This window comes from Streptomyces cyaneus (assembly GCF_004028635.1).
Taxonomy (GTDB): Bacteria; Actinomycetota; Actinomycetes; order Streptomycetales; family Streptomycetaceae; genus Streptomyces; species Streptomyces cyaneus.
The window spans coordinates 230,687-287,022 of sequence record NZ_RQJW01000011.1 but is presented as its reverse complement, the minus strand read 5'-3'; the positions used below and the strand labels follow the sequence as shown (position 1 = coordinate 287,022).

Here is a 56,336-nt window from a genome sequence, read left to right as displayed (position 1 = left end):
GTGTCCGGCCACACGTGGCAGAGGACGGGTGACTCACCCAGGCCCTCAATGGGCGATGCGTGCAGGCTCTTTGAGCGGCACTCGCACTGCCCGACTCACCCTCCCCTTAAGTCACACAACACCCTATGACCTTTACTTACGCAGCCCTTACCGGCTGCCATGGGGCTCCCGTGCAGAAACTGTGATCAAAGGCTGCGTAGTGAGTGACCCTGCGGCCCCATCAGGCTGCCTCAGTCGTCGTTGGACGGCAGCGCGGGTCCTGGCCGACTCGTACGGCTCCTTCCTGCCGATTGCTTGTCCTGTACATTTCCGGGTGGGCCGTCGTCGTGCTCCACGGGGGAAGTACTTGCGGACGGCCAGGGGAGAGGAAAATGAGCGAGCCCGTGGATCCCAGGGCGGCCTACGCGATAACCGCGGAGCCCTCGCCGGGCCCCACTCCCGGCCCCACCCCGAGCCCGTCGCCGTCCGAACCAGGGTCGGACGGTGGGGGCCCCAGCCCGGAACCGTCGCCGTCGCCGAACCCCAGCCCGATCCCGCCGGCGCCGTGGGGTTCCGATCCGGACCTTGGCGTCACCTCGTCGTTCCTGCGCAAGCGGGCCGACGAATGCGAGACGGCGTCCGAGATCATCCGCAAGACACGGGGTGTGGCCGACGACGCGAGCACGGGTCTGGCCCGCGCGGCCGACGGCTGGAGTTTCGTCGGCAGTCTCGACGAACTCCAGGGCCGCTGGGAGGCGCTGAACAGGCACGTCGTACAGCGCCTCGACCAGGCAGCGGCCAACTTCCGCCTCAGCGCGGACGCCTACGACGCGAACGAGACGCGCACCGCCTCCCAGTTCTCCTGAGAATCATCGACCGCACCGGCACACTGGGGACAGGACATGCCCGGCTTCACCGCACTGCTGCAACTCGACGTCGCAGGACTGGAGACATTCGCCGACGAGTGGCTGACAGTCCACCGGAAGCTGACGGAGGCCCGGACGGGGTTCCACGATGACGTGGTGAAACCCCTCCATGAGGATCACTGGCAAGGCGAGGGCGGCCGCGCTGCGCAGGACTACTGCGACCGCGTCCAGATGGACATCGACGCGCTCGACAAGGAGGTCACAGCGCTGCGGAAGTTCCTGGACACGGAGGCCGACGGCGCCACCGGCCGCGGCGGGGTGAAGGGTCTTGCAGGGCTGAAGCTGCGCGCCGAGAACCTCCAGCGGGAGGCGCTGGACGAAGGAATGACGATCACCGACTCCGGCACGGTGGAGTGGTCGGTGATGTACGACCCGAACGACCCGGAGTCCCGGAAGATGCTCGACGAGCGCAGGATGACCGCCGACTCGCTGGAGACGCGGGTGCGCACGCTGCTCGACGACGCCGCCGAGGACGACGACTGGCTGACGAAGAGCCTCAAGGTGATCTTCGGTACCGTCGGCAACTTCGAGTCCGAGAACCGCAAGTTCAACATCGTGGAGCCAACCGCCAAGGACCGTCAGGTCTACAACCAGCTCAACAACGTCGCCGCCTACTTCGCCACCATGAAGGGCTGGCCGACCGCCGCCGGCCTGGTGCAGCACTACCTGGACGGCAGCGGAAGACCCGTCGAGGTCGAACCGCAGCAGATGATGGACGAGATCCCCGCCTTCCGGAAGGACGTCGACGGCACGCTGGCGAACGACGTCCGCAAGCGCGGGGACGGGCCGTTCACCACCGAGTGGTCCTCCACCGCCCCCGATCCCGCGGACGGCGACCGCAGCATGGAGTGGTACTACGCGCTCAACCACTTCCAGTACCGTCTCGTCGGGGAGAAGGAGGGCGACCAGATCACCTACCACGTCGAGGTCAAGAAGCGTTACGACTGGGGTATCCCCAGCGAGCACCGCGCCACAGTGTCCGGCGGCGGGCCGGGGCCATTCGGCATGGATCTGGAACAGGCCGACATCGCCCACCTCCACAGCTCCGGCATGGCCCAGGACTTCGACGTGTCCGGTTCCTCCGACGAGATGACGGCCCGCTCATGAAGGGCCGGCACACACCGGCCGGACAGCCGCGGCCAGAGTCGTCCAAGAGCACCCGTCCCGCACTCCCGGACGACGCACGGAACAGGAACGACGGAGGCAAGCCGGGGGCCGACCCTGGCACCCACGAGGACGGCGCGAGTCACGGCGCCCTTCTGAAGAAGCTGGCCTTGTGGGCTGGACTCGCCCTCTGCATCGCCTTCATCGCCTGGGTGGCCTGGGGGTTCCTCCAGTTCGACCACGACATCGACCATCCCCGCGAAGGCGGCTTCTCGGGCTGGCAGTGCGACGCCGGCCGCGACTGCGGTTCCTGACGACGCACCACTTCCGGCTTGGCACCGGCTGTGCGCTCCCGGAAGTGCGCCTCGGCAAAACCGATGGGTTCTATTCCGTAGGTCTCGACGTCGGACCTCGCTGAATGGTCAGGGCTCGCAGGTCATCGACTGCCCCGAACACAGCCAGTCGCCGTCCGGCGGGTCATCGAGATCGTCAATGGATTGGACCAGTCCCCAGGCCGCATAGAGCAAAAGGGCGGCGCATGCCAACAACAACAATCGCGGCATCAACTTCTTGCCGGAGGGACGCCACAACCGTGAGCGATGACTGTGCGAGCGGTCCGTCTTCGGCCCCAATCCGTCCGACGTGCCCTCCACCGGCGCGCGCCCGGTATGCCGGCCGACATACCGGGGACTCAAGCCGAAGTCCTGATCGTGTCCAAACTGCCCACGACATCGAAATCACGTGGCCAGCCAACAAAATTCAACACGCTAGCGGCCTCCGATGTCACCATCGATGTCCGCTTTGAGGTTGCTGATGAACGCCGTGAAGGCCCCGGCCGGGAAGAAGAGCGTGCCCTGGGCCGGGGCTTTCGAGTCGCGTATCGCGACTCGGGTGTGCCGGTTCGCTATCTCTACGCAGGCGTTGCCATCGCCGCTGCCGGAATAGGACGACTTCTGCCAGTTCTCGGGAGTGGCCATGGGCGCCTCACAGCTCTTTCGCCAGCCTGTGGATGAGGTCACGAGACCGCTTGGGTTCGAGTGACACTGCCTCCACCCTACGGAAGAGGGTTCGGAACACACCGAGCTGGGCTTCGGAGTCGGTGAATACCGTGCCGTGAGGGGCGTCGCGCACCGCGGTCGCCGACGTTCGCCGATCCGGCAAAGCCGGCGCCGACACCGGACGAGCCGCGAGCGGATTCGGCCTGGGCGGGTTGCGCAACGACTTCAGACAGGAACGGAGCACCTCATGGACAGTCCACCCGAGGCACCCGACGTTGCGCAGGTGCTCAGGCACAACCGCACCCTGCTGTACCAGCACATAGCCGCGCGCCTCGCACTCGCCGCGGGCCTTCTCGCGGTGCCGTTCGTGGCGCACGGGATCGGGTACGACGCCGCCCTGCCTGCGTTCGGCATCCCAGCCGGCATGTTCGTGCTGATCTTCCTGGCGCTCCGGCTGGGTCGCGGGTCGCGGCTCAGCGTGTGCGAGAAGGTGCTGCGTACCTATCCCCTGGAGTACCGCACGCGGGTGTCCTAGAAGGGCTCCGAGTGGAAGTACATGGGCGATGTGCACACCGTTCGGCTCTCGGTGCGTGGGCAGCACGGTGCCCCTTCGCTGCGTGCGGTCAATGCCTCGACGGTGCGCCGCTGGCCGAAGGGGGCCGAGGAGGGTGGCGCCTGGTTCGCAGGTGACCCGGCTTTCGGTGGCGTCATGGTCGTGGCGGGGAGCAATGCCATGCTCTTCGTGCAGCCCGCGCCCTGGGCGAAGTACGACCAGGAGCGCGCGCAGGCGGATCCGCAGCGCAGGGCTCTTGCCGAACGGGCCGGAATCTCGGGGCTGTTGGAGCTCAAGGAGCCGAGCGGATTGGTGGTCGGATGAAACGCGTCCTCGGGTGGGTCTGCGGCATCCTCCTCGCCCTCGTCACCACCTTCTGGTGCGTCACCGCGACCGCCGACCTCGCCCTGTCCGCCGGCATCTACGGCACCCCGGGCACGTACAAGGTGGAGCGCTGCTACGACACCAACTACAGCCGGAAGAACTCCGATTACGACTGCCACGGGGACTTCACACCGGATAGCGGGACCGCTGACGACGCCTACTACATGCCTCTCGAGGACACCGGGCGCGACTACCCGGACGGCACCGAGTTCGACGCCCGACAGGGCATCGAACCGGAGACGATCCAACGGGTCGGGTTCTGGGGCGTCGTGGGCGAGCTCTGGCAGGTCTCGATCTGCGTGGTCGTCCTCGCGGCCCTCGCGTACCAGGCGATCAAGCCGCGCGGGCAGGCCCAACGCCGCGAGGCACACCGCCGGGAGCCGTCACGACGCCAGAAGATCGCCGACCGAGTGGGCTACTCCGTCGTCGTTGCCATCCCCGTCGGCATCCTGAGCTGGATCGCGATGGTCGCGCAGCCGACCCCCTAGCTGTTGCGGGACATCGGACTGCTGACAGCGTGTCCTCAACTGCTGCCCGGTGATACGGCGATGGCGGCGCTCGTCAGCGAATGTCGTGGCCGGGGTGGTCCCGGTCGTAGGCGCGGCGTGCCTCGGCGATGACGGCACGGTGGGCAAGGGACCAGTCCGTGAGTGCCTTGACCAGGTGGGTCAGGCCGGCCCCGGTCTCGGTCAGGCGGTAGTCGACCTGGGCCGGGACGGTCGGGTACACCGTGCGCAGCACGAGGCCGTCCCGTTCGAGCCTGCGCACGGTGAGGGTGAGCATGCGCTGCGAGATGCCGTCGATGGCGCGCTGTAGTTCGCGGAACCGACGTGGCCCGCCGGCGAGTTCGACGATCACGAGCACCGACCACTTGTCCCCGATGCGGTCCTGGACGTCGCGGATCCCACAGTCGGGGTGGTCCTCACGCCCGCAAGGCTCAAGGTCGGCAGGGGTGTTGGTTACTCCGGTGTGCGTGAGTGACATCAAACTGCCTTCTTGTTGGCCGATGGACGCCGGTCGAGGATCAAGCGTAGTTACCGATGAGAACCACGACGGAAACTACGACGGATTCCAGGAACGAATCCCCGACGGAAGACTGTGATTGACATGATCTTGGTGACCGGCGCGAACGGGAATCTCGGCTCGGCCACTCTTGCGGCGCTGCGCGCCCGCGGCGTGGTCGCGACGGGCGGCAGCCGCACATCGGGCGAGGGGATGCGGCGCCTCGACTTCGACGACCCCATGAGCCTCGATCTCGCCGGTGTATCGACCCTGGTGCTGATCTCCGCCGGCTACGCCGAGGACGACCAGGTCGTCGAGCGGCACGCGGCGGTCCTGGACGCCGCCGTCCGCGATGGCGTCCGCCACGTCGTCTACACGAGCCTGACCGGTGCCGGCGACCATCTCGGTTTCGCCCTCGCACACCGTGCGACCGAACGCCTGCTGCAGGCAAGCGGCTTGCCGTGGACGATCCTGCGCAACGGCCTGTACGCCGAACTCTTCGGCGGCCTGCTGATGTGGACGGAAAGCGGCATGGAGTCCGCGTTCGGGGACGGCGCCCTGGCGGCGGTCGCGCGGGAGGATCTCGCCGAGGCCGCGGCGATCGTTGCGGCGGCTCCGGCACGGCACAGCGGGCGCGTCTACGACCTCGTCGGCACGCCGATCACGGCCGACCAGGTAGCCGAACGGCTCGGGGTCCCGCACCGCACCATAAGCCTGGGCGAGTACCGGCGCAGGCTCCTCGACGAGACGCCAGGACTGCTGCCGTTCCAGCCGCCCATGCTCGCCTCGATCGCCACGGGCATCCGACAGGGCTTCCTGGGCGGCACCGCCCCAGACCTCGCAGACCTCCTTGACCGCCCAGCCCGCGACCCCCTGGCTACGGCCGCTGCAGCCGCTTCCGCCATGAGACCGAAAGCAAGTGTTTAGCCGCGGGCGACCCACGCTCAGCGATGAACCGAATCCTGCTGACGATCGTCTCGGGACGACTCAGGGACGCCACGCCGGTGGAGCTGAAGCGATCAGGCAGGAGTGGGAGTCAGCCGAAGTCGTTCGTGTCGGGCGTAGGGCGAATACCGATGATCTCGTCGTACGCGGGCACGGGAACCTGCATAGACTCTCGGATCATGCCGACGTTCCCTCCGCATGGTCCCGCCTCCACCGCCACAGTCATCCCCTACGGCCGTAGAGTCGCCCGGCAAGGGTTCGTCCTTGGTGGGGTTCTCATGGTGATGGGTGCCTTCTTCGTGGTCCTCGCAGTGGTCATCACAGCGGGGCTTAACGGCAACGCCCCCCAGCCAACGGGACTTGTGGCGCTGCTCTTCGCGACCATTGGCTACTCGGGCTTCAAGATCTTCCGCTCGGCCCTCTCATTTCGGCATCTGGCCATGAGCGTCGATGAAGCGGGGCTGTGGCTACGCGCCCGCAATGGGGAGAGTGTCATCCGGTGGGACACCCTCGCCGGGGTTGCCGTCCATTGGAGCGAGACCGGCAACCGGGGTCGCAGGCAGTACTCGATCGAGCTGTGCCCGAGCGGCCCGATCGACCGCGACGACCGAGTCCTGTGGGTCCTGGTCCGTGACGAAGAACCCATTCGCCCCGGCCTCCCGCGTCTGCGTTATCGCATCCCGACCAACGGCGAATACGCCCGGCATCGGGAGCCCCTGGTTGAGGCGATCCGGCAGCACGCACCGCAGCTGTGGCTCGGCGAGACGCAACGCGAACCGGGCCACTGTGGCTTCCCCGACGTCGAGGGACACCGGGATCGCACCGCCGACACCGTGCGCTGAGGCTGCGGGCCTTGGTTGCGCCTTTCTGGCCAGCCTCAACCGGCAGCTGGAGTCAACCGCATGGAGTGTTGAGCTCGCAGGGCACCCGAGTCTCCTCACGCACGGCGGTCCTTGCGCCTTCCCGCGACTACCCGAAGTCGGACTTCATAGCTTCCGCGGCGGAACCGGGAACCACCGGCCCGTGCCCTTGTTCCCCTTCGGCTGTCGGATCCGTGAACGACAGCGTGCGGGCTGTGCCGAGCAGCACCGAACGGTAGTCATCCGCGAGTTCGACCGCCGAGGTCACCAGCTGCACGGTGATGATCGACGACGTACGGGGCTCCGGTACCGCCACGGTTCCCTGCCAGACCGAACCCTCCAAGGGTTCCTTCTGCCCTTCGGGGGGAGCGCCAGGTGCCACCGTTTTACGTACCTGCTCGGTCAAGAAGCCGATACCAACGGGAAGTTCGATGGGTTGCATGCCGTTGCTCGCGTTCCCTCCCGCATTGCCGGTCACCATGCCGGCGAGGACGCGCGTAGGGTTCGCTCCCTCGGAGGGGAAGGCTGAAATCGTGAGGACCGACAGCGAAGCCTCTCCGTTGTCGTCCGGGTGCATACCGAGGGCACAGACAGCCACCGGCTGCTTCTGTAGCAGCATCACGGTCATGGCGTACAGGCGGAATGTCTGGTCGGCCCGCTCACGGGCTTCCTCGGGAAGTCCGTTGATCTGTCGGGCCAGTTCTGCAACTCCCTCCTCCGTGGGGTTGAGGTCCAATTCCAGATACCCATGGGGGAGCCCGTACCAAAAATTCGGCTTCGGCCTGGTGTCCGTTGCCGCGACGCCGAAGTGGTTGTTCACAGCCGGATACTCCCTGCGAGTTCAGCGATGTCGGTGCCGAAGGTCCCGAGCGTGCCCGCCGCGCCGGAGAGGGCCACGCCCGCCTTGGTGGCCTCCGTGGAGTCGTGGCCGATGCCGTCTTCCGGAAGCAACCCGACGGTCTCCGCCGAGGAGACGACGTTCGCGGTCGCGTTGACACCGTTCAACGCCCAGTCACGCACCTTGCTGGGGGCAGTGGCGACATCCATGGCCCTGTCCCAGTTGACGGCCTTCACTTCGGTCGCGAAGGAAGTGACCTTCGAACCCAGCGACATGGCCTCACCGCCCTCCCTGGCAACCGCTGCCGCCAGGCCCACCTCACTTCCCGCCCGGGCCAGGATGCCGACTCCAGGTACGACGCCGAGGGTGTCGCCGACGACGGAACCCCATGCGGTCAGACCCGCTTTCCACCCGTGCTCCCCCATGAGCGAGTCCCTGAAGTCCTCGCTCGCGAGATTCTTGCTCAGCGCGGCAGCGCTGGCCACGATGGCAATGGCGGCGAAGGCGGGAGCAAGAGGGGTGGGGAAGAGCGCCAGGAGACCGGCGATGGCGCCGATCGTTCCGGCGTGGTCCAAGAGCGCCTGACCCACGTTCTTGAGGAATTCCCCGATGCTCTCAAGGGTCTTGCTGAACCACCCCGGCTCCTTGGGCGCCAGGTTGTCGTCCGCCTCGTCAAGTTTCTTGGCGACGCTTTCGGCCTTTTCCTTGTTCTCGCTTTCAAGGGTGCGGGCCTTGGTGAGGACGTCCTCGTACGCCTGGTTGGCGTTGTTGAGCTGAGTGGTCGCCTCGTTCAGCGAACGCTCGGCCGCGCGCAGGCGCGCTGTCGCGGCGTCGGCCTCCTGTTGACTGGGATACTCCTTCCCGGCCAATTGGAGGTCGGGGTGCTTGGCGGCCTCGTCATGGTGCTGCTTCGCCTTCTCGGCGGCGGACTTCTTCTCGCCGGCCTCCTCGTCGTACTTCTTCGCCAGGTCGCGGTGAGAGGAGAGGTCGCCGTTCCAGTCATCGAGCGACGCTGCGGCCTTGTCGAGCGAACGCGCCGCGTTCCTCATGTACTTCGGCAGTTCACCGTCCAGCGCATCCCGGAAAGCGTCCGCCGCGTCACCTTCCCAGTGCGCGCTCTCGCCGAGCAGCTTCTCGATCTGGCGGTGGGAGCTGTCCAACGCGTTCGCCGCGGCCTTCACCTTCCGCTGCAGTGCGGCGACTTCAGCAGGGATGCCGGGAACCGGATTCCATCCGAGGTTCGGATACGGGTTCGTGGCCATCAGTTCTTCCCCCCGCCACCTGAAGTGGCCGAGTCCGCCATCTGCTTCAGCGTTTTTTCCAGATTCTCCTCGAATTCCTCATAACTCAGCTTGTTGGCCTTTACGCCCTCACTGATGCCGCCGATCATCTCGCTCAACTGCTCAGACCCGTATTTCCATCTCTCTTGGAAAGAGTCACAGGCCTCGTCCAGTCGCGATGTACCGATCTCGGCGCTGCGGACATGCGAAAGCGCCTTACGGGCGTCGTCGAGGTCCTTCGTTGCTTGTTGCAGTGACTTGACGAATTGGTCCAACTGATCGATGTCAACCTTGAAGTGGTCCCCCATACAGCACCCCCATAACGACAAAAGGAGAGAATTTAGGACAACATAGACAGGCGGGCTTCCCCTTGCACTGCCCTGCCGGGCGGCAGCTTATATACGAGTAGAGTGGTGTGTCGATCGCGCTCGGATATGAGCTCTCGAAGGCCCTGCTGTGTGTAGTCGATGTCTCGTGAGCTTTCGAAACCACATACGAGGAGAACTTGTGAAAGAGAGCGGTGCAGGCCTTCCCTTCGACAAGCCTGACACGCAAGCCGATCGAAGCACGGCCAACGTGTCGGCCCCTCTGCACAAATGTGCTTTCGACCACCCTGAAACCCGAGCGGCATGGGAGAAAGACCGACGCAAAGCGAAGAGAGGGGGCTGGGTCTGGCACTCCCTGTATGCCCTGTCATGGGTGGTGTGCTTCGCGTTCAGTGCGAATGCCTCAAGCGATATCGCCAAGGATCGGGCCGCTGGAGCCCTCGTCCTCGTAACGTTCTGCTACCTGTTGCTTATCTATCTGCGCCGCGACGTCATGGGGTCCCTGAAGCGCATCCGACGTGTGCTCGAGCAGCATCCCTGGCAGCTCATCCCCGCGGCGCACAGGCCTTCAGGCGTCAAGGACGTAATGGGTGTCCCCGTCCAACTCCAGTACCGCGCAGGCGAAGAGCTGACTGGTCTTATGTCCGCGCGGAATCCGCTTCGACGACGTCACTGGCCCGAGGAACTGGAGCACGGCGCCTGGTACGCCGGTGAGGTCTGGCAGGCAGGAGGCGCCAGGACGCGCGGATTCGGTGTCCTCACCGTCCCTGGTGGCGGCGAGCTCATGGAGGTATCGCGAGAGACGGCGGTGCGGCGCTAAGAGCTCGTAACACGATCATGGGTGGACCTTCTTGAGACGTCTCCAGCAGATGAGGCCGCAGGCCAGGGAGACGAGTGCGTCGTGCAGGTCGAGGCGTCTTTCCCAGCGGACGGCCAGGCGCTTGAAGTGGTGCAGGAGCGCGAAGGTCTGCTCAACAACGTAGCGGAGCTTGCCCAGGTCCTTGATGTTCGGGCGCCCTTGCGGGAGATCACCGGCAGGATGCGACGCCTGCGCAACTGGCGCCGGTTGGGGTTGCTGTCGTAGCCCTCGTCGCCCAGAAGCGCGTCGGGGCGCCTGCGTGGACGGCCCGGCTTCCCGGCGACGGGCGGGATGCCGTCGACCAGGGCGAGGGTCTGGGTGACGTCGTTGACGTTGGCCGCGGTCGTGATGACCTTGAACGGGGTGCCCCTGCCGTCGCAGATCAGATGGTGTTTACTGCCCGCCTTCCCGCGGTCCACCGGTGACGGGCCGGTGGCTTCGCCCCCTTTTTCGCGCGGATGTGGGAGGCATCCACGCAGACCCGCGTCCAGTCCAAGGCATCGGCCGCGTGTAACTCGGCGAGCATGATGCAGTGCAGCTTCTCGAAGACGTCGGCCTCGTGCCACCGGCCCAGCCGGCGCCAGCAGGTCTGTCCGGAGCCGAACCCCAGCTCCAGCGGCAGTAGTTGCCAGCTGACGTCGTTGCAGAGCACGTTCCGGATGCCCCGCAGGCACAACCGGTCATCCACCGGCTTGGGACCGGGGGCCTTCTGCGGCCAGGGCGGCAGCAACGGCTCGATCAACGCCCAGAGGCCATCGTCCACAATCCACGGTCGAACACTCCTCCCAAACGGCCGAATCATCACACCGGTCACGCCCGTCCCGCTGCGGCATCGGCACGCGTATCTACGACGGCCAGGGCGATGCATCGGAAGCCGGAACGTCATCCAAAGGAAGGCGATCGCGGTGGTACTCCGACTCCAACCAGTCCTCCCCCACGAAGACCGGTCGCGACATCCGCACGCCACCGACCTCCTCCCAGATCGGTCAGGGCGAGGGAGTCATCGGGTGTGTACAACAAGCAACTCGCGTGCTCGGCTGCGTAGTCAAGGAGGATCTGATGCGCCTGCTCGGGATCGCGGCCGGCCAGTGCAAAGTCCGCCAGCAAGACCTGCGGACCCGTGACCGCATCCAGGGCAATGCACGCCAACTCGCCCGCCTCGTAGAACACCTTCACCCCGTCGGCGAAGTCTTCCTGCTCGTAGGGACCGCCCACCCGTTTCTGCGGCTCAGAGACCCGGAGCGCATCGGCGACCTCGGCCGGGCTCATCCGGAACCGCAGTGGCCCCAGCCCGGCTCCGGGCAGCAACTCCCAGTGCTCCCGTCTCTCGCTTGCGCCCACGTGATCCGCCCCTTCGAGTGACCATTCCTGCGGCCCGGCAGCGCGTGCGAGACCAGCGCCAAAAGTGCCACCTGAACTGCCCGAGCGCCAACTGAAGCACTCGGCCGCACCGACCTCAGCAAGATCGTGTTACGAGTTCTTAGGGGAAATTGGGGGCTGTTACTCCTCATTCGCTCTCCTCAATGGCGCCTCTTGGCAACAACTGCCAGCACTTCCTTCTCGATCAGGCCCAGCACGAGAGAATCCGCCCTCCGGTCACCCCGCCCATGCTCTGGTGCGGCGCGTCAGTACTTGCCGCACAATGAGGTTCAACTGGCAAGGGACTCGAGTTGCTTACCGATCGGCTACTTCGTGCCAGCGGACCGGGCAACAAGCTCATCCTGGACCAGGAGCTCGGTCAGCTGCCTCGTGCGGCGGCCAGCCGTGACTATCCAGGCAATAGGAAGGGCAAGGATTGCAACTGACGCCAAGAGCGCCGTACCCGCAGTACCTACCCCCAGAGTCGTGATCATCAAGGCCAGTAGCGCAGCTTGCAGGGCTGCGAATCCAACGCCGTGCAGTGCGGGGTCCCAGACCGGCTGGGTCCTGATGGCACGTAGTTCGCGGCCGCCTGGGAGTTCCTTCGACACCGGCACTACCGTGCCATCCGATATCACGGAACCAGGATCACCATCAACCCACCCGCGGACGTATCGGTGACCCGACGCAACAAGCACAGCTTGGGGCCTAGCAGAGCCGAGGTTCCCACTACGAGGTCGTGGAGCACAGTAGAGCTGGGCTTTCCCAGCAATGCCGGCAGCCAGCGAAACTGGATTAACCGCTCGGTCGATAACGAGGCGCAGACGAGCGCCATCCGGTCCTTCGAGGAGCAGGCAAGGATTCGGCCGGCTCAGCTCAGGCCCGTTCTGTTCTCGCTGCACCGCCACCTACCACAGAGACGTCTAGCATCCGGACGCGGCCAGTCTTCAATGCCGGAAGTGAACTCCCGACACTGCCGCATACCAACGCCAAGAAGAGCCACCAAGCGGTCCACCCAGCCACCAAGAGGATCAAAGGCAACCCAGCAGGCCCACCAGCCTTCTCTTCCAAGGCTCCCCGGTCGCTGTCAAGAATCACTCCCAAAGATCCTGCCGAAGGTGCGTACAGTGCCCACACCTCATCGCCAGGACGCATCGGTTCGTCTGAAAAGGCCTTGCCTCAGACAGTCCGACTACCGGTAGCGAATGGGATCGAGACTTCGACCTCGGAGGAGTAAGTGGTGTTTCGCGTCCGCTGGTTCGTGGAGTGCTCGGACGAGAGGACCTTATGGACCTTGACCTCACTGATGGCGTAGCCGACATCGGTGATGCGCCGCGCTTCGGCGGAGTAAGTGGACGTCGCGAAGACCACGAGAAGGACCGGCACGATGGTGAGGAAAAGACCAAAGCCCATCCATGCGCTGCGTTGCGCCGGCCACCAATACCGGCGTCCGGAACCGGTGCCCAGGGTTGAGGTTCTGTTCCGACGAAGGGCGATGAAGCCACCGATAGCTCCTGCAAGAGCGACAAGACAGCAAACAAGCAGGTCCCAACGGGGCGTTGATTTGGAAGGCGCTGCAAGAGCACATACTACGAGTGCTGCCATCCCCAAGCCGATCAGCGCCAGGCAAACCCTCATGACAGAGAACATGTTGCTCAACCCAAGGTCTTCTGTGAAATTGCGCTGTCCCGCCGAGGGTTGTGATCGGATCTACTGTCCCGGAGGAGTGGGGTACCCCGGATAGGGAGTCGGGGGATACGGCTGCTGTCCCGTCGGATGGATCGGCTGGATCGGCTGCTGCGGCGCGTAACCCATGTTCTGGGGGTACATACCGGCGCCAGGACTGATCTGACCGGCACCAGAGTTGCGGCGGCTACGCAGTACGGCGAAGACGACAACAGCGCCAATTACGGCCCCAAGGCCGATAACGCCAACCGCAAGGACAATGAGGCCCACTGAGGAGATCCCTTCTCATTCTTGGCGTCTAGGTCACTGCAGGATTGCGAGTACGACGAGGCAGAGGGACAGGGTCATCGCGTGAGTCCCTGCCCCTCGCCTCTTCAATGCGCGATTGCCATCGCGGTACCCGCGCAGCATGACCAAGAGACCCACGTGTGTACCGATCAGATCCAACACGGTCAGCCACAACAACTTGCCAGACGTGATCGAAATGACGAGGAGCAGCCAAGGGGCGACGACCGCCATCCCCAGCAAGACGGTGACGAATTGGTTCGCGGTACGCGACGCCATCTCGTCGTCAGCAGCTCGGGCATTCAGCTCCGGTAGTTGCGAATTCACAGCCACTCCGATGAGGAGTTCCCTCTACTGCCCTTGGTGCGGGGGCTGTTGAGCATAGGGGTTGGGGTGCTGTGGGGCCTGTCCTTGAGGCGTGGGGTAGCCCTGGTTGGGAGCCGTGTTGGGGTGCTGCTGGTAGCCCGTCGGGGGCTGGGGCGGGTAGCCCGTGCCGTGAGGGGAGGTTCCGCCGCCGGAGCCGGGGCCGCCGTTGCCACCGTTGCGGCGGTTGCGGAGCACCGCGAAGAGGATGCCGATGACGACCACGGCGGCTGCAATGCCAGCGATGAGGAGGAAGCTGCCCGAGGAGGACTTCTTCTTTTTCTTCTTGGCCAGGCTCGTGCTGTCGTTGTCGTCGGAGGCGGCGCCGGAATTTGTGGACGTGGACGGGGAGGACTGCGCGAGGGGGCCCTGCTTGGAGCCCTTGGGGATGTCCATCGTCAAGGCAGTACCGGGGCGGGCGATCCCGTAGCCGAGTTCCCTGTCCGGGGCCGTCCTGCCCTTGTTGTTCAGGAAGGACGCCGACTTGATCAAGCGGTTGATGATCTGGCCTGCGGTTAGGTCGGGGTACTTGGAGCGGAGGAGCGCAACGATGGCTGAGACGTAAGCGCTGGAGCCAGAGGTTCCGTCTGCCACCGAATAACCACTACTTGTGGTCGGGTCAGCCTGGGCCACCTCCACTCCGGGGGCTGCGACAATCACGTCCCCGGTGTTTGACTTAGACCAAGGGTTGAGGCCCTTGTCCACAGCAGCGGCAGCCACCACGCCTGGGAGAGCGGCCGGATAATTGACCGTCCCTGCGTCGTTGCCCGTACTCGCTACAACCACGACGTCGTGTGCTTGCGCATATTCAATTGCCTTGGCAGCTTTCGAGCCAGGGTAGGCGGAAGAATCGTCGAGAGACAGGTTGATTACTTCCGCACCCTGCTCAACCGCAAAGCGGACTCCAGCGACCCAAGCCGCCGTATCAATCTTGCCATCAGTCTCATCCACCCCCCGCGTCACGCTCACCCGCACCGGGAGAATCTTCGCTTTGGGCGCAAGACCCATCACGCCCGCAGAAGCATTTGTCCCATGCCCGTGTCCAGCGATGAGACTAGCCATTGCAGTGCCATGTCCCACGTTGTCTTCGTGAGGGTTTCCAGCTCCGGTGAAGTCCTTACCAGGCAGAACTTGCCCGGTGAGATCCGGATGACTGGAATCTACGCCTGAGTCAATTACAGCGACTGTTACGCCCGCGCCTTGCGAGGTTTTCCAGACCTTTTCTGCGCCATACACCGTCAGCGGCCACTGAGCATCTCGGACTTGATCCGCCGACGCCATTGGGGCCGAAGTGAGGAGCAAGGCTCCTGTCAACGTCACGACTCCTGTCGTGGACCAGAATCGCTTGACACCCAATTCCTTGCTCCTCACTCAACTAAGACTGGTTTCACCAGCCTTCACAGCGGACCGGAACCAATGGCTCCGGTCCGCTTGCCTGTCTATTCGATGGTTCGGGGCACGTTCCGGTTGCGGTCCTCCTCCGAGATCCAGGTCTCTTCGTCCTCGACCAAGTAGTCGGGACGGTCACCCCGGCTGTTCTCGTCCTCGGACCGTCGGCCATTGCGACCAGCCATGCCGCCGGCCCCGCCCGCCATGGCGCCGCGCTGGCTTCCGCCACGGCTGCCGTGGAGGCCTGCACCGCCACCGGCACCCTTGCCAGTGACTCCCTTCGCCGCGCCGACCACGCCGCCACGGGACTTCGCAAGAGCTCCCCGGCCGCCAGCACCAGCACCGCCTCGGCCAGCTGCGCCAGCTCCGGCGCCACCCATACCGCCCATACCGGATCGTCCTCCAGCGCCGCGGCCTGCTGCCGCACCGCCACCAGTCAGACCACCGCGACCGCCAACGGCGCCAATGCCGCCACGTGCGGCAGCACCGCCCGCCAGGCCAGATGCTCCGCCAGGGGCCACGATGCCGGAACCTTGAGCTCCGCTGGTGCCGAAGTTGCCACCACCGGCGCCGGGTCCGCCAACGCCCGTGCTGGGGCCAGTCCCTGTCAGGCCTGGGGAGATGCTGTCAACCTTCGTTCCAGCTGTCGGGAGCTGGGAACCGCCCGTGATGCCAGGGTCACGGGGCACCGTAGGCGTCGGCTTAATGTTCGTCGTCGGCCCCGCGCTCCACGGCTTGGCCGTGGTGCCTCCCCTACTCGGACTTGAGCCGCCACCAGACGGCACAGGGATAGGGGGAGGCATCGGCGTTTGGGGGTTCGGGGGCTGGAAGGGATCCTTCGGGTCAGTTTCTCGAAGATTTCCGCTCGAGTAAGCCTTGTAATTGACCCCCAACTGCTCCATGATCGCCACCCCCTTCAGCTGCGCTTCCTTGCCCGCAGACAGGGAGTCTGCATTCGCCTTGGCGGCGGCCTCAGTACTCACGCCCTTGTTGATGTCTGCCAGCAATTGCTCATCGCTGCGCTCATCGTCCGTGAGTTTGTCCCAGGCCCTGTCCCAGCCAGAAGGTTCTTCGACCTCCCGCATCTGGGTCATGGAGTTCCGCAGATCGTTCTGGACGGCGTGCATGGTTTCGCCGTAGTGGTTGGCCCATGCAGATCCGTTCCGGATGTTCTGCATGATCTCGTTGGCCTTCTTGCGGAATGCCTCGGCCGCCTCGCCCTCCCAGTGCTCGAGGACGTTTTCAATGGCGCTCTGCATCATGCCCGCGACGCTGTCCTTCGCGGATACCGAGTCCACGCCACCGGTCTTGCCGTCGCCGTCGCCACCGGAAAGGATGTTGTGGACCGACTTCCAGTGCTGGCTGACCTCGTAGATCCGGCCGGGGTCCGCGTCCAGGATCATGGATCGCAGCTCCGGGATACTCATCTTCATGAAATCCGAGTCGAGTTTGCTGCGGTCCGGCCCCCCCATACCGCCGTCCTTGGTCGACTCAAGCCTTTGGTCGTGCTTGTCCTGGATGCGCTGCTGCTGTGCCTTCTGCTGAGCCTCGTAGTACTCAGGGCTGTTGTAGTAACCGCCGTAGCCGTAGCCCATTGCCGTAACGTCCCCTCTGTCAGTGACCTGCCGCTGAACCGATTAGTAGGCCGAGCCCGTAGACCCGCCGTTGGGAGCAGCGCTCACGCCCTGCTTGTTCGCCTGCTCCTGGTTGCTGTACTTGTCCCTGACCTTCGAGGTGCTTGTGCTGAAGTCGTCGATCAATTTGTGCAGATCTCGAATGATGTTCTCGATCCGGGTCTTCTGCTTCTGGTGGGCCTCATGAAGCTCGTTGGACTCCAGGAACCTCATGCTGCCGAAAGCCGTGCTCGGGATGTCCGTCTCGTACTTGGCCTTGGTGTTGGCCTTGTCCATATCCGAGAGAAGGCCGTTGAGCTTGCGGATGACGTTATCCAACTCGCTCAGATCAACCCGCATACCGTTACTCATACCCCGTTGTCCTCTCCCCTGTTCCTCAAGTTGTCAGCACCCGCTCGGTGCCCAAGTTGCCCAGTCATCGCACAGGTCGGCTACCCGACCGACCAACTCGGCCATCCCGCCGACTACGCCAGTCCCGCACAGCCACCCCACTCCCCGCAACCACAAGCGCCAGAGCCAGCCCCGTGCCCAACACATAGATAGCTACCCGGCGTTCCCGCTCGGCTTCGCTCTCCCCCATGGTCACAGCCATCGGGACAACCCCACCCGCTCCAGCCGCGACCGGCGGATCCGGCTCCGGGGACTCGCCCGGTGTCGACTCCTCCTGCAACGCGGCGACCGGGTCGACGACGCCCCACCCGATGTAGGGGTTGGACTCGCGCCCCGGGCGCTGAGCGGTTTCCTCGATGCGGGTGGCGATCTGGGCCGCGTCCCACTCCGGATACTTCTGCTTCAGCAGAGCCGCGACCCCCGCGACATACGGCGCCGCGAAGCTCGTGCCGTCCGCGGTGCACTGGCCGCCGAGGGGGACCGTCGAGACCATGCTGACACCCGGTGCCGCGACGTCCACGAACGTGCCCGACTGTGAGAAGGGGGCGCGTTCGTCATTGCGGTCGGAGGCGGCCACCGCCAGGACGCCGTCGTAGGCGGCCGGGTAGGTCTTGGCGAACTTGCCGTCCGCTCCGTCGTTGCCGGCGGCTGCCACGATCAGGGCGCCCGCCTTCACCGCGTCCGCCACAGCGGCCGCGAGGGTCGGGTCGTCCTTCTTGTTCTGCGTGTCCGAGGAGATGTTGATGATCTTCGCGTCCTGGGCCACCGCATAACGGATCGCGTCGGCCATGGTCCCCGCGTCGCCCTGCTTCTCCTGTCCGCCCGTGTAACGGAGCGAGAGGATCTTGGCGGCCGGTGCGATGCCCACGAAGCCCGTGCCCTTGAGCGGGCGGGCCGCGATGATGCCTGCGACCCGGGTGCCGTGGCCTTCGATGTCCTTGGTGGCGGCGCCGTCGACGAAGGTCTTGCTGCCTGAGGCCATGGCGTTGGTCAGCTGGCGGTTCGAGGCGTCGACACCCGTGTCGATCACGGCGACCGTGACGCCCTTGCCCGTCGCCTGTCCCCACAGCTGGTCCAAGAGGACGCGCTGGAGCGACCACGGCGTGGACTTGATGACCTTGCCGCCGAAGACGCACTCCGTGCTGTCCGCCAAGCCGAATTCCGTGCCGGCCGAGACAGTGCCGCTTGAACCACCGGCCTGGACGGTGCCACTGGAACCAAGGGTGCCTGCGGCCGTGTGGCGCGTGGGCACCGACGGGTCTGCGAATGCCGGCGTGGCCGACACCGACGTACAGCAGATTCCCGTCACCGCAAGCACGCCAAAAACCCGCTGCAGTGCGCGGGTTCCACTGTTACGGCTACGCGAGCGGGCTGTCCGGCCCTTCACGCTCAGGCCCCCCATGTTCAGGCCCCCAGGGCTTCCTTGCTTCTCTCGAAGCTGGGTCATGTGTGTGTGACGGATGTAGCGGATGTAGCGGATGTCGCCGGTATCGCTGATGTAGCGATACGTGTGAAGATTTGCGGGATTTGCTGCAGGTAGCCCCATAGACGCTGCCCACGATCCCGCAGAAGTCGTGCACGACCCCGAAGCAGAGGTCGGCCCAGTCGACGCCGGGGCGTCGGCTGGGCCGATTCTCTTCATCTCATGCCCCTGGGGCCGCCGACGAGCTCAGTTCCAAGTGTTGGCGTTGCTCTTCTCGGTGGCCTGGTAGTTCTCGGCCGCGCTCTGCAGCGCCGTGGAGATCTTCAGCAGCGTCGCGTGCAGGTCGGCAGCGGTCTGATCCCACTCGCGCTGCTTGCGCTGGTAGCCCTCCTGCGCCTCACCTTCCCAGGTGTTGGCGACACGCTTGACCGCGGCCTCGAGGTCGTCGAGCTGCTGCTTGATGCGGCCGGCGGTGGACTTCACGTCCGTGGAGGCGTTGGTGATGGTTGCGTAATTGACGAGGATCGACATCGTCGTTCCCTTTCAGGAAGATTCGAAGGAAGTCTGTGGAAGCTGGGAGGAACTGAAGAGCTTCGGGAGAAAGTGAAGTACTTCAGACCGAACTGCTCGATCAGCCGAAGTCCGACATGATCTTGCTGATCTCCGAGTTCTGCTGCTCTTCCGACGCGGAGTAGTTGCTCCGCGTGGAGTCCACGGCTTCCTTGATGTCGTTGAGGATGTCGCTCATCCTCTTCGCGTCCGCGTTCCAGCGGTCCTGCAGCTGGCGGTAGGACTGGGCCGCCTGGCCCTTCCAGCCGCCGGCGATCTGGTCGATCACTCCGTTGAGGCGGCGGATCTCGCCCTGCAGCTGACCGTTGGCGGTGTTGATGTCACCGGAGAGCTTGGTGAGTTCGTCCTCTGTTACCCGGAACTGCCCGGCCATGATGAACCTTCCCCCATGTCGTCGTTGATCCGGGAAACCTGCACTGGTGCCCGGAGAAGCTTCGCACCGTTGAGCGCTGCAAACACTCTATCGTCAGCCTGCCGCACAGCCACAGGCACGGCCAATCAGTTACACGGCTCACACACTTGAGCGATCATCTTGTGACCCGTGAGCCGTCTTACTGCCAAGTGCGCCTGCTGGCAAGCCTGTTGGTACGCCTGCTGGTACGCCCGTTGGCGGTCTACTGACTCTGCTCCTGCGCGGCGCTGCCGGTGTCCAGCATGGGCCCCTTCGGGATGAACGTCGCCCATGTCTGCGGCACGAACAAGGGCTGGGAGGCGTCCTCGTAACCCAGCCGCGTACGTGCCTTGTCCGTCTCGCTCGCGTCACCGCTCGAAGAACCCGAAGCGTCCGAAGCGCCCGATGCCGAGTCGCTGCCGCTTCCCTTCGCCGCACTGTCGTTGCCCTTCGGCAGCGAGTACCGCAGGCCCGTGTCCGTCAGCAGGTACTGCGCACCGCCGCCCCCTGCCGCACCCATGACCTCAGTGAAGAGGAGGCCCGAGCCGGATGAGACGTAGGCGCTGAGCGAGTCGGCGATGACCCTCTTCGGGTACGCCGTCCCGGCCCAGGCAGCGAGCTGCGGCTTGTTGCCCTCGCCGATGGTGCCGTCGTAGACGCTGCACGAGGTGTTACGGGGCTCGCCGTTCGCCGTGGTCGCGGGGTTGGCCTGCTGCGGGACGGTCTGGGGCCAGCCCTTGTTCTGGTAGAAGCGGTTCGCCGGGCCGTTGTTGGCCGTGATGATGTCCTGGGGGGCGACCTTGATGTCGTCGATCGCGTCCGACCCGTACGCCGTCTGGGCGGCGGGCGATGCCTTGAGCAGGGCCGCGACGAAGGGCGTGATGGCAGCGATCTCGTCCTTGAGGACGACGTAGTACTTCTCGCCCTGCGCGTCCCGCGCCTTGAGCACTCGGCCCACCGTGCTCGCCTCGGGGGGAAGTCCCTGGACCGAGGTGGCCTCGCCGACGTTCGGGACCGTGGGGAAGGTGATGACGCCGCCTTCGTTGAAGGTGTGCAGCCACTCACGGCTCACCGGTTGCGGCTCGGCATCCCGGCCGACGACGGCGGCGCGCAGCAGCTCCATGGTGGCTTTGTCGAGACCCGCCGTGTCGCCCAGCATGAAGAGGTTGCCCTTGCTGTCGACCAGGAATTGCCGTCCGGTCTGGCGGTCGACGACGTAGAGAACCTCGCTGGGGTCGACCTTCCCCGCGTTGGCCAGCGACTTGGCGTCGTCCTTGTCGAGGACGAAGACGGCTCGGTCGATGGCTGCGGTTGCCGATCCCGGGGTCGGACGCTCGCACACCGCCCAGGTCTTCGCCGTCTCCGCGTCCTCCTTGGAGGGCAGCCGGTCGGGGGCGTAGGGAATGCCGATCGTCGCACCGTGCCGGATGCCGCTCTTGTCGATCTCCTTGCCGGGGACCTCGAGGACGGTGCCCTTGCCCTTGTCGAGCAGGAGCTTCGCGGAGGCGTAGTTGAGGACCGGGTGGAGGACCTTCTCCACCTTGCTGTCCTTCGGGTTCGGGTCGAGGACCACGTACCGCGTCGTGGAGTCGCTGTCGACGATGATGTACTCGCCCGGCGTGTCCCATCCCTTGGGTGCCGTGGGCTTGATCACGCCCCAGGCGATGAAGCCGATCACCAGCACCAGGCCCACGCCGAGGCTGGGCATCACCGTACGAATGGGACGCGGAGCGCCTTCCTCGGAGCCGCCCGGCGACGGCGCCAGGAACGCCGCGACGGTGCGCTTGCGAGCGAACGTGTAGGCGGCCAGCTCATCCCGACGCTTTGCCATGGTCCCCGTTTCTCCCGTTTGTGATGCTCGATCGTGTGCGATGTTCCGGCCGTGTCTGCCGTGTTTGCCGCGTCTGTCTTGTCTGCCGCGTCCGTACTGCTCGATCGCGGTCGTGACGCTTCGATCACGTCGATCACGGTCGTGGTGTTTCGACCGCGATCGCGATGCTTCGACCGCGCTCGACAGGCCGACTCGGCCGCGCAGGCACCTACTATGCCCTGCGCCACGCGGCGACGATCCATCAGGTGTGCGGCCGACCCCGCATCTTCACAGAGCTTCACGACAGCGCTCCACCATGCGGGGCCGGTCCATGACAGGCTGACCACCTGGGTTTTGGGTGTCCCCTGTGTCGCCTGGTGTTCCGCAGCGGGTACCGTGAGCCACCCGCATGGATGTTGTGGGCCATCGGTGCCCCTGGCCCGTCGACGGGAACTCGGACCTCTCGACAGAGGATCCCACCCGGCCAACGGCCACTACTTCGCGAAAGGGATGTCCCGGGGGATGACCAGCGCTACGAGCACTCGGCGCGGACGCCGCGCACAGCAGCAACAGGGGGGTCCGGGCGGCAGACGTGCGTCGGCCGCTCCTGCCGCCCCCGCCGCCGCGTCGCCGCGCACGCTGCCGCGCCCCGGCGGTCTGGGCCCGGTGCGGCTGCAGCAGCTCATCCTGGTGGAGCTCGCGGCGGCGGTCATGCTGGCCGCCTGGGCCGCCGACCAGTCCTGGCTGCTGGTCCCGGCCGGTGTCGTCGCGGCACTGCTGCTGCTCCTGGCGGTTCTGCGCCGGGGTCGCCGTCCGCTGCCCGAGTGGTACGAGACGACGCGCGCGCTGCGGCAGCGCCGACGTGACGCCAAGCAGCCCGTGCCGCCCGGGACGGACGCGATGCTGGCAGCGGTCGTGGAGTGCGATCCGGCCCTGCGGACGTACTCCTTCGTCTCCCGTGACGACCGCTCGATCGGCATGATCGGTGACGGATCCTTCCTGACCGCCGTGCTGTTCGTGCAGCCGGGAGACCAGCCGTTGCGCCCCGGCGCCGACGATCGGCAGCTGCCGCTGCGGCTGATCCAGGACGCCCTCGAGGTCGACGGCATCCGTCTCGCCTCCGTGCAGGTCGTGCAGCACACCCAGCCGGCGCCGGCGCCGCATCTGCCGCAGCAGTCGCTGGCCGCGCGGTCGTACGGCCCCCTGCAGGCGCAGGCCGGTTCGCCCGCGCTCCGGCTCACCTGGGTCGCCCTCAAGCTCGACCCGGAGCTGTGCCCGGAGGCGGTTCAGGCCCGCGGGGACGGCGTTCCCGGCGCGCAGCGCGCACTGCTGCGGGTGGCCGACCAGTTGGCGAGCCGACTGGCCGGGGCCGGCTTCAAGGCGACCATCCTGGACGAGACCGAGCTGGTGCAGGCGCTGGCGACGTCCAGCTGCCTGAACCCGCGCGCCAACGCGCAGCACGCGCAGGACGGACGAACGCCCCAGCGCCGTACGGTCGAGTCGGTACGGACCTGGCGGGTCGACGACCGGTACCACACGACGTACTGGGTCTCCCGCTGGCCGCAGCTGGGGAACGGCGGTGTGGCGCTGCCCGAACTGGTGACGCGACTCACCTCGTTGCCGGTGCTCGCCACGACGTTCAGCATGACCCTGAGCAAGGCCGGCAACCGCGGTGTCGCCCTCACCGGGCACGTCCGTGTCACCGCCCGCGGTGACAGTGAACTCGGCCAGGTGGGGCGTGAGTTGGAGCGGGCCGCCGGTGCCGCGAAGGTCGGCCTGGTCCGTCTCGACCGCGAGCAGGTCCCCGGAGCTCTCGCCACTCTGCCGCTCGGAGGTACGTACTGATGTCTCACCCCGCCTCGACCATGCCCCCGGGGCAGCAGGGCCGGGCCCCCGGGCGCACACCGGCACATGTGGCCTCCCCCACCGACACCGGCATGATCCCGATCATCCGGCAGCCGGAGGCTCCGCAGCAGCAACGCCGCATCTTCAGCCCGGGGTTCGGGCTGCGCGGCCCGCGCCGCAACCGCCATGTCGTGACCGCCGACGAGCTCGCGGCGATCAGCATGCCGATCGGCGACGACGGCGTACTCATCGGCACCGACCCCGAACAGCAGCCGGCCGTGCTCGGTCTGTCCCGTCCGACCGCCTTCGACGTCGTGCTCGTGGGTGGCCTGTGGCTCGCCCAGGTGCTGGCGTTGCGCGCCGCCGCGACGGGCGCGCGCGTGGGCGTCGAGACCGGACGTCCGCAGGCGTGGCAGCAGTTGGCCCAGGCGGCCGGCGGCGGCCAGCAGTGCATGACGGTTTATCCGGTGGGGCGGGTTCCCGCGCAGGGGCCCTCCGTGTCCAGTCCGGTGGTGCTGTTCCGGGACTGTGGCATCCGCCCGCCGCGCGGGCGGGTGACATCCGTGCCGTGGCAGGCCGTGGTGACCGTGCTGCCGTTCGTCAGCGAGCATGCGCCGCGCTGGCTGGCTCAGGCCCATCTGGTGGGGATTCAGCGCATCTCGCCGTACGAGACCGAGGCCGTACGTGACACGTTGGGGATCCCGGAGGAGCAACTTCAGCACCTGCCGACCCTTCACGACGGCGTCGCCCTGTGGTGCACTCGCAAGCATCAGAAGTTCGTCATGACCGATCCCACCGATGCGGAGACGGGCCTGCTCGGCGTGGCCCGTCGTATGGACTGACACGTCGTCGTCTCCGGGAGAGGGGCGCGAACGGCCGCCTCGGTCAAGGGGCGTTGGGACGCCTCGGCCGCGGGGCGTTGCGGGGCCCCGACCACGGGGCCTTCCGTCCGCGCCCATGCGGCCCTTCCGTCCATGTACCCGGGGCTATAGCGTCCGCGCCCATGGGGGCTTTTCCGTCCCGCCATGCGAGTGATTAGGCTTCTGGTGGTGCGGTGACGATCGCAGTCGCGTGGGACTAGCCACTCGGTCCGCCCGGCCGCGACGACGACCAGCTCAGCAGCAGTGGCTGACCAGGAGGCAAGCAGTGAACAGGGATCGGTCCGAGTACAACGGCGGGAGCCCTTCCTCGGACGGGGACGATCACGAGGTGGATCTCACCGGCGAGTTCGAAATCGTCTACACACCTCCCGCCTGGTACGCCCAAAGTACGCAAAGCGGTTCCTCGGCCGGTGGACAGTCGGGCGGTGGGCAGCAGGACTCCGGTCGGCCATCGCCACCACCGCCGACGGGATCGCCCGTCGGGTCGCCCACCGGCCCGCCCGGCGTCCCCGCACCGCCCGCTCCCGGACCGGCGCAGCCGCCGGCCCAGGGTGCGCCTCAGCATCCCGCCCAGCCCGCGCAGCCCGCGCAGGCCACCCCGGCTCAAGGCACGCCCAGCGCGCACCAGCAGGGCCCCGCCACGGGTGGTTACGGTTTTCCGCAGCAGCAGTCCGCGCCGGGTGCCCCCGCGGCCGACGGCTCGGCGGCACCGGGTGGGTACGGCTATCCCCAGCAGGCGCCTGGCGGGTACGGCTATCCCCAGCAGACGGGAGCCGGTGCGCCCCAGCCGGGGCAGGACACGTCGGGTGGCTACGGCGTCCCCCAGCCGGGACAGGACACGTCCGGCGGCTTCGGCGTGCCCCAGCAGGACACCTCGGGTGGTTTCGCCGCCGCCCCTCAGCAGCCCGCGCCCGCCCAGCCGCCCGCCGCGCCCCAGCAGCCCGCACCTGCCCAACCGCCGGGTGCACCCGGCTTCCCCGTGCTGCGTCCGGTCGACACGGACGCCCAGGCCGGGCCCGCCCCGACCGCCACCCCGGCGGCCGGAGTCCCGGCGGCGCCCGCACCCGAACAGCCCGCCCCCGCACAGCCGGTGGCGGAGCCGGAGCCCGAGCTCAACCACGCCGCTGCCGACGCCGAGGCGGCGCTGCTGTTCGGCGGCGGTGACGACGACGTGGAGCCGGAGGAGGAGCGGAACGACGAGGCGGAGTCGGGCGATTCCACCGGTTCCGTTCCCGGTGCGGAGGGCGACGAGTCGGCGTACGGCCAGTCCGACGCGGACTCCCCCGCTCAGGCCGACTCCGAGGCCGCGCCCGCGACGGCGGAAGCAGAGCCGGAGGCTTCGGCGCAGGCACCCACCGCACCGGCGCCCGCCGCTCCCACGGACCCGACCGCAGCCACGCCCCCGGCCCAGGGACAGCAGCCGCAGGCGACGGGACAGGCCCCCGCGCAGCCGCAGGCCCAGCCCACCGGCCAGACCCCCGTGCCGCCCCAGCCGGGGCAGCCGCTTCCCCCGCTGCCCCAGGGCTTCGTGCCCGCGCACCCCGCCCAGGGAGCGCCGCAGCAGGCAGGACATCCGGACCAGCAGGCCGCGGCCGCCGCCCAGGCTGCCGCTGCCCAAGCCGCAGCCGCACAGGCCGCAGCCGCGCATGCCGGCGGATACGGCTACCCCCAGCCGCCCGCCCAGCAGCAGACCCCGCCGCAGGGCGCGTTCGGCCCGGCCCAGCAGGCCGGCTACCCGGCTCAGCAGCAGCCCGAGTACCCGGCGGCGCAGGCCGGACAGCCCGCCCCGGTCGACCCGCGGCAGGCGCCTCAGCCGGGACAACCGCATCCTGGACAGCCGCACCCCGGACAGCCCCAGGCCGCCGGTTACGGCTACCCGCAGCAGCCCCCGCAGGCCGCGCAACCGCACCCCGGACAGCCCCAGGCCGCCGGTTACGGCTACCCGCAGCAGCCCCCGCAGGCCGCGCAACCGCATCCCGGCCAGCCCCAGGCGGACGGTTACGGCTACCCCCAGCAGCCCCCGCAGCCGCAGCACCCCCAGCACCCGGCACAGCCCGGCTACGGCTACCCGCCCCAGCAGGGCGGTTACGGCTACCCCCAGCCCGCTCAGCCGCAGCAGCCCCCCGCCCAGCAGCAGCCCCCGGCCCAGCCCCAGCAGCAGGCACCCCAGCAGAACCCCAACCCCGCTGTACCGCCCACCGCCTACGGCAACCAGGGCGCCCAGGGCAACCAGGGCTGGAGCGCCCCGCCCGGCCCCCAGGCCGGGCCCGGTGCTCCCCAGCAGCAGGCCGCGCCCGGTACTCCGCTCGGCTACAACGCCGCCGTGGAGCTGTCCTCCGACCGTCTGCTGCGCAACCAGCCCAAGGCGCGCAAGAACAACCAGGCCCCGTCCCGCTTCAAGCTCGGCGCCAAGAAGGAGGCCGCGGAGCGGGAGCGGAAGCTGGGTCTGATCCGTACGCCGGTGATGTCCTGCTACCGGATCGCCGTCATCAGCCTCAAGGGCGGCGTCGGCAAGACCACGACGACGATGGCGCTCGGCGCGACCCTCGCCAGCGAGCGGCAGGACAAGATCCTGGCGATCGACGCCAACCCGGACGCCGGCACCCTCGGCCGACGGGTCCGGCGCGAGACGGGCGCCACCATCCGCGACCTGGTGCAGGCGATCCCGCAGCTCAACAGCTACATGGACATCCGCCGCTTCACCTCACAGGCGCCCTCGGGTCTCGAGATCATCGCCAACGACGTGGACCCGGCGGTCTCGACCACCTTCAACGACCAGGACTACCGCAGCGCGCTCGATGTGCTCGGCAAGCAGTACCCGATCATCCTCACGGACTCGGGTACCGGTCTGCTCTACAGCGCGATGCGCGGAGTGCTGGACCTCGCCCACCAGTTGATCATCATCTCGACCCCCTCGGTGGACGGTGCGAGCAGCGCCTCGACGACGCTCGACTGGCTGTCGGCGAACGGGTTCGCGGACCTCGTCCAGCGGTCGATCACCGTGATCTCCGGTGTCCGTGAGACGGGCAAGATGATCAAGGTCGAGGACATCGTCGCGCACTTCGAGACCCGTTGCCGCGGTGTCGTCGTGATCCCCTTCGACGAGCACCTCGCCGCGGGCGCCGAGGTGGACCTCGACATGATGCGTCCGAAGACCCGTGAGGCCTACTTCGACCTCGCCTCCGTCATCGCCGAGGACATCGCGCGTACCCAGCAGGGCTTCGGCAACCCGAACATGCAGTACCAGCAGCAGCCCCAGCAGGGGTACCCGCCCCAGCAGGAGTACCCGCAGCAGCAGCCCCAGCAGCCCTACCCCCAGCAGGGCGGCGCCCCGCAGCCGGGTCAGGGCTGGGGACAGGCCCCGCAGCAGCCCGCGCCGGGCCAGGGCTGGCAGCAGCAGGCGCCGCCGCCGCAGGACCCGCAGCAGGGCCAGCCGCAGCAGGGCGTCGTACCGCCCGGCTGGACGCAGCAGTAGCCCGTGAAGTACGAAGGGCGGCCGGTGCCTCTGAGGCACCGGCCGCCCTTCGGCGTCGTAGGACCGGCTACGCGGCCCCAGGAGTGGCTGGCTACTCGGCCGCCGCCACCAGCTCCCGGCAGCGCTTCACATCCTCGGCCATCTGCTCCAACAGCGCCTCCAGCGACTCGAACTTCGCCTGGCCGCGGACGAAGGCGAGGAAGTCGACGGCGACGTGCAGTCCGTACAGATCCAGGCCCACGCGGTCGATGGCGTACGCCTCCACCGTGCGCTCGGTCCCGTCGAACTGCGGGTTGGTGCCGACGGAGATCGCGGCCGGCATCACCTCGCCCTGGGCGTGCAGCCAGCCGGCGTAGACGCCGTCGGCGGGGATGGCGGTGTGCGGCAGGGTCTCCACGTTGGCCGTGGGGAAGCCGAGTTCACGGCCGCGCTGGGCGCCGCGGACGACCACGCCCTCCACGCGGTGCGGGCGGCCCAGGATCTCGGCCGCTCCGGTGACGTCGCCCTCGGCGACCAGGCGCCGGGTCAGGGTCGAGGAGAAGGGCTCGCCGCCGCCCGCCTCACCGGTCACGTACAGGTCGACGACGTCGACCTCGAAGTCGTAGGTCTTGCCCTGTTCGGCGAGGAAGTCGACGTTGCCCGCGGCGCGGTGTCCGAAGCGGAAGTTCGGGCCCTCGACGACCGCCTTGGCGTGCAGCTTGTCGACGAGGACCTTGACCACGAACTCGGCCGGCGACAGCTTCGAGAACTCGGTCGTGAAGGGGAGGATCAGCACCGCGTCCACACCCAGCTCGGCCATGAGGTCGGCGCGGCGGTGGTGCGGGGCCAGCAGAGGCGGGTGGCTGCCGGGGCGGACGACCTCGCTGGGGTGCGGGTCGAAGGTGACGACGACGGCAGGAACGCCCAGCTCACGGGCGCGGTCCACGGCATGCCGGATGATCAGCTGGTGTCCGCGGTGGACTCCGTCGTAGGAGCCGATGGTGACGACGCTGCGCCCCCAGTCCTCGGGGATGTCCTCCAAGCCACGCCAGCGCTGCACTGTGACTGCTCCTTGTCGCAAACTCGTCGAACTCGTCGAACCCGTGTCCGTCTGTGCCTCAGACGCTCTTACGCAGGTCTAAGGGTGCCATGCCGGGCGCCCGGCGCCCGCATCGGCATGGGGGCTGTGACCGGCTGCACGTAAGGACGCCCTGGTCATGCGGGAACTCGTACGCCGGCCAGGTTCTCGATCATCCGGCGGGTGCTCGGCCCCACGACCGTCGCCCAGTCCTGCGGGGTGTCGTTCAGCCAGCCGGCGATGCGCGCGGCGAAGCCGGGGACGTGGCGGCCGAGATCGACCAGTCCGCGGTCGAAGCGGGCCGCGCCGTCCGGGGTGCGGACGAGGAGCACGCCCGTGTGGTGGACGAGGTCGCGCAGGTGGCCGTCTCCCCGCTCGCCGCTCTGCCGGACGGTGGCGTGCAGGAAGGCGTCCAGCACGGCGGGGCTGCGCTCGTGGTCCAGCAGGAAGTCCAGGAGCTCTCGGCGCAGGGTGCGGGAGGCGGGGGTGCCGGGAGCGGCGAGTACGGCCGCGAGGCCGGCCCGCACTTCCTCCGGACCGCCCTCCAGCAGGCCGGTGACCAGCGGGAAGAGTACGGCGCGGGCGGCGGGGTCGTGGTCGAGGCGGCGGTCGATGTACGCGGCCACGTCCTCGGCGGTCTCGGGGTGGCGCTCCACCGCCTCCCCTACGAGGGTGGCGACCCGGCCGGCGAGGTCGGGCGTGGTGACGTCGGCGAGGGTGCGCAGCGCCTCTGCGGCGTCCGGGAGGCGCAGGCGGGCGCGGAAGGCGTCGAGGACCGGCTCGGGGTGTGTGGTCAGGGCGGTGACCAGGGCGCTGGGCGGGAGCTGCGGGTCGCCTTCCGCGAAGTGCCGTAGCGCCTGCGGGAGATGACGGGCACGGGTGCGGGGGTCATGCACGAGCATGGCGAGCGCGCCGCCGTGCAGTGTGCAGTCGGCGGGGCGGTCGAGCAGGGCGAGGGCCGCGCGGCGCAGGAGCTCGCGGTCGGCCTCGGTGCGGGCATGGGGCGCGGCGCGCGGCCCGTACGCCACGGCGGCGACGCGTCGGCCGGGCCGCTCGTCGTGCGCCCAGCGGTCGACGGCGCGGCACATGGCGGACGGCTCTTCTTCGGCCAGCACGGCGAGCAGCTCGTCGGCCCGGCGGTGCGCGCTGTCGACCAGATTCTCCGTGAGCTCGTCCAGCGCACGGTTGCGGTGCGCGTACAGCAGGGCCTGGGCGGCGCGGGCGACGGTCGCGTCGGGGGTGGCGGGAAGCGGGCGCTCGTCGTCGAACCAGCGGGTGAGGTGGGGCTGTACGACGCTGGGGGCGGCGGTGAGGAGGTGCGCCACGGCGTCGAGGTAGCGCGGGCGCCGGGGCGCTGCGGCGTCGGTCGGCGGGCCGTCGGCGAAGACCAGGCGGCGGAGCAGGTCGAGGCGCTCGGCGTCCGGGAGTTGCAGCGCGGTCCAGAAGTCGGGGCCGAGCTCCGCCGGCGCGCAGCGGTGGTAGCGGCTCCAGGACACGATCCGGTCGGTGAGGAGGCGCAGTACGTGCAGGTACGGCATCGCGTCGGGGACGCGCAGCAGGGTCTCGGCGAGGAGCCGGGCGGCCCACCAGGAGTGCCGGTCGGCGTCGAGCGCGCTCGCCAACTCCTCCAGGCGGAGGGCGAGTTGACGGACGCCGTGCTGGCGTGGCAGCTGCAGGAGGGCCTGGACGACGGAACCGATGCGGTGGTGCGGGACGGGCATGGGATGGGCGGCGTCGGGGTCGGTGCGACGGCGGTGGACCAAGGCGTGCAGGGCCTCGTCGAGGTCGAGGTGCATGCCCTGGATCCAGTCGGCGAGTTCCTCGTGGGCGAAGCGGTAGCCGTTGCCGGCGGGCACGAGGAGGCCCTCGGTGAGGACGGCGGACGCCCAGCCGGTACCGCCGCCGAGCCTCGTGGGGGCGGGGCCCCAGGGGAACACGGCCTCGAAGGACGCGCGGTCCAGCTCCCCCTGGCCGGGGCCGAGGCTGCGGCGGGCGGCCTCGTGGACCTGGCCGGAGACCTTGGCGGCGAGACGGCGTACAGCGGTGCCGCGCAAACCGTTCTCGGCGGCGAGGCGGACGGCGATGCGCAGGCACATGAGGTCGAGGTGGGCGGAGAGGACGTCGTCGCGATCGAGCCGGGGGTGGGGGGTGTCGGGGAGGGCGGCGCGGACCTCGGAGAGAAGGCGCAGGGTCAGGGGGTGGCGGGCGTCCTGGGCGGCCAGGGCGTCGTCCGGGATGCCGTAGCGGGCGCGGGCCTGCTGGGCCTCGTCGGGGGTGAGGTCGCCGAGCCGTACGCAGGGCGGCAACCGCCGGGAGGTCTCCCGCCCCGCCCGGTCTGCGGAGCCGTACAACAGCTCCTGCGGAAACTCGGCCCCCGCCCCCTCCCAGTACTCCGCCCGGCACGCCACCACCAGCCGCGCCCCCGTCTCCCGCAGCCACTCCGCCGTGCCCTCGGTCCACTCCGTGAGGTGGTGGGCCAGGACGGGGGGCATCTCCTCCGGGCCGTCCAGGAGGAGCAGTAGGGGTCGGCCGGTGGTGCGGGCGAGGTGGGCCAGGCGTTCCGGGGTCGTGTCGCCCAGAGCGGTGGGGTCGCATGCGACCGACGCCGCCACGATGCGGGCCGCCCGGGCCAGCGCCCTGCGGGCGGCGTCCGCCACCGAGGTGTCGTCCTCCTGCAGATCCGCGCCGCGCAGCCACAGCGTGGGGGCAAGGTCCCGGCCCTGGGTGCGGCGGGCGGCGAGGGCCGCGAACTCCGTCGTACGGCCACTGCCCGGGGTTCCTACGAGCCCCAGGACGGCCGCCTGACCCTCGGTGAAGGCCCTGAACTCCCTTGCGATCCCCGCCCGTTCGACCGGAGGCACCGTCAGCACGCCTGCCCCGGCGTCCGCCCTGCCGACACAGCCGTCCAGCGTCCCCGGCGGAGCGTCCTGGCCGACCGACGTGGCCGTCAGTTCCAGTACGCCCGCCAGGTTCAGGTCGGCGCCGTACGCGGGCACCGTCGCCGCGTTCTCGGCGAGCAGCTCGGCCAGCGGACCGGCCGACAGGGGCCGCAGCGGCACGGCGAACCCGGCGTCGCGGTGGCCGGACTGCAGCGCCGTGCCGACGACGCCCACCACGGCACCGGTCCCGGCGTCGATCACGGGTCCGCCGGCCGCCCCGCCGCCCAGCCGCAGCGCGTCCCGGCCGGCCGTGCCGATCGCCAACTCCAGGGCGCCGTCGAGGAGATGGCCGCGGTCCGTCGCCGTGTACGTCACGCAGGTCGCGCCCAGCACCCGCGCCTCCCGCCAGCCACCGGCCGCGATCCGGACGTACGCACCGGTCTCGATCCGGTCCCGCACGGTCACCGGCAGCGGCTGCACGCCCAGCCCCTCGGTGCGTACGAGCGCCAGGTCGAGGGCGGGCAACGAAGTCACCGCGCTCTCGGGCACCACGCAGCTGCGGTCGCCCTCGGTGGCGTGCAGGACCAGCCGGGGCAGGCCGTCGACGACCTCATGGCTGGTGACGACGGTGCCGTGGTGGTCGGCCACGAAGCCGAGTCCGCGGGGCCGACCGGCCAGGTCGTGGATGCGGACCAGGGCCGCGTCGCGAGCGCGGGCCCCGATCCCGTCGCCGTCCGGGCGTTCACCGCGGCGGCCTTCACCGGTCGCGCCCTGCCCCGCGGGGGCTTCCCCGTCCGGACCCTCGCCGGTCCGAGTCCCGCGCGCGTGGCGAGTCCGGTCGTCGTCGTGGAACTGGGAGCTGCTCGGACAGTCTTGAGCACCCCACGCGGCATCCCACGTCTCCCCCGCCCGCGGGCCCCGTCCCGCCATCGTCGAACCTCCCCGCCGTACGTCCACACGCCCATACGCCCGCGCCCTGTTTTTTCGACGGTAGGTGCGATGTGATCAGCGGGACAGCTCACGCGGCGAACGCGCCCCCTTCCGCTCCCTCGGTTCACTCCGAGCGCCTGCACGGACGGGTGAACAGGCGGGGGTCGCTGGATACACCCTAGGGGTGGGGGAACCGAGGGGGACCGTGGAGCGGCGGGCAGAGGACTACCCCGTGACCGCCGCTCCACGGGCGAACTCCCGAAAGAGGCCGAAGGCTGAGCCCGTCCGCCGGCGCCTCAGCCGAAGATGGCGAGGCTCTTCGCCTTGCCCTTGTGCTGCTCCACGAGCGCCAGGAAGCGGCCCTCGGGGTCGAAGACGGCGACGGGGCCGCTGCCCGCGTACTCGTCGGGCATGTCGAGGCGGACCCCGTTCGTGAGCAGCCGGGCGCGCCTGGTGTCCACGTCCCAGCGCGGGAACGCGGCCGCGGCGGCCTCGGCGATCGGCATCACCGTCAGGTCCTGCTGGAGCTGGTCCAGGGTCTTGGCGGCGTCCAGCTTGTAGGGGCCGACGCGGGTGCGGCGCAGCGCCGTGAGGTGGCCGCCGACGCCCAGGCCGGCACCGAGGTCACGGGCCAGGGCACGGATGTAGGTGCCGGAGGAGCAGACCACCGACACGACCAGGTCGAGGACCGCGGTGCCGTCGTCGGCGACGGCGTCCCGGACGTCGTACACCGAGAAGGACGAGACGGTGACCGGTCGCGCCGGGATCTCGAACTCCTCGCCCTCGCGCGCCCGCTTGTAGGAGCGCACTCCGTTGATCTTGATGGCGCTGACCTTGGACGGCACCTGCATGATGTCGCCGGTCAGCTTGGCGATCCCGGCGTCGATGCCGTCACGGGTGACCTTCGAGGCGTCGACCGACCCCGTGATCTCGCCCTCGGCGTCGTCGGTGACCGTGGTCTGGCCCAGGCGGATGGTGCCGAGGTACTCCTTCTCGGTCAGGGCCAGATGACCGAGGAGCTTGGTCGCCTTCTCGACGCCGAGGACGAGGACGCCCGTCGCCATGGGGTCGAGGGTGCCGGCGTGCCCGACGCGGCGGGTGCGCGCGATGCCGCGCATCTTGGCGACCACGTCGTGCGAAGTGAAGCCCGACGGCTTGTCGACGATGACAAGGCCGTCGGGCGTGGTGTGCTTCTGCGTCATTCCGCGGTGTCGCCGTCCGTCTCGTCCTCGGAGCCGGGCTTGCGGTACGGGTCCGCCTCACCGGCGTACTTCGCGCCCGCGGACGCCTCGCGCACCTTCTCGTCGGACTGGCGCGCCTTGTCGAGGAGGTCATCGATGGTGCGTGCGGTGTCCGGCAGGGCGTCGGCGACGAAGGTGAGGGTCGGCGTGAACTTCACGCCCGCTGCCGCCCCGACGGCCGAGCGGAGCACGCCCTTGGCGCTCTCCAGTCCGGCGGCCGCGGCTGCCCGCTCCTCGTCGTCCCCGTACACCGTGTAGAAGACGGTCGCCTCCCGCAGGTCACCCGTGACACGGGTGTCCGTGATGGTGACGTGCGAGCCGAGCCGCGGGTCCTTGATCCCGCGCTGCAGCTTCTGGGCCACCACCTCTCGGATGAGGTCCGCCAGCCTTTTCGCCCGCGCGTTGTCGGCCACTGGTCCGTCTCCCGTTCTTTCTTCTTCTACGTTCTTGGCTGTTGGTCGTCAGTCGTCGTGGTCACCGTGGAAGCGCCGTCGTACCGACAGCAGTTCCACTTCGGGACGCCCGGCGACCAGCCGTTCGCACCGGTCCAGTACGTCGGTGAGGTGCGCCGCGTCGCCGGACACCGCGGCGATGCCGATCTCGGCCCGCCGGTAGAGGTCCAGATTGTCCACCTCGGCCGCGCTCACCGCGTACTTGCGCTGAAGCTCGGCGACGATCGGACGGACGACGGAGCGCTTCTCCTTCAGCGACCGTACGTCGCCGAGGAGGAGGTCGAAGGACAGCGTCCCCACGTACATGTGTGTAACCGGTTCACCCGCCGGTACGGGATCGATGGCCCCGCCGACCGTATGGGGCGGGGACATCAGAAACCGTACAACGAAGGGGCCGGGACGATCGACGGATATTACGCTCCGTAGACCGTGGAGCCCGGCACTCCGCGTACCGGTCGGGCACTCTCCGCAAACGGCGCGCTGGCCGACAGGACCGAAGTCCCGCCGGCCAGCACGAACCGTCGGCTTTACGCCCGCGGCTTCTCGCGCATCTCGTACGTCGCGATGACGTCGTCGACCTTGATGTCGTTGAAGTTGCCGAGGTTGATACCGCCCTCGAACCCTTCGCGGATCTCGGTGACGTCGTCCTTGAAGCGACGCAGACCCTCGATGTTGAGGTTCTCCGCGATGACCTTGCCATCGCGGACGAGGCGCGCCTTGGTGTTGCGCTTGACCTCGCCGGAGCGGATGAGAACACCCGCGATGTTGCCCAGCTTGGACGACTTGAAGACCTCGCGGATCTCCGCCGTACCGAGCTCGACCTCTTCGTACTCCGGCTTGAGCATGCCCTTGAGGGCCGCCTCGATCTCCTCGATCGCCTGGTAGATGACCGAGTAGTAGCGGACGTCCACGCCCTCGCGCTCGGCCATCTGCTGCGCACGCCCGGCGGCGCGCACGTTGAAGCCGATCACGATGGCGTCCGAGCCCATCGCCAGGTCGATGTCGGACTCCGTGACCGCACCGACACCACGGTGCAGGACGCGGATGTCGACCTCTTCGCCGACGTCCAGCTGGAGCAGGGAGGACTCGAGGGCCTCGACGGAACCAGAAGCGTCGCCCTTGATGATCAGGTTCAGCTGCTGGACCTCGCCGGCCTTCAGCACCTTGTCCAGGTCCTCGAGCGAGACGCGGCGCGTGCGCTTGGCGAACGCGGCGTTGCGCTCACGGGCGGCACGCTTCTCGGCGATCTGACGGGCCGTACGGTCCTCGTCGACCACCAGGAAGTTGTCGCCCGCACCCGGGACGTTGGTCAGGCCCAGGACCTGAACCGGCGTCGACGGGCCGGCCTCGGTGACGAGGTTGCCGTTGTCGTCGTGCATGGCGCGCACTCGGCCGTAGGCGTCGCCCACGACCATCGTGTCGCCGACCCGCAGCGTGCCTCGCTGGACGAGGACCGTCGACACGGCACCACGGCCGCGGTCGAGGCGGGACTCGATCGAGATGCCCTGCGCGTCCTGGTTCGGGTTGGCCCGCAGGTCGAGCGAGGCGTCCGCGGTGAGGACCACGGCCTCCAGCAGGGAGTCGATGTGCAGACCCTGCTTGGCGGAGATGTCGACGAACATCGTGTCGCCGCCGTACTCCTCGGCCACCAGGCCGTACTCGGTGAGCTGACCGCGCACCTTGGTCGGGTCGGCGCCCTCGACGTCGATCTTGTTGACCGCGACGACGATCGGGACCTCGGCCGCCTTGGCGTGGTTGAGCGCCTCGACCGTCTGCGGCATGACGCCGTCGTTGGCCGCGACGACCAGGATCGCGATGTCGGTCGACTTCGCACCACGGGCACGCATGGCGGTGAACGCCTCGTGACCCGGGGTGTCGATGAAGGTGATCTTGCGCTCTTCGTCGTTGACCTCGGTCGCGACCTGGTAGGCACCGATGTGCTGGGTGATGCCGCCGGCCTCGCCCGCGATGACGTTCGTCTTGCGGATGGCGTCGAGCAGTCGGGTCTTACCGTGGTCGACGTGACCCATGACGGTGACGACCGGCGGACGGACCACCAGGTCCTCCTCGTCGCCCTCGTCCTCGCCGAACTCGATGTCGAAGGACTCGAGCAGCTCGCGGTCCTCCTCCTCCGGGCTGACGATCTGAACCGTGTAGTTCATCTCGTCGGCGAGGAGCTGGAGCGTCTCGTCGGAGACGGACTGGGTCGCGGTGACCATTTCGCCGAGGTTCATCATGACCGCGACGAGCGACGCCGGGTTGGCGTTGATCTTCTCCGCGAAGTCGGTGAGCGACGCACCGCGCGACAGGCGAATGGACTCGCCGTTGCCGCGAGGCAGCATCACGCCGCCGACCGACGGGGCCTGCATGGCCTCGTACTCCTGGCGCCTCTGCCGCTTCGACTTGCGGCCACGACGCGCGGGACCACCGGGACGACCGAAGGCGCCCTGCGTGCCACCACGGCCACCCGGGCCACCGGGACGACCGCCGAAGCCGGGACGGCCACCGCCGCCACCGCCGGGACCACCGGGACGACCGGCGAAACCGCCGCCACCGCCACCGGGACCACCGGGACGACCGGCGAAGCCGCCACCGCCGCCGCCACCGGGACGACCGGCGAAGCCGCCGCCACCCGGACGACCGCCGCCGCCACCGGGACGACCGCCGCCACCGGGACCACGGCCACCGGGGCCACCGCCACCGGGACGCGGGCCGGCAGCCGGACGCTGCGGCATCATGCCGGGGTTCGGACGCGGGCCGCCGGGACCGCCGCCGGGACGGGGACCGCCGCCCTGCGGACGGGGCATACCGCCCGGGGTCGGACGCGCGCCGCCCGGAGCCTGCGGACGGGGACCGCCGCCTGCGCCCTGGGGACGGGGACCGCCCTGGCCCTGCGGACGCGGAGCGCCGCCGGGAGCACCGGGGCCACCCGGGCCGCCGGGACGCGGGGCACCGCCCGGACGGGGCGCCTGCGGGCGCGCCATGCCGGTGGAGCCACCAGAGGTGAAGGGGTTGTTGCCCGGACGGGGACCGGCCGGACGGGCGCCGGGACGCGGGGCGCCGCCGCCGGGACGCGCAGCGCCGGGACGGTCGCCGCGGTCACCACGGCCCTGGCCGCCCTGGGCGGGACCACCCGGACGCGGGGCGCCGGGACGCGGGGCCTGGCCGGCCGGACGCGGGGCACCCGGACGCGGGCCGGAGCCCTGGCCCTGAGAGGCGGCCGGTGCGGCGGGAGCCGACGGGGGCGCCGTGAACTCGGGCGTGGTCGGAGCCGGGGACGCCGGGGCGGGCCGCGGCGCGGGCTTCGGGCCCGGGGTGGGACGGGGGCCGGGAGTGGCCGGCGCGGCGGGAGCCGCGGGCTTCTCGGCAGCGGCCGGCTTCGGGGCCGGCGGGCGCGGGGCGGCCGGACGGGCAGCCTGCGCCGGAGAGGGGGCCGCCGGCTTCGCCGGGGCGGCCTTGCGGGCGGGGGCGGGCTTGCCGCCTCCGCTGCCCTGCTGGAGGGCGTCCGTCAACTTACGGACGACGGGCGCTTCGATGGTCGAAGACGCCGAACGGACGAATTCACCGAGTTCTTGGAGCTTGGCCATGACGACCTTGCTCTCAACCCCGAACTCCTTGGCGAGTTCGTATACCCGGACCTTAGCCACTTCGCTCCTTTTAGGTCCGGGTTGCGTCCGGACCGTCGCTACTTCATGGGCGTACTCATCGCGTGCTCATCGAGTGCTCATCGCAATCTCGACCTACTTCCAACTCGCGGGGTACCTGGGCCGTGCGGGGGTTCCGCACGACGCTTCTTACGGTGTTGCCTGCTCAGCAACTGTTGTCTGCTCGACGTACTGGCGCAACGCCTTTGTGTCGAGCGCTCCCGGGGCGCGCAACGCCCGCGTGAACGCCCGGCGGCGTACCGCCTGGTCGAGACAGACCAGTGCGGGGTGTACGTACGCACCCCGGCCGGGCAGCGTACCGCGAGGATCAGGGACGCACTCGTCCTTGATCGCCACGATGCGCAGCAGATCAGCCTTGGCCGCTCGCTCCCGGCACCCCACACAGGTGCGTTCAGGGCATGCGCGGACGCGTGTCCGGCCAGACACAGCTAAGTCTACCTCCCCGTACCGACCTCACCCCTTTGGGGCAGGATTCGAACAGTTGCCGGGCGATAACCTGACGTGATCTAAGCGGCCTGCGGCTTGGATCTATTCCCCGGCCTGCTCGGTGTCCGGACGGATGTCGATCCGCCAGCCGGTGAGCCGGGCCGCAAGTCGGGCGTTCTGCCCCTCCTTGCCGATCGCCAGTGACAGCTGGTAGTCGGGCACGGTCACGCGCGCGGAGCGGGCTGCCATGTCCACGACCTCCACCTTGGAGACCCGGGCCGGCGACAGCGCGTTCGCCACCATCTCGGCCGGGTCGTCCGACCAGTCGACGATGTCGATCTTCTCGCCGTTCAGCTCGCCCATGACATTGCGCACACGACCGCCCATGGGGCCGATACAGGCGCCCTTGGCGTTCAGACCGCTGCGGGTGGACCGTACGGCGATCTTGGTGCGGTGACCGGCCTCGCGGGCGATGGCGGCGATCTCGACGGAGCCGTCGGCGATCTCCGGCACCTCCAGGGCGAAGAGCTTCTTCACCAGATTGGGGTGCGTGCGCGACAGGGTGACGGACGGACCACGGACGCCCTTCGCCACTCGGACGACGTAGGAGCGGATCCGCATGCCGTGCGGGTACGTCTCGCCCGGGACCTGCTCCTGCACCGGCAGGATGGCCTCCAGCTTGCCGATGTCCACGAGGACGTTCTTCGGGTCGCGGCCCTGCTGGACCACGCCGGTGACGATGTCGCCCTCACGCCCCGCGTACTCGCCGAGCGTCGCGTCGTCCTCGGCGTCGCGCAGCCGCTGCAGAATGACCTGCTTGGCGGTGGTGGCGGCGATACGGCCGAAGCCGGACGGGGTGTCGTCGAACTCGCGGGCCTCCTGGCCCTCCTCGAGGTCCTCGGGGTCCTCCTTCGCCCACACGGTCACATGGCCGGTCTCCCGGTTCAGCTCCACGCGCGCGTGGCGGCGGCTTCCCTCGGTGCGGTGGTAGGCGATGAGGAGGGCCGACTCGATCGCCTCGACCAGCAGGGGGAAGGAGATCTCCTTCTCCCGTACCAAGCCCCGCAGGGCACTCATGTCGATGTCCACGGCTACGCCTCCTCTTCCTTCTCGTTCTTGCTGTCCTTGCGGTTGAACTCGACCTGCACGCGCGCCTTGTCGATCTCCGGGAAGCCGACTCTGCGGGAGGTGGCCTTGCGGCCCTTCACTCCGGGCACTTCGAGGTCGAGTCCTTCGTCGTCGACCTTCAGGATCCTGGCCACCAGCTCGCCGCCCTCGGCCAGTTGGAACTTCACCAGGCGGTCGACGGCACGTACGTAGTGCCGGTGCTCCGTGAGGAGGCGCTCCGCGCCCGGGGTGCCGACCTCGAGGGTGTACTCGCCCTCGCCCATCGCGTCCGTCTCGTCCAGCTTCGCCGAGAGCGCACGGCTCACATCGGCGATCTGGTCCAGGTCCGCCCCGGTGTCGGAGTCGACGACGACGCGCAGCACTCGCTTGCGTCCGACCGAGTCCACCGCAATCTCTTCGAGATCCAGGCCCTGGGAGGTGACGAGCGGTTCGAGCAGTTCTCGCAGCCTCTCGCTCTGGGTGGTGCTCATCCGGGTGACTCCTCGGCCGCGTGTGCTGTTGTGGGATGGGTCGCGTGTCTGGTCAAAGGGTATCCGGTCGCGAGGGCTGTTGCCGTCCACCTGGGCGCGGGCGGTGCCGATGAGTGGTGCCGTCCGGTCGCGCGGGTACGGTGATCACGGGCCTGCGGCCCGCTGATTTTCGTAGCTGCCTTCGTAGCCGCTGTCGTAGCTGCTGCGTACGAGTTCCCCGAGGACGTCTGCCGTGCCGTACCCCTCGCCGCCGCGCTCCCTCTCGGGGCCGCGCAGAAGAACGTTGCTCGCCTCTGCCGCCGGGGCCGCCCTGCTGGTCGGCTGCTCCTCCGGGTCCGAGGACTCGGACGGCGCCACGAGCGGCAGCCCGTCCGTCGCCGAGCGGGCACGCGCGCGTGCGGCGCGGGACAGCGAGGGGCTCGTCGAGCGGTACGACGCGGTGCTCGCCGCCCATCCTGCGGTTGCGGAACTGGTGGGGCCGTTGCGGGCGGAGGCAGCGCGGCATGTGGAGACGTTCGGGGGTGGCCGGAAGGTCTCCGACAGTGCGTCACCTTCCCGGGCGCCCTCGGAGGCACCGTCCGGTTCGCCGTCACCTTCCGGTTCGCCGTCGGCCGCCGTGCCGCTCGACGAGAAGGAGGCCCTCGCCGACCTCGCCGCCGCCGAGCGGGCGCTCGCGGACCGGCGGGCCAAGGCGCTGCTGGACGTGCCGGGCGAGTTGGCGCGACTGCTGGCCTCGGTGGCCGCGGCCGGGGCCGCGCACGCGTATCTGCTGACGGAGGGGACCAAGTGAGCGAGGCGACGAAGCAGCAAAGGAAGCAGCAGCTGACGGCGCTCCAGGCGGCGCTCGCCGCCGAGCACGCGGCGGTGTACGGATACGGCGTCGTCGGCGGCCGGATCCGCGAGGAACGGCGCACCGAGGCACGCTCGGCGTACGACGCGCACCGGGCGCGGCGGGACGCGCTGGCGCGCGAGGTGCGCGACCTGGGCGCCGAGCCGGCCGCCGCGAGCGCCGCGTACGCGCTCCCGTTCCCGGTGCAGGACTCGGCCGCGGCCGTCCTGTTCGCCGCCGAACTGGAGGACCGGGTGGCCGGGGTGTACTCCGACCTGGTGCGGGCAACCGAGGGCGAGCTGCGGGGTACGGCCGCCGAGGCGCTGCGGGAGGCCGCGGTGCGGGCGGTGCGCTGGCGGGGCGAGAGCGTAGCCTTCCCTGGGCTCGCCGAACGGGCGGCCACCGCGTCGGCGACGCCGACCGCGTGACACGTAACGGGAGTACCGGAAGGGAACCACTCGCGCATGGCTTTCGAACCGCCGCAGCGTCTGGTCAGGGCGCTCGGTGAGACGGCACCGGACGGTGACGACTGGTTGGAGAAGCTGCCGGAGGCGGCCCACCAAGCCGTCGCGCTACGCGAGTTGACCGTTGATCGGGTGCAGATGCCGGGCGGCCGCAGCAGCCTGGTGGTACTGGTGCGGCGCCCTGACGGGGCCCCCGCCGTGCTGAAGTTGGCCCCGCCCCGGGCCCGTCCGGAGAGCGAGCGGGCCGCGCTCGCGCACTGGGGCGGTCTGGGCGCCGTACAGCTGCTGGAGCCCTTCACGACCGAGGGTGTGCTGCTGCTGGAGCGGCTGCATCCGGATCTGTCGGTGCGGTCGTTGCCGGAGGCGAAGGCACTGCTGGAGGCGGCGGGGACGTTGCGGCGGCTGTGGGTCGAGCCACCTGGCGGCGAAGGCGCGCACCCCTTCGAGACGGTGGCCGAACGGACCGGGCGGCAGGCGGAGGCGATGCGCGCGACTGCGTCGGCGGAAGCCGAGGTGGCGGTGCTGGTCGATGCCGCGCTTGCCGCACGCGAGGAGCTGTTGGTTGCGCCGCCTGAGCGGCGGTTGCTGCATGGGACGTTTCGGCAGAGCAAGGTGCTGGCCGGGGAGCGGATGCCGTGGTTGGCGGTGGGGCCGGATCCGGTGGTGGGCGAGTGTGCGTTCGATCTGGCGCGGCTGGTGCGGGATCGGGTGGAGGATCTGATTGCTTCGCCGTCGGGGGCGGCGACTACGCGGCGGCGGGTGAAGCGGCTTGCGGAGTCGTTGGAGGTGGATCAGGAACGGCTTCGGGGGTGGACGTTGTTCCGGGCCGTGGAGTCGGGGGTGCGGGCGCTCAGGGTCGGGCGGGCCAAGGATGCCGAGTTGTTGCTGGAGTTTGCCGGGTGGCTTTGACGGGTTGTGTCTTGGCTGCGGGCGGGTGGGGGCTTGTCGCGCAGTTCCCCGCGCCCCTTAGGGGGTTGCCCTCGCCGTCAGTTTCAAGGCCGACACGGGACAGAACCCAGGGCGAGTTGGGCTGCCGTTCCCTGGTTCTCAAGGCCGTTCCCCTCCGCAGTGACGCGGTGTCACGTCCTACGGTCGGGGAACGGCCCGAGTGAACCCTTGGGAGATCCTTTATGCGGTGAGGCGGGCGATCGCCTCGTCCACCGTCAGCTCCTCGCGCTCACCGGTCCTGCGGTCCTTGAGCTCGACGACACCCTCGGCCGCGCGCCGCCCGGCCACCAGGATCTGCGGTACGCCGATCAGCTCCGAGTCGGTGAACTTCACGCCCGGCGAGACGCCCGCCCGGTCGTCGCACAGGACGCGCAGGCCGGCCGCGGACAGCTTCTCGGAGACGTCCAGGGCGAGTTCGGTCTGCAGGGCCTTGCCCGCGGCGACCACGTGGACGTCGGCCGGGGCGACCTCGGCCGGCCAGCACAGGCCCTTGTCGTCGGCGGTCTGCTCGGCGAGGGCCGCGACCGCGCGGGAGACGCCGACGCCGTAGGAGCCCATGGTGACGCGGACCGGCTTGCCGTTCTGGCCGAGGACGTCGAGCTTGAGGGCGTCGGCGTACTTGCGGCCCAGCTGGAAGATGTGGCCGATCTCGATGGCGCGGTCGAGCTTGAGGCCGGTGCCGCAGTTCGGGCAGGGGTCGCCCTCCTGCACGACCACGACGTCGACGTACTCGCCGACCTCGAAGTCACGGCCCGCGACGACGTTCTTGGCGTGGGTGGCGTCCCTGTTGGCGCCGGTGATCCAGGAGGTGCCGGGGGCCACGCGCGGGTCGGCGATGTACTTGACCTTCTCGCCCAGTCCCTGCGGGCCGACGTAGCCACGCACCAGGTCGGGGCGGCCCGCGAAGTCCGCCTCGGTGACCATCTCGACGACGGCCGGGGCGAAGTGGGCCTCGACCTTGTCCATGTCGACTTCGCGGTCACCGGGGACGCCGACCGCCACGATCTCGCCGTCGACCTTCACCAGGAGGTTCTTGAGGGTGGCGGAGGCGGGGACGCCGAGGTGGGCGGCGAGGGTCTCGATGGTCGGGGTGTCCGGGGTGGGGATCTCCTCGAGCGCGGCCACGCCGTCGGCGTCCACCGGCTTCAGCTCGTATGTGATCGCCTCGGTGTTGGCCGCGAAGTCGCAGTTCGGGCAGTCCGCGAAGGTGTCCTCACCGGCGCCGGCCGGGGCGAGGAACTCCTCCGACTTGGAGCCGCCCATCGCGCCGGCGGTGGCGGCGCAGATGCGGTAGTCGAGGCCTAGGCGCGCGAAGATCTTCTGGTACGCCTCGCGGTGCAGGGCGTAGGACTTCGCGAGGCCCTCGTCCTCGGTGTCGAAGGAGTAGGAGTCCTTCATCAGGAACTCGCGGCCGCGCAGGATGCCGGCCCGCGGGCGGGCCTCGTCACGGTACTTGTGCTGGATCTGGTAGAGGATGACCGGCAGGTCCTTGTAGGAGGACGCCTGGTCCTTCACCAGCAGGGTGAAGATCTCCTCGTGGGTGGGGCCGAGCAGGTAGTCGCCGCCCTTGCGGTCCTTGAGCCGGAAGAGCTCCTGGCCGTACTCGTCCCAGCGGCCGGTCGCGTCGTACGGCTCACGCGGCAGCAGCGCGGGGAGCAGCACCTCCTGGGCGCCGATCGCGTCCATCTCCTCGCGGACGATGCGCTCCACGTTGGCGAGGACCCGCTTGCCGAGGGGCAGCCAGGACCAGATGCCGGCCGCCGTGCGGCGGACGTAGCCGGCCCGGACGAGCAGCTTGTGGCTGAGGACCTCGGCGTCCGCCGGGTCGTCGCGCAGCGTCTTCGCCATCAACTGGGACATGCGCTGGACCGGTGCGTTCGCCATGGTTCTCGTACTCCTGCTGGTTTGGGTTATGGCAGGAGGTTAGCCGGGGGGTACGGGGCGGTGGAAATCGGTTAACGGCGGCTTGCCCCTACCGGCGGCGGAGCGGGAGTGGGGCGCCCATCACGGCGTACGGCTTGGGGGCGCTGGGGAAGAGGACCTGGCGGGCGAGGTCCTGGTAGCCGAGGGAGCGGTAGAGGCCGCGGGCCGGGCTTTCGATGTCGATCGCCGAGAGGATCGAGCGGGGTTCGATGGCACCGTCGGTGATCGTGGTGATCAGGGAGCGTCCTACGCCCCGGTTCTGGTAGCGGGGGTGAACGTGGAGTTCCGTGATGACGAAGGAGTTGTCGAGCCAGTCGTCGTGGCCCTGGGCTCGGAGGTAGGGCTCGACGACGGTGGACCACCAGTGGGAGCGGTCGTTGGGCATGCCGTAGACGAATCCGACGAGGCGCTCGGCCACGGTGGCGCCGAGGGCCCTTGCTCCCGGGTAGGTCATGTGGCGCAGGACGATCTGGCGGCGTACGGCGACTTCGTCGGGGCCGAGGCCGAAGGCAACGGCTTGGACGGCCAGGGCCTCGTCGACGCGGGCCGGCAGGTCCAGGGGGGCGATCACGATGTCGTCGGGTTGGCGGCGGTGTCCGTGACCGGGAAGGCGCATGTGGGGAGCCTACAGGGGGGTTCGCGCCGTGTTCCGGGTGCGGCTTGTGCGTGGTTGCTCGCCCACGCGGCGGAGCCGCATATCGAAAACAGCCCGCGCCCTTTGGGGGGCTTCAGAAGGCTTCAGAACAGGACGCTCATGAAGGCGCCGACCTCTTGGAAGCCCACCCTGGTGTAGGTCCGCCGCGCCGCCGTGTTGAAGTCGTTCACGTACAGGCTGACCACCGGGGCGACGTCCGCGAGGGCGTAGCGCAGTACCGCCGCCATGCCCGGGGCGGCGAGGCCCTGGCCCCGGTACTCGGGGGCCACCCACACGCCCTGGATCTGGCAGGCCCGGTCCGTCGCCGCGCCGATCTCCGCCTTGAAGACGACCTTGCCGTTCTGGTCGAGGCGCGCGAAGGAGCGGCCGGAGCCGACGAGTTCGGCGACCCGGGCCTGGTAGAGCAGCCCGCCGTCACCCGCCAGCGGCGATACACCGACCTCCTCGGTGAACATCGCCACGCACGCCGGCATGATCGTCTCCATCTCGTCCTTGCGGATGCGGCGGACGTACGGATCCGGGTTGATGTCGGTCGGCATGCGGTCGGTGACCATGAGGGGCTGGTGGCCGCGGACCTCGCGGGCCGGGCCCCAACTGGGCTCCAGCAGGCGCCACAGCTGGGCGGTGGAATCGGCGGGGCCGACGATGGAGGAGCAGCGGCGGCCCGCGCGCCGAGCGCGGTCGGCGAAGGCCCGTACCGCTCGGGGGGTGGCGCAGATCGGGACGAGGTTGGCGCCCGCGTAGCACAGGGACGTCAGCATGCCGCCCTCGTACCAGCCCCACATCTCGCCGCCGAGACGCCACGGGTCGAGGCCGGCGATCTGGACGCGGGACGTCACGAAGGCGTTCGCGACCGGCTCGCGGTCGAGGACGGCGAGCGCGGCGTCCAGGTCGCTCGGTTCGAGCACCCGTGAGGTGGTCTGGGTCAACACGTACGGGGCCTCACGCTGGGGTTCTGCTGATCCCCGCACTGTACCTGCGGAAGCTGAGCCACGCCGCCCTGTGGAGGTTGGCGCCAATTGAGGGGTGACCGTCGGCTGCAGTCCCGCCCCTGGGGGCTGCCGCCCCCAGACCCCCGCTTCGGCCCTGAAGGGGCCTCGTCCTCAAACGCCGGACGGGCTGGATGATGCCGGCCGGCGCTGAGAGGTGAAGCCCCCTGGCTGAAATCAGCCCCTCCGGCGTTTGAGGAGCGGGGGTCCAGGGGGCGGAGCCCCCTGGCGGGGGCGAAGAAAACTCCGCCGATGCCCGACGCTTCCTCAGCCCGCAACCGAAACCGAAGGCTCGCCGCTCGTCACGCCGTCCGCCTCCATCTGCTCCGCCAGCTTCATGGCCTCCTCGATGAGGGTCTCGACGATCTTCGACTCGGGGACGGTCTTGATGACCTCGCCCTTGACGAAGATCTGCCCCTTGCCGTTGCCGGAGGCGACGCCGAGGTCGGCCTCGCGGGCCTCACCGGGACCGTTGACGACGCAGCCCATGACGGCGACGCGGAGGGGGACCTCCATGCCGGTCAGGCCCGCCGTGACCTCCTCGGCCAGCTTGTAGACGTCGACCTGGGCGCGCCCGCAGGACGGGCAGGAGACGATCTCCAGGCCGCGCTGCTTGAGGTTCAGGGACTCCAGGATCTGGTTGCCGACCTTGACCTCCTCGACCGGCGGGGCCGAGAGGGAGACCCGGATCGTGTCGCCGATGCCCTGGGAGAGGAGGGCACCGAAGGCCACGGCCGACTTGATCGTGCCCTGGAAGGCCGGGCCCGCCTCCGTCACACCGAGGTGGAGGGGGTAGTCGCACTGGGCGGCCAGCTGCTTGTACGCCTCGATCATGACGACCGGGTCGTTGTGCTTGACCGAGATCTTGATGTCCCGGAAGTCGTGCTCCTCGAAGAGGGACGCCTCCCACAGGGCCGACTCGACCAGGGCCTCGGGCGTCGCCTTGCCGTACTTCTGGAGCAGGCGTCGGTCGAGCGAGCCGGCGTTGACGCCGATGCGGATCGGGGTGCCGTGGTCCTTGGCGGCCCGCGCGATCTCCTTGACCTTGTCGTCGAACTGCTTGATGTTGCCGGGGTTCACGCGTACGGCCGCGCAACCCGCCTCGATCGCCGCGAAGACGTACTTCGGCTGGAAGTGGATGTCGGCGATCACCGGGATCTGGGACTTGCGGGCGATGGTCGAGAGGGCGTCGGCGTCGTCCTGCGTCGGGCAGGCCACGCGCACGATCTGGCAGCCGGACGCCGTGAGCTCGGCGATCTGCTGCAAGGTGGCGCCGATGTCGGACGTACGGGTCGTCGTCATCGACTGGACCGAGACCGGTGCGTCCCCACCGACCGCCACGGAGCCGACCTGGATCTGCCTGCTCTGGCGGCGCTCGGCAACCCTGGTCGGAACGGACGGCATGCCGAGAGAAATCGCAGTCATCTGCTGTGCAACCCCAAGTCGTGGATCAAGGTCCGGTCCCGTCAGCAGCGGGCTCCAGACTTCGAGATTACGGCACCGCGGCAGGCCCCAGCACATCACGGTCCGTAAACCCACTCAATGGAAGGCGGCCCGGGACATACGATCCCGGGCCGCCTCGAACACCGTATGACTAGGAGATTCTGACCGGGTTAACCACGTCCGCGACCAGTACGAGAAGCGTGAAGCAGATGAAGATTCCGGCGACGACGTACGCCACCGGCATCAGCTTCGCCACATCGAACGGACCCGGGTCGGGGCGGCGCAGCACCTTCGCCGTGTTGCGGCGCAGCGACTCCCACAGGGCGCCCGCGATGTGGCCGCCGTCGAGCGGCAGCAGCGGGAGCATGTTGAAGAGGAACAGGGAGAGGTTGAAGCCGGCCAGGAGGAAGACGAAGGTGGCCAGCTGCTGCGAGGCGGGGATGTCCAGCGTCGCGATCTCGCCGCTGACCCTTGCCGCGCCGACGATGCCCATCGGGGAGTCCGGCTCGCGCGGGCCGTCGCCGAAGGCCGCGTCCCACAGGGCGGGGATCTTGGAGGGCAGGGCGACGAGGGAGTCGACGGCGTCGCCGACCCGGTCGCCCATCCAGGTCACCGAGGCGCCGAAGTCCTGTTTGACGACGCCGGTGGCCGCGCTGAAGCCGAGGAAGCCGGCCTGGACGAAGTCGTCCTTGACATACGCCCCGCTGGCGTCCTTCCTCACGACCCAGTTGGTGGCGATCTTCGTGTGCAGGGTGAGTTCCTGGCCACCCCGGTCCACGACGATCGAGACGTTCTTGCCCGCGCTGTCGCGGATGAGGTCGGAGAGGGTGTTCCAGTCCTCGGTCCTGACCCCGTCGAAGGAGACGATCTTGTCGCCGGCCTTCATGCCCGCGGCCGCGGCCGGGGACTTGTCGTCGGACGCCTTGCACTCCTCGCGCTTCTCGGTCTGGGCGATGACGCACGGCGAGACCGAGCTGACGGTGGTGGTCTGCTGCTGTATGCCGAAGCCCATCAGCACGGTGAGGAACAGGCCGAAGGCCAGGATCAGGTTCATGAACGGGCCCGCGAACATCACGATGACCCGCTTCCACGGCTTGCGCGTGTAGAAGAGGCGGGTCTCGTCACCCGGCTTGAGCTCCTCGAACGCGGCCGAGCGGGCATCCTCGATCATGCCGCGCCAGGGCGAGGTCGAGCGGGCTTCGAGGCGGCCGTCGGGGCCCGGCGGGAACATGCCGATCATGCGGATGTAGCCGCCGAACGGGATCGCCTTGATGCCGTACTCGGTCTCGCCCTTGTTCCGCGACCAGATGGTCGGGCCGAAGCCGACCATGTACTGCGGCACACGGATGCCGAACAGCTTGGCCGTGGACAGGTGGCCCAGCTCGTGCCAGGCGATCGAGAAGAGCAGCCCGACCGCGAACAGCACTATGCCGAGGATGAACATCAGGGTCGTCATGCACGGGCCTCCGCCGTGTGTGCCGCCAGTTCCTGTGCCCGCCTGCGGGCCCAGGTCTCCGCTTCGAGGACGTCCGCGACGGTGAGGGAAGTTCCCGCCCGGGGTGTGCCGTGCTCCTCCACCACCCGCGTCACGGTCTCCATGATCCCGTTGAACGGAAGCGCTCCGGCCCGGAAGGCCTCCACGCACTCCTCGTTGGCCGCATTGAACACCGCGGGTGCCGTGCCCGCGAGCTCACCCACGTGGCGCGCCAGGTCGACCGACGGGAACGCGTCGTTGTCGAGCGGGAAGAACTCCCAGGTCGACGCCTTGCTCCAGTCGAACGTGGGCGCCGCGTCGGGGACGCGCTCCGGCCAGCCGAGGCCGATGGCGATCGGCCCGCGCATGTCGGGGGGTGTCGCCTGGGCGATCGTGGATCCGTCCGTGAACTCAACCATCGAGTGAACATACGACTGGGGGTGCACGACCACCTCAATGCGGTCGAAGGAAATGTCGTAGAGCAGGTGCGCCTCGATGACCTCCAGGCCCTTGTTGACCAGGGTCGCGGAGTTGATCGTGATGACCGGGCCCATGGCCCAGGTGGGGTGGGCCAGGGCGTCCTCGACGGTCACGTTCGCCAGCTCGGCCTTGGTGCGGCCGCGGAAAGGGCCGCCGGACGCCGTGACGACGAGTTTGCGTACGTCGGCTCGGCTGCCGGAGGCGAGCGCCTGGAACAGGGCCGCGTGCTCGGAGTCGACCGGGATGATCTGCCCGGGCTTGGCGAGGGCCTTGACCAGCGGGCCGCCGACGATCAGCGACTCCTTGTTGGCGAGCGCGAGGGTACGGCCCGCCTCCAGAGCGGCGAGGGTGGGGGCGAGGCCGATCGAGCCGGTGATGCCGTTGAGAACGGTGTGGCAGTCGAAGGCGGCGACCTGCGTGGCCGCGTCCGGTCCCGCGAGGATCTCGGGGAGCGGCTCCCCCGTGCCGTACTGGGCAGCCAGCGCTTCCTTCAGCGCCGGTACGACGTCCTCGCGGGCGACCGCGACGGTCCGCACCCTCAGCCGGTACGCCTGCTCGGCGAGGAGGGCGACCCGGCCGCCGTTGGCGGACAGGGCGGTGACCCGGAACCGGTCGGGATTGCGCAGCACGAGGTCGATCGCCTGAGTGCCGATCGAGCCGGTCGAGCCGAGGATCACCACGTCCTTGGGGCCGTCGCCCGCCACGGGGTCGTAGACGAGATGCGGGTCGGCGAGGGGGGCTGGACTGTCGCTCATTCCCCCATTGTGGCCGTAGGGGCTGTCAGGGGAGACAGGGCGTCCCCATCGGGCGGGTTACAGGATGGTGAGAGGTCACTGCGAGCAGTGACCTCTCGTGCCGTCGGTCACCTGATCGGGCGATGGAACGTGCTCCCGCTGACTGACCAGTTCGGTCCTCGGATGCCCGCGCTTCAGCGGATCGGCCGGTGCACGTTCTCCCGTTGCGACGGGCCCGGTGTCGCGTCGGCGATCCACGGGGCGCCGTCGTCCGACGGGTCGACGATGCCCTGTTCCAGCCACTCGTACGTGCCGGACATCACGCCCTTGACGACCTTGCGGTCGAGGTCGTCGGTGTTGGACCACAGGCGGCCGAAGAGCTCCTCGACGCGCAGGCGGGACTGGCGGCAGAAGGCGTCGGCGAGCTGGTAGGCCTCGCGGCCGTGCTCGCCCTGGCCGCGCAGGTGCTCGGCGCGGACACAGGCCGCGCTCATGGCGAACAGCTCGGCGCCGATGTCGACGACGCGGCCCAGGAAGCCCTGCTTGGTCTCCATGCGCCCCTGCCAGCGGGACATGCCGTAGAAGGTGGAGCGGGCGAGCTTGCGGGACGTGCGTTCGACGTAGCGCAGGTGCGGGGAGAGGTCGACGCCGTGCTTGAACTCGGCATACGAGTACGGCAGTTGGCCCTGGCCCGCGACCAGCTTCGGCAGCCACTTGGCGTAGAAGACGCCGGCGTTCGCGCCCGCCTTCGCCTTGTCCTGGAGGGACTTGTCGGGGTCGATGAGGTCGCCGGCGACCGAGAGGTGGGCGTCGACGGCCTCGCGGGCGATGAGGAGGTGCATGATCTCCGTCGAGCCCTCGAAGATGCGGTTGATGCGCAGGTCGCGCAGGACCTGCTCGGCGGGGACGGCGCGCTCGCCGCGGGCCCGGAGCGACTCGGCCGTCTCGAAGCCTCGGCCACCGCGGATCTGGACGAGTTCGTCGGCGATGAGCCAGGCCATCTCGGAGGCGTAGAGCTTGGCGAGGGCGCCTTCGATGCGGATGTCGTTGCGGTCCTCGTCGGCCATCTGGGAGGCCAGGTCGGTGACGGCTTCCAGGGCGAAGGTGGTGGCCGCGATGAAGGAGATCTTCGAGCCGACGGCCTCGTGGTGGGCGAGTGGCTTGCCCCACTGCTCGCGGGCCGCGGACCACTCGCGGGCGATCTTCAGACACCACTTGCCGGCCGCGACGCAGGAGGCGGGGAGGGAGAGCCGCCCGGTGTTCAGGGTCGTCAGGGCGATCTTCAGGCCCGCGCCCTCGGGACCGATGCGGTTGGCAGCCGGGACCCTGACCTGGTGGAAGCGGGTGACGCCGTTCTCGATGCCGCGCAGGCCCATGAAGGCGTTGCGGTTCTCGACCGTGATGCCGGGCGAGTTGGTCTCGACGACGAAGGCGGTGATGCCGCCCTTGTGGCCCTCGGACTTCGGCACCCGGCCCATGACGACGAGGAGGTCGGCGACCACGCCGTTGGTCGTCCACAGCTTGACCCCGTCGAGGACGTAGTCGTCCCCGTCCGGTACGGCGGAGGTGGCGAGGCGGGCCGGGTCGGAGCCCACGTCGGGCTCGGTCAGCAGGAAGGCGCTGATGTCGGTGCGGGCGCAGCGCGGCAGGAACCGCTCCTTCTGCTCCGGGGTGCCGAAGAGCTTGAGCGGCTGCGGTACGCCGATCGACTGATGGGCCGAGAGCAGCACGCCGATCGCGGGGGACGCCGAGCCGGCCAGGGCGAGGGCCTTGTTGTAGTAGACCTGGCCGAGGCCGAGCCCGCCGTACTTGGTGTCGATCTTCATGCCGAAGGCGCCGAGTTCCTTGAGCCCGTCGATCACCTCGTCGGGGATGCGGGACTCGCGCTCGATGAGGGCGCCGTCGACCTTCGTCTCGACGAAGTCGCGGAGTTTGGCGAGGAACTCCTCGCCGCGCTGGGCGGCCTCGTCGGTGGGCATCGGGTGGGGGTGGATGAGGTCGAGGCGGAAGCGGCCGAGGAACAGTTCCTTGGCGAAGCTGGGCTTACGCCATTCCTGTTGCCGGGCCGCCTCAGCCACCTGGCGGGCCTCACGCTCACTGACAGTGGGTTTGGTGGGTGCTGCGGACATGAGGCTCACCTCGGCGCGAATCGGGATCTTGGGCCGTTTTGGCTACCGACGGGTGCTACTCGATCGTATGTACCCGATTACGGGTGCGCCCACCACCCCGCGCGCGCCCGTTCAGCCGACGTTGACGGAGTACGCCTTGGTGTCCAGTCGGCCCGTGCCCTTGAAGACCTCGGTTCCGGACTCGATGCCGGAGACGTACTTGTCGTTGCTGAGCAGATTGCGCCGGACGAGTGCCTGGGTGAAGTCGTCTAGGTTGAGCGAGGCCTTGGTGGTGTTGGTGCGGCGGACGAAGGAGTGGACCTTCCAGCCGATGTCGCCCTCGTAGATGTCCCACATCGCGCCGCCCAGGCTGACGCTGCCGTACTTGGTGCCCAGCGGGCCCGCGCCGCCCTGGCGGTTGAGCCAGATCATGATCTCGTCGGTGGGCTGGTCCTGCCAGTCCGCGGTGTTCTTGGTGTGCAGCCAGAGGTCGTAGGCGACGTTCATGGTGCCGGGGTTGGAGCTGACCGAGAACTCCCAGCTGGTCCTGACGGGCTTGCGGTCACCGACGCGGATCGGCAGCCCGGTCGTCGCCTTGTCGACCTTCCAGCCCCAGTGCCAGCCGAGGACGGTGGACGCGTACGACTTCACGTCCTCGTCCTTGCCGGTGCTGCTGTTGGCCAGGCTGTAGTTCGTGCCCCAGGAGATCGTCGAGCCCGACCGGGAGTTGTCCCAGACGCACTGGGTGCCGGTGTACTTCCCTTCGTTCCAGAGGTTGTTGTTCACGTAGTACTTGCCGAGCGTGATCGTGTCGAAGGCCGCGCACTTCTTGCTCGACTCGCCCGCCTGGGCGACGGTGACACCGGCGGCGGCCGCGAGGGCGACCGTGGAGGCGAGCAGGGTCTTCCGCTTCTTGGACAGGCGCGGTCTGCGGTGTTGCATCGGGGGGTCCTTCCGGGGGACGGTTCCTGTACGACTTCTCAGTGGCCGCCGACCCGCCGGGAGGTTGCCCCCACGGCGCCGACACCCTCGTACGAGAAAAGCTGTCGAAGCGCTTCGACAACCTATGGACACCCACGCGTGCCAGAGCTAGTGTCGAACCACCCTCACACCCGCCCCTGTACGTAGCGCGCACTGTCGAAGCGCTTCACAAAGCTTGGAGAGCTGGATGGTCACCCTCGCCGAGGTCGCCCAGCACGCCGGAGTCTCGGCGAGCACGGTGAGCTATGTCCTCAGCGGCAAGCGGTCCATCTCCGGGGCCACCCGGCAGCGGGTGGAGCAGAGCATCCGCGAGCTGGGCTACCACCCGAACGCGGGCGCCCGCGCCCTGGCCAGCAGCAAGTCGAACATCATCGCGCTGATGATCCCGCTGCGCACCGACATGTATGTGCCGGTGATGATGGAGATCGCCATCGCGGTGGCGACGACGGCCCGTACGCACGGATACGACGTCCTGCTGCTGACCGGCGAGGAGGGCCCCGACGCCGTGCGCCGGGTCACCGGCAGCGGGCTGGCCGACGCGATGATCCTGATGGACGTCCAGCTGGACGACGAGCGGCTGCCGCTGCTGCGCGGCACCGACCAGCCGTCCGTGCTGATCGGGCTGCCGGCCGACACCTCCGGGCTGACCTGCGTCGACCTCGACTTCAAGGCGACCGGCGCGCTGTGCGTGGAGCATCTGGCGATGCTGGGGCACCGGGACATCGCTGTCATAGGCGAGGCCCCGGCCGTCTACGAGCGGCACACCGGTTTCGCCGAGCGCACGCTGGACGGACTCCGGCTGCGTTCCCAGGAGCTGGGGATGCGGCTGCTGCACCGGCCCTGCGAGGGCGGGTACGACGCGATGGCCGTCACCCTCGCCCGGATCCTCGACGAACGGCCGAGCACCACGGGGTTCGTCGTGCAGAACGAGTCGGCGGTCGAGCCGCTGCTCGCCCTGCTGCGCCAGCAGGGCCGTGCCGTGCCGGAGGACGTGTCGGTGGTCGGCATCTGCCCCGACCAGGTCGCCACCCAGGCCTCGGTGCGGCTGACGTCCGTCTCCATTCCCGCGCAGGAGATGGGCCGGCATGCCGTGGAGCAGCTGGTGGCCAAGCTCGACGGGCGGGGCAGTGACGAAGTCCTGCTGATCACACCCGAGTTGACGGTCCGGGCGAGCACGGGCCCGGCGCCGTCCCCCACCCACTGACGCTTCACCTCCGCAACCCACCGACCCCACCGACACCCGCTTCACCGCAGTGCCCTCGCCGGCACCTTCATGTCTGCATTCGCTGCCCTCCTGAGGAGCACACCTCGTGAATCAGCCTGCCGAAAACCAGCCCCTGCCGGGCACGGTCAGCCTCGCGCAGTCGTCCCCGACCGTCGGCACGTTCCGCGAGCGGGACGGGGCGCTGGAGTGGAGCGGCCGCCAGGAGACCCTGCGCGTGGAGCCGTGGGGCCCGGACGCGGTCCGGGTGCGTGCCCGGCTCGGCGGGCCGGTCCTCGACGGGCTGCCGGGCGCGCTCCTGGAGTCCGCCCCGGCGACCGAGTCGACCGTCAAGATCGAGGACGGGCTGGGCGTGCTGACCGTCGGCGCGCTGACCGTCCAGGTCGACGCCGAGGGCCTGATCCGCTTCCTGCGCACCGAGGACGGCACGGAGGTGCTCGCCGAGGAACGCGCCCACTTCTGGTGGCCGGGCTCGCGCCTCTACACGGCCGTCGGCAACGGCTACCACCGTCTGGAGCAGCGCTTCGCCGCGTACGACGACGAGAAGCTGTACGGCCTCGGCCAGCACCAGCACGGCCGGTTCGACCAGAAGGGCCTGGTCCTGGACCTGGTCCAGCGCAACGCCGAGGTCGGCATCCCGGTCGTGTCCTCCAGCCGCGGCTACACCCTGCTCTGGAACAACCCGGCGATCGGCCGCGTGGAACTCGCGCACAACGGCACCCGGTGGGTCGCCGACTCCGCCCGCCAGATCGACTACTGGATCACCGCGGGCACCCCGGCCGACGGCCAGCGCCGCTACAGCGCGGTGACGGGCCGTACGCCGATGCTGCCCGAGTGGGCGGCGGGGTTCTGGCAGTGCAAGCTGCGCTACCGCACCCAGGACGAACTCCTCGCCGTGGCACGGGAGTACAAGCGCCGCGGCCTGCCGATCGACGTCATCGTCTGCGACTTCTTCCACTGGACCCACCTGGGCGAGTGGAAGTTCGACCCGAAGGAGTGGCCGGACCCGGCGGCGATGGTGCGCGAGCTGGCCGAGCTCGGCATCAAGCTGGTGGTCAGCGTCTGGCCGTCGGTCTCCCCCCTCTCCGAGAACCACCCGGTCATGGAGCAGCGCGGCTACTTCATCGGCACCCAGTACGGCCCGATGGCACACGCCGACTGGCCCGACAAGGAGGTGGCCTCCACGGTCCAGGTGGCCTTCTACGACGCCACCAACCCCGACGCCCGCGAGTTCGTGTGGTCCAAGGTCAAGCAGAACTACCTCGACCAGTACGGCATCACGGCCTTCTGGCTGGACGCCTGCGAGCCCGAGCTGAAGCCGGGCTTCCAGGAGAACCTGCGCTACTGGACGGGTCCCGGTCTGGAGGTCGGCAACATCTACCCGGCCGAGAACGCCCGCACGTTCTACGAGGGCCTGCGCGCCACCGGCGAGGACGAGATCATCACCCTCAACCGCTCGGCCTGGGCGGGCAGCCAGCGCTACGGCGCCGCCCTGTGGTCCGGCGACATCGGCACCGACTTCCCGACCCTGCGCCGCCAGATCGCGGCCGGCCTCAACACCGCGCTGTCCGGCATCCCCTGGTGGAACACGGACATCGGCGGCTTCCACGGCGGCGACCCGGACGACCCGGCGTACCGCGAGGTGATGGTCCGCTGGTTCCAGTTCGGGGCCCTGTCCCCGCTGATGCGCCTGCACGGCTTCCGCGACCCGGGCATGCCGCTCGGCCCGCAGATGACCGGCGGCCCGAACGAGGTGTGGTCGTACGGCGAGGAGGCCGGCGCGATCCTGGAGCAGTACCTGCGGCTGCGCGAGCGCCTGAAGCCGTACGTCCTCGACGTCATGCGCGAGGCCCACGAGGAGGGCCTGCCGGTGATGCGGCCCCTGTTCCTGGAGTTCCCTGAGGACAAGCTCGCATGGCAGGTCTCCGACGCGTACATGTTCGGGCCGGATCTGCTGGTCGCACCGGTACTGGAGCCGGGCGCGACGACGTGGATGACGTATCTCCCCGCCGGGGCCCGGTGGACCGATGCGTGGACCGGTGAGACGTACGAGGGCGGTGAGGCCGTGACGGTCGACGCCCCGCTGGACCGCATCCCGCTGTTCCTGCGGGACGGGGCACGGCTGCCTGTAGCGGAGTAGCCGTGTCAGGAGGGGGTGGCCGGGGAGTGGAGGTCTTCCGGTCACTCCCTCGAAACCCTCGCCCAACTCCCCTCCCCCACAAGCCAGTTCGGCCCGATAGAGTCGACCGCGTGTCCTCGTCTCCGATAGCCCTCACCCTGGCC

At 69.1% G+C, this 56,336-nt stretch carries 51 protein-coding genes and 2 pseudogenes (1 of these 53 cut by a window edge); 19 read left to right on the top strand and 34 right to left on the bottom strand.

Annotated features, from left to right (window positions below; all coding sequences use genetic code 11):
* Positions 1-371: 371 nt before the first annotated feature.
* From EHO50_RS35120 to EHO50_RS35110, 3 genes are read left to right on the top strand one after another with little or no spacing between them, the layout of a single operon-like run.
* Complete coding sequence (locus tag EHO50_RS35120; protein ID WP_128435279.1) at positions 372-845, top strand: hypothetical protein; 474 nt, start codon at positions 372-374, stop codon at positions 843-845.
* Positions 846-881: 36 nt separating this feature from the next.
* The gene (locus EHO50_RS35115; RefSeq protein ID WP_128435278.1) at positions 882-2,012 is read left to right on the top strand and encodes a hypothetical protein; all 1,131 of its coding nucleotides are present in this window, start codon (positions 882-884) and stop codon (positions 2,010-2,012) included.
* Positions 2,009-2,323, top strand: coding sequence for a hypothetical protein (locus EHO50_RS35110; RefSeq protein WP_128435277.1), 315 nt, complete (start codon positions 2,009-2,011; stop codon positions 2,321-2,323). Before EHO50_RS35115 ends, EHO50_RS35110 begins: the two co-directional genes overlap by 4 nt.
* A 453-nt stretch (positions 2,324-2,776) precedes the next feature.
* On the opposite strand, the gene EHO50_RS35105 is transcribed toward EHO50_RS35110, so the two are convergent.
* Together EHO50_RS35105 and EHO50_RS45410 are read right to left on the bottom strand one after the other, a co-directional pair.
* Positions 2,777-2,986 carry a DUF397 domain-containing protein gene (locus EHO50_RS35105; RefSeq protein WP_128435276.1) on the bottom strand — a complete coding sequence of 70 codons (210 nt, stop codon included), beginning with the start codon at positions 2,984-2,986 and terminating at the stop codon, positions 2,777-2,779.
* Between the two features lie 7 nt (positions 2,987-2,993).
* Positions 2,994-3,146 (bottom strand): annotated as a pseudogene (locus EHO50_RS45410) (transcriptional regulator); the annotation flags it as partial.
* A gap of 108 nt (positions 3,147-3,254) precedes the next feature.
* Here EHO50_RS45410 and EHO50_RS35095 point away from each other — a divergent pair.
* From EHO50_RS35095 to EHO50_RS35085, 3 genes are read left to right on the top strand one after another with little or no spacing between them, the layout of a single operon-like run.
* Positions 3,255-3,542 (top strand): hypothetical protein, encoded by a 288-nt coding sequence (locus tag EHO50_RS35095; RefSeq protein WP_128435275.1) that lies wholly within the window; start codon positions 3,255-3,257, stop codon positions 3,540-3,542.
* A gap of 21 nt (positions 3,543-3,563) precedes the next feature.
* Positions 3,564-3,884: a hypothetical protein gene (locus EHO50_RS35090; protein WP_128435274.1), complete on the top strand. Its 321-nt coding sequence runs from the start codon at positions 3,564-3,566 to the stop codon at positions 3,882-3,884.
* The gene (locus EHO50_RS35085) at positions 3,881-4,432 is read left to right on the top strand and encodes a hypothetical protein (RefSeq protein WP_128435273.1); all 552 of its coding nucleotides are present in this window, start codon (positions 3,881-3,883) and stop codon (positions 4,430-4,432) included. Before EHO50_RS35090 ends, EHO50_RS35085 begins: the two co-directional genes overlap by 4 nt.
* 73 nt (positions 4,433-4,505) lie before the next feature.
* On the opposite strand, the gene EHO50_RS35080 is transcribed toward EHO50_RS35085, so the two are convergent.
* Positions 4,506-4,928, bottom strand: a complete 423-nt coding sequence (locus EHO50_RS35080; RefSeq protein ID WP_128435272.1) for a winged helix-turn-helix transcriptional regulator — start codon at positions 4,926-4,928, stop codon at positions 4,506-4,508.
* Positions 4,929-5,051: 123 nt separating this feature from the next.
* On the opposite strand from EHO50_RS35080, the gene EHO50_RS35075 reads away from it, so the two are divergent.
* Both EHO50_RS35075 and EHO50_RS35070 read left to right on the top strand, forming a co-directional pair.
* Entirely contained in the window at positions 5,052-5,873 is an 822-nt protein-coding gene (locus EHO50_RS35075; RefSeq protein WP_128435271.1) for an NAD(P)H-binding protein, read from the top strand.
* Between the two features lie 296 nt (positions 5,874-6,169).
* Entirely contained in the window at positions 6,170-6,733 is a 564-nt protein-coding gene (locus EHO50_RS35070; RefSeq protein WP_246101701.1) for a hypothetical protein, read from the top strand.
* A 127-nt stretch (positions 6,734-6,860) separates the two neighbouring features.
* Here the strand turns inward: EHO50_RS35070 and EHO50_RS35065 are convergent, their stop codons facing one another.
* The 3 genes from EHO50_RS35065 to EHO50_RS35055 are packed head-to-tail and all read right to left on the bottom strand — an operon-like array spanning position 6,861 to position 9,177.
* Entirely contained in the window at positions 6,861-7,571 is a 711-nt protein-coding gene (locus EHO50_RS35065) for a hypothetical protein (protein ID WP_128435269.1), read from the bottom strand.
* Positions 7,568-8,851, bottom strand: a complete 1,284-nt coding sequence (locus tag EHO50_RS35060; protein ID WP_181449742.1) for a putative T7SS-secreted protein — start codon at positions 8,849-8,851, stop codon at positions 7,568-7,570. Before EHO50_RS35060 ends, EHO50_RS35065 begins: the two co-directional genes overlap by 4 nt.
* Positions 8,851-9,177: a hypothetical protein gene (locus tag EHO50_RS35055; RefSeq protein ID WP_128435268.1), complete on the bottom strand. Its 327-nt coding sequence runs from the start codon at positions 9,175-9,177 to the stop codon at positions 8,851-8,853. Before EHO50_RS35055 ends, EHO50_RS35060 begins: the two co-directional genes overlap by 1 nt.
* A 199-nt stretch (positions 9,178-9,376) precedes the next feature.
* On the opposite strand from EHO50_RS35055, the gene EHO50_RS35050 reads away from it, so the two are divergent.
* Entirely contained in the window at positions 9,377-10,015 is a 639-nt protein-coding gene (locus tag EHO50_RS35050) for a hypothetical protein (protein WP_128435267.1), read from the top strand.
* A 15-nt stretch (positions 10,016-10,030) separates the two neighbouring features.
* Here EHO50_RS35050 and EHO50_RS35045 read toward each other — a convergent pair.
* The 3 genes and pseudogenes from EHO50_RS35045 to EHO50_RS35035 all read right to left on the bottom strand — a co-directional run bounded on the left by EHO50_RS35045 (position 10,031) and on the right by EHO50_RS35035 (position 13,072).
* Positions 10,031-10,856, bottom strand: a pseudogene (locus EHO50_RS35045) (IS5 family transposase).
* A gap of 80 nt (positions 10,857-10,936) precedes the next feature.
* The gene (locus EHO50_RS35040; RefSeq protein WP_246101699.1) at positions 10,937-11,395 is read right to left on the bottom strand and encodes a hypothetical protein; all 459 of its coding nucleotides are present in this window, start codon (positions 11,393-11,395) and stop codon (positions 10,937-10,939) included.
* A 1,197-nt stretch (positions 11,396-12,592) separates the two neighbouring features.
* A complete protein-coding gene (locus EHO50_RS35035) occupies positions 12,593-13,072 on the bottom strand; it encodes a hypothetical protein (protein ID WP_128435266.1) in 480 nt (159 codons plus the stop codon).
* A 117-nt stretch (positions 13,073-13,189) separates the two neighbouring features.
* On the opposite strand from EHO50_RS35035, the gene EHO50_RS35030 reads away from it, so the two are divergent.
* Positions 13,190-13,372: a hypothetical protein gene (locus tag EHO50_RS35030; RefSeq protein ID WP_128435265.1), complete on the top strand. Its 183-nt coding sequence runs from the start codon at positions 13,190-13,192 to the stop codon at positions 13,370-13,372.
* 30 nt (positions 13,373-13,402) lie between these two features.
* On the opposite strand, the gene EHO50_RS35025 is transcribed toward EHO50_RS35030, so the two are convergent.
* The 8 genes from EHO50_RS35025 to eccB form a co-directional block, all read right to left on the bottom strand.
* Positions 13,403-13,717, bottom strand: coding sequence for a hypothetical protein (locus EHO50_RS35025; RefSeq protein ID WP_128435264.1), 315 nt, complete (start codon positions 13,715-13,717; stop codon positions 13,403-13,405).
* Positions 13,718-13,735: 18 nt separating this feature from the next.
* The gene (locus EHO50_RS35020) at positions 13,736-15,028 is read right to left on the bottom strand and encodes a S8 family serine peptidase (protein ID WP_246101718.1); all 1,293 of its coding nucleotides are present in this window, start codon (positions 15,026-15,028) and stop codon (positions 13,736-13,738) included.
* Between the two features lie 158 nt (positions 15,029-15,186).
* A complete protein-coding gene (locus EHO50_RS35015; RefSeq protein ID WP_128435263.1) occupies positions 15,187-16,731 on the bottom strand; it encodes a WXG100 family type VII secretion target in 1,545 nt (514 codons plus the stop codon).
* Positions 16,732-16,773: 42 nt separating this feature from the next.
* Entirely contained in the window at positions 16,774-17,121 is a 348-nt protein-coding gene (locus EHO50_RS35010) for a hypothetical protein (RefSeq protein WP_128435262.1), read from the bottom strand.
* Between the two features lie 64 nt (positions 17,122-17,185).
* Positions 17,186-18,313 (bottom strand): type VII secretion-associated serine protease mycosin, encoded by a 1,128-nt coding sequence (gene mycP, locus EHO50_RS35005; protein WP_246101697.1) that lies wholly within the window; start codon positions 18,311-18,313, stop codon positions 17,186-17,188.
* Between the two features lie 516 nt (positions 18,314-18,829).
* Positions 18,830-19,114, bottom strand: coding sequence for a WXG100 family type VII secretion target (locus EHO50_RS35000; RefSeq protein WP_128435260.1), 285 nt, complete (start codon positions 19,112-19,114; stop codon positions 18,830-18,832).
* A 100-nt stretch (positions 19,115-19,214) separates the two neighbouring features.
* The gene (locus tag EHO50_RS34995) at positions 19,215-19,526 is read right to left on the bottom strand and encodes a WXG100 family type VII secretion target (RefSeq protein ID WP_128435259.1); all 312 of its coding nucleotides are present in this window, start codon (positions 19,524-19,526) and stop codon (positions 19,215-19,217) included.
* A gap of 241 nt (positions 19,527-19,767) precedes the next feature.
* Positions 19,768-21,375 (bottom strand): type VII secretion protein EccB, encoded by a 1,608-nt coding sequence (gene eccB, locus EHO50_RS34990; protein WP_128435258.1) that lies wholly within the window; start codon positions 21,373-21,375, stop codon positions 19,768-19,770.
* 501 nt (positions 21,376-21,876) lie between these two features.
* Between eccB and eccE the strand changes: the two genes are divergently transcribed.
* The 3 genes from eccE (at position 21,877) to EHO50_RS44580 (ending at position 27,555) form a co-directional block, all read left to right on the top strand.
* Positions 21,877-23,199, top strand: coding sequence for a type VII secretion protein EccE (eccE, locus tag EHO50_RS34985; protein ID WP_181449741.1), 1,323 nt, complete (start codon positions 21,877-21,879; stop codon positions 23,197-23,199).
* Positions 23,199-24,041 (top strand): hypothetical protein, encoded by an 843-nt coding sequence (locus EHO50_RS34980; protein ID WP_128435257.1) that lies wholly within the window; start codon positions 23,199-23,201, stop codon positions 24,039-24,041. Before eccE ends, EHO50_RS34980 begins: the two co-directional genes overlap by 1 nt.
* A 304-nt stretch (positions 24,042-24,345) precedes the next feature.
* Positions 24,346-27,555, top strand: coding sequence for an SCO5717 family growth-regulating ATPase (locus EHO50_RS44580; RefSeq protein WP_246101695.1), 3,210 nt, complete (start codon positions 24,346-24,348; stop codon positions 27,553-27,555).
* Between the two features lie 91 nt (positions 27,556-27,646).
* Here EHO50_RS44580 and EHO50_RS34970 read toward each other — a convergent pair whose 3' ends face one another.
* From EHO50_RS34970 to rimP, 9 genes are all read right to left on the bottom strand, one after another.
* Positions 27,647-28,594, bottom strand: a complete 948-nt coding sequence (locus tag EHO50_RS34970) for a bifunctional riboflavin kinase/FAD synthetase (protein WP_128435256.1) — start codon at positions 28,592-28,594, stop codon at positions 27,647-27,649.
* A gap of 155 nt (positions 28,595-28,749) precedes the next feature.
* Positions 28,750-32,421: a trypsin-like peptidase domain-containing protein gene (locus tag EHO50_RS34965; protein ID WP_246101694.1), complete on the bottom strand. Its 3,672-nt coding sequence runs from the start codon at positions 32,419-32,421 to the stop codon at positions 28,750-28,752.
* 296 nt (positions 32,422-32,717) lie between these two features.
* Positions 32,718-33,623, bottom strand: a complete 906-nt coding sequence (gene truB, locus EHO50_RS34960; protein WP_128435255.1) for a tRNA pseudouridine(55) synthase TruB — start codon at positions 33,621-33,623, stop codon at positions 32,718-32,720.
* Positions 33,620-34,075 carry a 30S ribosome-binding factor RbfA gene (gene rbfA / locus EHO50_RS34955; RefSeq protein ID WP_128435254.1) on the bottom strand — a complete coding sequence of 152 codons (456 nt, stop codon included), beginning with the start codon at positions 34,073-34,075 and terminating at the stop codon, positions 33,620-33,622. Before rbfA ends, truB begins: the two co-directional genes overlap by 4 nt.
* Before the next feature lie 48 nt (positions 34,076-34,123).
* Complete coding sequence (locus EHO50_RS34950) at positions 34,124-34,420, bottom strand: DUF503 domain-containing protein (protein WP_128435253.1); 297 nt, start codon at positions 34,418-34,420, stop codon at positions 34,124-34,126.
* 221 nt (positions 34,421-34,641) lie between these two features.
* Positions 34,642-37,761 (bottom strand): translation initiation factor IF-2, encoded by a 3,120-nt coding sequence (infB, locus tag EHO50_RS34945; protein ID WP_128435252.1) that lies wholly within the window; start codon positions 37,759-37,761, stop codon positions 34,642-34,644.
* Positions 37,762-37,908: 147 nt separating this feature from the next.
* The gene (locus EHO50_RS34940) at positions 37,909-38,205 is read right to left on the bottom strand and encodes a YlxR family protein (RefSeq protein WP_079056305.1); all 297 of its coding nucleotides are present in this window, start codon (positions 38,203-38,205) and stop codon (positions 37,909-37,911) included.
* Between the two features lie 102 nt (positions 38,206-38,307).
* Positions 38,308-39,294, bottom strand: a complete 987-nt coding sequence (gene nusA, locus EHO50_RS34935) for a transcription termination factor NusA (protein ID WP_062702002.1) — start codon at positions 39,292-39,294, stop codon at positions 38,308-38,310.
* A 2-nt stretch (positions 39,295-39,296) separates the two neighbouring features.
* Positions 39,297-39,803, bottom strand: coding sequence for a ribosome maturation factor RimP (gene rimP / locus EHO50_RS34930; protein ID WP_128435251.1), 507 nt, complete (start codon positions 39,801-39,803; stop codon positions 39,297-39,299).
* Positions 39,804-40,035: 232 nt separating this feature from the next.
* Here rimP and EHO50_RS34925 point away from each other — a divergent pair, with 232 nt between their 5' ends.
* The 3 genes from EHO50_RS34925 to EHO50_RS34915 are packed head-to-tail and all read left to right on the top strand — an operon-like array spanning position 40,036 to position 42,005.
* Positions 40,036-40,593: a hypothetical protein gene (locus EHO50_RS34925; RefSeq protein ID WP_128435250.1), complete on the top strand. Its 558-nt coding sequence runs from the start codon at positions 40,036-40,038 to the stop codon at positions 40,591-40,593.
* Positions 40,590-41,060, top strand: a complete 471-nt coding sequence (locus EHO50_RS34920) for a ferritin-like domain-containing protein (protein ID WP_128435249.1) — start codon at positions 40,590-40,592, stop codon at positions 41,058-41,060. Before EHO50_RS34925 ends, EHO50_RS34920 begins: the two co-directional genes overlap by 4 nt.
* Before the next feature lie 36 nt (positions 41,061-41,096).
* Positions 41,097-42,005 carry an aminoglycoside phosphotransferase family protein gene (locus tag EHO50_RS34915; protein ID WP_128435248.1) on the top strand — a complete coding sequence of 303 codons (909 nt, stop codon included), beginning with the start codon at positions 41,097-41,099 and terminating at the stop codon, positions 42,003-42,005.
* Positions 42,006-42,224: 219 nt separating this feature from the next.
* Here the strand turns inward: EHO50_RS34915 and EHO50_RS34910 are convergent, their stop codons facing one another.
* The 8 genes from EHO50_RS34910 to EHO50_RS34875 all read right to left on the bottom strand — a co-directional run bounded on the left by EHO50_RS34910 (position 42,225) and on the right by EHO50_RS34875 (position 52,792).
* Positions 42,225-43,928 (bottom strand): proline--tRNA ligase, encoded by a 1,704-nt coding sequence (locus tag EHO50_RS34910; RefSeq protein WP_128435247.1) that lies wholly within the window; start codon positions 43,926-43,928, stop codon positions 42,225-42,227.
* Positions 43,929-44,016: 88 nt separating this feature from the next.
* A complete protein-coding gene (locus EHO50_RS34905) occupies positions 44,017-44,583 on the bottom strand; it encodes a GNAT family N-acetyltransferase (RefSeq protein ID WP_128435246.1) in 567 nt (188 codons plus the stop codon).
* A gap of 122 nt (positions 44,584-44,705) precedes the next feature.
* Entirely contained in the window at positions 44,706-45,554 is an 849-nt protein-coding gene (locus EHO50_RS34900; protein ID WP_128435245.1) for a GNAT family N-acetyltransferase, read from the bottom strand.
* Between the two features lie 324 nt (positions 45,555-45,878).
* The gene (gene ispG / locus EHO50_RS34895; protein ID WP_128435244.1) at positions 45,879-47,036 is read right to left on the bottom strand and encodes a flavodoxin-dependent (E)-4-hydroxy-3-methylbut-2-enyl-diphosphate synthase; all 1,158 of its coding nucleotides are present in this window, start codon (positions 47,034-47,036) and stop codon (positions 45,879-45,881) included.
* Positions 47,037-47,205: 169 nt separating this feature from the next.
* Positions 47,206-48,498: a M50 family metallopeptidase gene (locus EHO50_RS34890; RefSeq protein WP_181449747.1), complete on the bottom strand. Its 1,293-nt coding sequence runs from the start codon at positions 48,496-48,498 to the stop codon at positions 47,206-47,208.
* 8 nt (positions 48,499-48,506) lie between these two features.
* Positions 48,507-49,763, bottom strand: a complete 1,257-nt coding sequence (gene dxr / locus EHO50_RS34885; protein ID WP_128435242.1) for a 1-deoxy-D-xylulose-5-phosphate reductoisomerase — start codon at positions 49,761-49,763, stop codon at positions 48,507-48,509.
* Positions 49,764-49,936: 173 nt separating this feature from the next.
* Positions 49,937-51,871 (bottom strand): acyl-CoA dehydrogenase family protein, encoded by a 1,935-nt coding sequence (locus EHO50_RS34880; protein ID WP_128435241.1) that lies wholly within the window; start codon positions 51,869-51,871, stop codon positions 49,937-49,939.
* Between the two features lie 111 nt (positions 51,872-51,982).
* Positions 51,983-52,792: a GH12 family glycosyl hydrolase domain-containing protein gene (locus EHO50_RS34875; protein ID WP_128435240.1), complete on the bottom strand. Its 810-nt coding sequence runs from the start codon at positions 52,790-52,792 to the stop codon at positions 51,983-51,985.
* A gap of 226 nt (positions 52,793-53,018) precedes the next feature.
* Here EHO50_RS34875 and EHO50_RS34870 point away from each other — a divergent pair, with 226 nt between their 5' ends.
* The 3 genes from EHO50_RS34870 to EHO50_RS34860 form a co-directional block, all read left to right on the top strand.
* Positions 53,019-54,035 carry a LacI family DNA-binding transcriptional regulator gene (locus EHO50_RS34870; RefSeq protein WP_128435239.1) on the top strand — a complete coding sequence of 339 codons (1,017 nt, stop codon included), beginning with the start codon at positions 53,019-53,021 and terminating at the stop codon, positions 54,033-54,035.
* Between the two features lie 106 nt (positions 54,036-54,141).
* On the top strand, positions 54,142-56,193 hold the full coding sequence (locus EHO50_RS34865; protein WP_128435238.1) for a glycoside hydrolase family 31 protein: 2,052 nt from the start codon (positions 54,142-54,144) through the stop codon (positions 56,191-56,193).
* A gap of 110 nt (positions 56,194-56,303) precedes the next feature.
* A protein-coding gene (locus tag EHO50_RS34860; RefSeq protein ID WP_128435237.1) for a sulfotransferase family protein crosses the window boundary here: on the top strand, positions 56,304-56,336 show its 5' end (the start). The gene runs 1,155 nt beyond the window's last position; only the first 33 of its 1,188 coding nucleotides appear in the window; the start codon lies at positions 56,304-56,306; the stop codon falls past the right edge of the window.

What these genes read in the sequence shown, in the direction of transcription:
- EHO50_RS34880 (WP_128435241.1), bottom strand. Translation starts at nt 51,871, where the DNA reads ATGTCCGCAGCACCCACCAAACCCACTGTCAGTGAGCGTGAGGCCCGC.
- EHO50_RS34870 (WP_128435239.1), top strand. Translation starts at nt 53,019, where the DNA reads ATGGTCACCCTCGCCGAGGTCGCCCAGCACGCCGGAGTCTCGGCGAGC.
- EHO50_RS35095 (WP_128435275.1), top strand. Translation starts at nt 3,255, where the DNA reads ATGGACAGTCCACCCGAGGCACCCGACGTTGCGCAGGTGCTCAGGCAC.
- EHO50_RS35020 (WP_246101718.1), bottom strand. Translation starts at nt 15,028, where the DNA reads ATGGCGTCGGCGGATCAAGTCCGAGATGCTCAGTGGCCGCTGACGGTG.
- EHO50_RS34965 (WP_246101694.1), bottom strand. Translation starts at nt 32,421, where the DNA reads ATGGCGGGACGGGGCCCGCGGGCGGGGGAGACGTGGGATGCCGCGTGG.
- EHO50_RS34875 (WP_128435240.1), bottom strand. Translation starts at nt 52,792, where the DNA reads ATGCAACACCGCAGACCGCGCCTGTCCAAGAAGCGGAAGACCCTGCTC.
- EHO50_RS34950 (WP_128435253.1), bottom strand. Translation starts at nt 34,420, where the DNA reads ATGTACGTGGGGACGCTGTCCTTCGACCTCCTCCTCGGCGACGTACGG.
- EHO50_RS34905 (WP_128435246.1), bottom strand. Translation starts at nt 44,583, where the DNA reads ATGCGCCTTCCCGGTCACGGACACCGCCGCCAACCCGACGACATCGTG.
- ispG (WP_128435244.1), bottom strand. Translation starts at nt 47,036, where the DNA reads ATGACTGCGATTTCTCTCGGCATGCCGTCCGTTCCGACCAGGGTTGCC.
- EHO50_RS35115 (WP_128435278.1), top strand. Translation starts at nt 882, where the DNA reads ATGCCCGGCTTCACCGCACTGCTGCAACTCGACGTCGCAGGACTGGAG.
- EHO50_RS35085 (WP_128435273.1), top strand. Translation starts at nt 3,881, where the DNA reads ATGAAACGCGTCCTCGGGTGGGTCTGCGGCATCCTCCTCGCCCTCGTC.
- EHO50_RS35110 (WP_128435277.1), top strand. Translation starts at nt 2,009, where the DNA reads ATGAAGGGCCGGCACACACCGGCCGGACAGCCGCGGCCAGAGTCGTCC.
- dxr (WP_128435242.1), bottom strand. Translation starts at nt 49,763, where the DNA reads ATGAGCGACAGTCCAGCCCCCCTCGCCGACCCGCATCTCGTCTACGAC.
- EHO50_RS35060 (WP_181449742.1), bottom strand. Translation starts at nt 8,851, where the DNA reads ATGGCCACGAACCCGTATCCGAACCTCGGATGGAATCCGGTTCCCGGC.
- EHO50_RS35105 (WP_128435276.1), bottom strand. Translation starts at nt 2,986, where the DNA reads ATGGCCACTCCCGAGAACTGGCAGAAGTCGTCCTATTCCGGCAGCGGC.
- EHO50_RS34980 (WP_128435257.1), top strand. Translation starts at nt 23,199, where the DNA reads ATGTCTCACCCCGCCTCGACCATGCCCCCGGGGCAGCAGGGCCGGGCC.
- eccE (WP_181449741.1), top strand. Translation starts at nt 21,877, where the DNA reads ATGACCAGCGCTACGAGCACTCGGCGCGGACGCCGCGCACAGCAGCAA.
- EHO50_RS35000 (WP_128435260.1), bottom strand. Translation starts at nt 19,114, where the DNA reads ATGTCGATCCTCGTCAATTACGCAACCATCACCAACGCCTCCACGGAC.
- EHO50_RS34995 (WP_128435259.1), bottom strand. Translation starts at nt 19,526, where the DNA reads ATGGCCGGGCAGTTCCGGGTAACAGAGGACGAACTCACCAAGCTCTCC.
- EHO50_RS34910 (WP_128435247.1), bottom strand. Translation starts at nt 43,928, where the DNA reads ATGGCGAACGCACCGGTCCAGCGCATGTCCCAGTTGATGGCGAAGACG.
- EHO50_RS35015 (WP_128435263.1), bottom strand. Translation starts at nt 16,731, where the DNA reads ATGGGCTACGGCTACGGCGGTTACTACAACAGCCCTGAGTACTACGAG.
- rimP (WP_128435251.1), bottom strand. Translation starts at nt 39,803, where the DNA reads ATGAGCACCACCCAGAGCGAGAGGCTGCGAGAACTGCTCGAACCGCTC.
- EHO50_RS35030 (WP_128435265.1), top strand. Translation starts at nt 13,190, where the DNA reads ATGGATCGGCTGGATCGGCTGCTGCGGCGCGTAACCCATGTTCTGGGG.
- EHO50_RS35010 (WP_128435262.1), bottom strand. Translation starts at nt 17,121, where the DNA reads ATGAGTAACGGTATGCGGGTTGATCTGAGCGAGTTGGATAACGTCATC.
- EHO50_RS35075 (WP_128435271.1), top strand. Translation starts at nt 5,052, where the DNA reads ATGATCTTGGTGACCGGCGCGAACGGGAATCTCGGCTCGGCCACTCTT.
- EHO50_RS35090 (WP_128435274.1), top strand. Translation starts at nt 3,564, where the DNA reads ATGGGCGATGTGCACACCGTTCGGCTCTCGGTGCGTGGGCAGCACGGT.
- EHO50_RS35055 (WP_128435268.1), bottom strand. Translation starts at nt 9,177, where the DNA reads ATGGGGGACCACTTCAAGGTTGACATCGATCAGTTGGACCAATTCGTC.
- truB (WP_128435255.1), bottom strand. Translation starts at nt 33,623, where the DNA reads ATGACGCAGAAGCACACCACGCCCGACGGCCTTGTCATCGTCGACAAG.
- EHO50_RS34915 (WP_128435248.1), top strand. Translation starts at nt 41,097, where the DNA reads ATGGCTTTCGAACCGCCGCAGCGTCTGGTCAGGGCGCTCGGTGAGACG.
- EHO50_RS35070 (WP_246101701.1), top strand. Translation starts at nt 6,170, where the DNA reads ATGGTGATGGGTGCCTTCTTCGTGGTCCTCGCAGTGGTCATCACAGCG.
- EHO50_RS35120 (WP_128435279.1), top strand. Translation starts at nt 372, where the DNA reads ATGAGCGAGCCCGTGGATCCCAGGGCGGCCTACGCGATAACCGCGGAG.
- EHO50_RS34890 (WP_181449747.1), bottom strand. Translation starts at nt 48,498, where the DNA reads ATGTTCATCCTCGGCATAGTGCTGTTCGCGGTCGGGCTGCTCTTCTCG.
- EHO50_RS35080 (WP_128435272.1), bottom strand. Translation starts at nt 4,928, where the DNA reads ATGTCACTCACGCACACCGGAGTAACCAACACCCCTGCCGACCTTGAG.
- eccB (WP_128435258.1), bottom strand. Translation starts at nt 21,375, where the DNA reads ATGGCAAAGCGTCGGGATGAGCTGGCCGCCTACACGTTCGCTCGCAAG.